Source organism: Synechococcus sp. MVIR-18-1, assembly GCF_014279835.1.
Lineage (GTDB): Bacteria > Cyanobacteriota > Cyanobacteriia > PCC-6307 > Cyanobiaceae > Synechococcus_C.
In genome coordinates, this window is record NZ_CP047942.1 from 606,424 (window position 1) to 660,121 (window position 53,698).

The window sequence follows — 53,698 nt, forward strand, 5'->3', positions numbered from 1 at the left end:
AGGTGAAGGGTGTACCCAGGCTTGGCCCTTTGCAGACCGCCAACCGGTCGTAGACGGCTTGGGCTTGATCGCTACCGCCCTTGAGCTCAAACGAAAGCAGGCAGCCATGTCCGCCGTTGGGGCGCAAGAGGTTGCGGAAATTGGCGCATTGATCTGGGTAATACACGCGAGCCACTGCCGGGTGGTTGCTGAGCTGTGCCGCCAGGGCTTGGGCATGGCGATTGAGTTGAGGAACCCGTGCTTGGACATCGCGGCTTCCTTGCTCCAAGGCCATCGCATCGGCATCGCCAAGGCCAATACATCCTGCTCTTGAACGCTGATCTCGGAAGGTTTGCTCCCATGGGGAGGATGGACTTACAACCAGTGCTCCAGACAACACATCACCACGACCGGCAAAACTTTTCGTGAGTGAACTGAAGATCAGGTCTGCATAAGGCAGGGGATCGATGTTCAAGCAAGAGCCGATCGTGTCGTCTGCAATCACTGGAATCCCTCGGGCATGAGCCAAGCGGGAGAGGGTGGACAGATCCATGCATTGAAGGAGTGGATTGCTGGGTAGTTCCACAATCACGGCTGCTGGATCAATGCGATCAAGAGCGGTTTCTATGGCTGCGCTGCTGCTGTCGAGCAGCAGTTCGCTGCCGGCGAACACCACCTGAGGCAGCTTCAACACATCTACATAAGGAAAGCCGATTTGCAGGGTGGGGCGTCCGGGGCGCAACGCCGTGACTGATTGAAGAGCTGTATGAAGAGCAGCCATCCCGGAGGGATGCAAGCTCAACTGCTGGGTGTCACATCCATAGATGGCGGCCAGTCGCTCGATCACAAGGGCCTTGGCCTGTTCAGCGCTCGCAGCCGCTGGTGCTGCTTCCTTGTTCAAGCTGATTGCAGCACGTCGAGACGAGGCCCCTAAACCAGCGTGTTGCCAGAACGCCTTGGCATGGGGGCTTGCGTCAGCGTTGGTAATCAAGACGGAGAGTCCGAGCTGATCCACGATTTGGGTGGAAGCACCAGGTGCTTGAGATTGGCAATGGTGTTGGGCGAGCTGGGCGGCAGCTGCGTTGGGGTAGGGCCAAGCACTCGATCCAGCCGAGCACATCCCAGTAGGGAGCATCGCTAAGGCTTGTTGCGCTACCTCCGCAACCAACGGATGGAGCGCAAAGCGTGGATAAAACGCTCGCAATTGCGACCGGCACTGCGGATCGTTGTCTTCGTAGGCGATCACATCGCGCCAGCGCGGTAGGGCCACAGACACGGCATGGGTGCTGTCAGGCAACGGATGGCCGAGGTCCTCGCCTTGCCAGCAGGGATTGCGCAGCAGATCGCGGGGGCTCACGGAAGCAGGGCGAGCGCGTGATCGAGATCGATCAAGAGGTCCGTGATGTCTTCACAGCCAAGGGAGAGACGGATCAATCCATCGCTGATTCCTAGGGCCTCTTTGATCTCCGCAGAAACGGCGGCGTGAGTCATGGTGGCTGGATGGCAGATCAAGCTCTCAACTCCGCCAAGGCTTTCGGCCATCGTGAACCAACGCAGGGCTTTGCATACGGCATAGGCCTGTTCACGGCTTGCATTTAATCCAATCGTCACGATCGCTCCGCCTCCGTTCATTTGGCGCAAGGCCACAGCCCTCTGCGGATGATCGTCCCGTCCGGGGTAGCGCACCCACGACACGGAGGGATGGGATGCCAAATGATCCGCCACTGCAGCGGCATTCGCCATCTGTTGTTTGAGGCGCAGGGGCAGCGTTTTGATGCCCCGGGTGATCAGCCAACAGTCGAAGGGGGAGGGCATCAGCCCCAATGCTTTTTGGGCAAACACCATCTTTTGATGCCAGCTGGGCTCATCAGTGCAAACCACACCACCGAGGGCGTCGGAATGTCCGTTGATGTATTTCGTGGTGCTAGTGAGTGAGAGGGTGGCGCCGAGCTCCAGAGGACGTTGCACCAAGGCGGTGGCGAAGGTGTTGTCGACCACTACGGGTACGCCGGCGGAGCGGGCAGCGCTGCAGACCGCACTGAGGTCAATCACCTTGAGCAGTGGATTGGTGGGACTCTCCAACCAGACCATCGCCGGCCGTTGTTTCTCGATGCGGGCCACAGCACTGGGATGGGTGAAATCAACCCATTCGGTGCGCACTCCGAACTTTGAAAACACCTGCTCGAATAAGCGCACGGTGCAGCCGTAGAGGTTCTCTTCGCAGAGCACCAGATCTCCCTGGCTCAGGGTGGAGGCAATTGCGGTGATCGCACTCACTCCCGAACCAAACACCGTGGCGTGGCTGCACGCCTCCACAGAGGCCAGAACGCCTTCAAGGATGCGGAAGTTGGGGTTGCCCGAGCGGGTGTAATCGAACCCGCCTGGGTTGCCATGCTCAAACGTGGATGTGGCATAGATGGGGGGCATCACCGTGCCGGTTTCGCTGGCGAAGCTTTCGCCGTGGTGAATGGCCCGGGTGGCTGTCGCCGGTTCTGGGACAGGACGCTGCAAGGCGTTGATGCGATCTACTTCAAGGCTATTCAATGACCCTTTGTCGAAGGGACTAACTGGCCTTCAGGATGGGGAACGGCAACGGAGTGTTGATGGGCGCAACGAATACGAAAGATCTAAGGCAGTTGTTATTGCCTTTTTTCGTGAATGGCACGGATCGGCGCTCACTGCAGCTGTTTTTCGCTCTGATGAGCTCAGTGATTGCTGTGTCTCTTGGCTTATCGGCCTGGACTATCTTCACTGTGAATGGTCTGATCACTCATTTTCTTCCAGCTGACTTGATCGGTGGTTTGAGTGTGATGGTTGAATTTGCTGGCTGGCTTGTGAATAGCCGCGCCTTAGCTGTGCTCACGGTGTTGTCCGTTTTGGCGGGTTGTTTCGCTGCATGGCCTCTTCGGGGGATGGACTCGCGTCGGCGTGTGGCTTGGTTGTATGTACTAGTTATTTTTTGGTTTTTATTAGTAGTAAGCGCACTCTCAGTTCTTATAACTTACTTTTTTAGGGATCTGACCAATTCATTCGTAGCGAGAGATGTTGACGGCTCTCGTAGGGGATTGATTCAGATTTTTGTTTTGTTGTGTGTTTTTATTCCAGCTATTTATGCTTATAGTTTTACTAAAGGTGCATTCGCTAATTTTTGGCGTGAAGCGATGACTCTACGTTTCTTTGGTGGTTATCTAGGTGGGAGGTTCTTTTATCAGATTAGCTCTACTGGTGTAGTTGATGGTGTTCCGATTGATAACCCTGATCAGAGAATTGCTCAGGATATTGATAAATTTACGGAGCAAAGCTCTGAGTTGTTTTTTGAGCTTGTTGACTCTTGCGTTTCGGCGGCAAGTTTCGCTGTTGTTTTGATTACTATTGATGCGCGGATTCTTCTTTATGTGGTTATATATGCGGTCTTCACGACTGGCCTTATCGCTTTTGTAGGCAAGAAATTAGTTCGACTGAATTATGTTCAACTGCGGCTAAATGCTGATTTCCGTTATTCCTTGACGCGTGTTCGAGATAATGCTGAGTCGATTGCTTTCTATAGTGGCGAAAGAAGCGAGTGGGCGCGTGGTATTGATACATTATTCGGTGCAATTAGAAATCAATACCGTGTAATTCGAGTCAGTTCTGTGGTGAAGTCTATTTCTATCGCTTTCAGGAATTTTACCTATCTGGCTCCTTATCTTTTGCTTTGGTCGATTTACTTCAAGGGCGAAATTGAGTTTGGTGTTTTCACTCAAGTATCAATGGCATTCGGGGCTGTAACGCGAGCTTTTAGCTTTGTTGTAGATAATTTCAATGATATCGCTAACTTGCTTTCCAATGGTCAACGCCTCACGGAAATTGGTCATGGTTTCGATCTGAGCGCAGGTGATCTCGAGACTGGCCCGTCATTGTCTGCATCGCATTCAGCTCCCGAAGCCAAATTGCTAGCTCCTGGGGTGATGATTCATGTGGAGTCTGCAACTCTGAAGATTCCATCCGGGGAGCGCACGTTGGTGCGCAACCTCAGCATCGATCTTGCTCAAGAGAGTCGTCTTCTTGTTGTGGGGCCATCGGGATGTGGAAAAACCTCGTTGCTTCGGATGTTCAGCGGCCTTTGGTCGTCCTCCTCTGGAGTGGTGGCATCACGGGGATTTCGGGAGGGGGTGATCTTTGTTCCGCAGAAGCCCTATGTGTTTTCAGGCTCCTTGCGCGAACAGCTGCTCTATCCAGATGTTGAGTTGGATCTCAACCAGGAGCGGATGTACTCACTGCTCGACTCGGTCTCCCTCACCTCCGTCCACCAGACCCTTGAGTCATCGGAAGCCTTCATTGATTGGCCAAGGGTGCTCTCTGTGGGAGAGCAGCAGAGAATTGCCTTTGCGAGGGTTTTGCTGGCTAAGGCGAAGTTTGTGCTTCTCGATGAATCCACGAGCGCGTTAGACATTCCAACGGAAAAAGCGGTGTATCAGCTCCTCCGTGATGCTGGCGCTGGATATGTGAGTGTGGGGCACCGATCATCTTTGCTGCCCTTCCACGACTCTGTGCTGGAGCTGGATCGTGAAGGTGGTTGGACGTTGTTTGACGCCCATGACTATGCCTTCCCGCAGGCTTGATGGTTCGCCTCATGTCGTCTTAGCGTTGTCGAGTTGATGTGATGCGTTATGAAGGAAAGCCAGGTGCAGCAAGGCGACAAAGACGAATGGCGCGATCATGTGCTTCAGGAGATTGTTGACTTTTTAAGTAAGAACAAAGAAGAGATCCATGGGCGTTACCTCGATCAACGAAGCGGTCAACTTCCACGCGATTTCATCGAGGAGAAGGGCCTGATGGATTTTGAATTGGCGATCACTTTTCTGGAAGATAAGCCTAAGGGTATGGGATTAGGTCTTGGTTTTTTCAAGGCAACGCTAATTCGCTGAACCTAAGGGAATCTCTTGATCTCACGGCTCAAGATGTTGAGCTATTCACGAGAAGCGGTGTAGTTAGGGCTTAAAATCCCAAACCGATGAAGAGTTCTTGATGCACCACATAGGTGTAATACAAGGTTGTGCCGGCATTGGGTGAAAGTTCGATCCCATCACTGTTGTAGGCGATATTGCAAATCAAGTTTCCTTTCCAGGCAATGTTGTCTTCGTTTTGTTCCGCTGACCATTGCATAACAGCACCGAAATGATCAGGGATGGTGGCACCAATCTTGTCGCAGATGTTTGAAAGTCTGCAGAGGGCAGGAGGCTTGGCCGGTAGGGATAACCCTTTTCTGAGGATCAATTCATCAATCACTCCTGTGTATCTCACGAACTCGATTAATTCTTCTTCATCATCTGTTAGTGATGCGCTGGATAGCGCCTGATCAAAGAGATCAGCTGTTAGGACTGGCCTGGATTTGGTCATGTTGTGAATTGAATGATTTGTTTTGCGGCTAATTGTACTCATTAAAGTATGTTTTGGATGTTGATTCAAGGTGCCGTTCTTTTCGTGCTTAAAGGATTTGTTGGGCTAAGTGCATGAGGACCTGAGCGGTGAACTCAGTCCACCGCTTTGTTGTTGGGCTAGCCAGCTGCACAAGCGAAAGGATTGTGTGTGATTGATTGCATGACCAGCAATTGGTTGCCAAAATACTTGTAAAGGGTCAATTCCATGGGTTTGAGGAAATCACTTAAAAAAGCCATGGTTTATCTGCTTGGTGTTGTCGATGAATACTGGGCTATGCGAGAGCCTGGTCAGTATGGCGAAAAGGATCCAGAGTGCTCAATTCCTGCTGAGCGTCAGGGCTGTGTGAGCAAGAGTGTGCCCCATTGAAAGTATTAACGGCTGATTGATTATGCTTGTTATGGCTAAATAAATCAGAAATTTTGTTGCCTCTTATGTAGAGAGCGTTATAATTATAATGTGTTGAGAAACTCTCTTGAATCAAGCTAGTATCCGCCGGTTTGTATTTACATTAATCACTGGCTATTTGGCGATTTTTGGTGTTCAACAGATTCCTTATGAGTTTCCGAATCAATGGGCTGTATTGATTCCGGTTTTAATTGTTGTTTATATCATCACTGTATGGCTTGATGGAGTCTTCTTTAAGGATGATGCATCCCCCGAAAAGCTTCCTGCTGGTGTGAAAAAGACAAAGAGCAAGAAATCATCGAAAAAATCAAATGGATTCGGTGATTCTTAGAAACTTTTGCTTTGGTCTTTGCCTTGTTCGGGAGAGCTAATCGCTTTTACAGGCGTGCAACCGTAACTGTTTACCCCTTTTCACGATCAGTCTGGGCATAAAAAATCCTGCTGGCTTGATGTCCAAGGCCAACAGGATTTGAAATGGATTGAAAACAGTCCCAGACCGAAATCCGGGATTGAAGATCAGACCTTTCTGGAGTAGTACTCCACCACCAGCAGTTCGTTGATCTCAAGGGCGACCCACTCGCGTTCAGCGCGGCCAATCACTTTGGCGCTGAGCTTGGGTTTGTCGAGCTCAAGGTGGGGAGGCACATTGGCCAGACCTGGGAATTGCAGATTCGCTTCGGCAAGCAATTTGCTGCATTTGCGTTCGCGAATGGCGATCACATCACCAGATTTGCACTGATAACTGGCGATGTCGGTGACCCGTCCGTTCACGGTGACGTGACCGTGATTCACCAACTGACGTGCACCTGGAACGGTTGGGCCAAATCCAATGCGGAAACAAACATTGTCGAGACGATTCTCGAGCAGTTTGAGCAGGTTGGTTCCAGTTGAACCTTCCTGAGCGCGCGCTTTCTTCACGTAGCGCACAAGTTGACGTTCAGAGACGCCGTAATTGAAGCGAAGCTTTTGCTTTTCTTCTAAGCGGATTGCGTATTCGGAGCGCTTGCGACGGGCTTGGCCGTGCTGACCGGGTGGATAGGACCGTTTTGCGGCCTTCCGGGTGAGACCGGGTAGGTCTCCCAAGCGCCGCGTGATCCTCAGGCGAGGGCCGCGGTATCTGGACATAAGAAAGAAGAGATGAAATGGGTTCGCGTTCAAGCGAGAATCCGTCATGCTGGGTTTGTGGCCCGCACCGCGGAATCGCATGCACGAATCAACCATCTTATCTGCCGGCAGCACAAATTCATTTAATCGGTTCATCAGCGCGTTGTTGCTTGCGCTGATCAACTTTTATCGCCGTTGGATTTCCCCCATGATCGGCCCTCGCTGTCGGTTCATTCCTACTTGCAGTGCCTACGGCCTCGAGGCAATTGAGCGCCATGGACCTTGGCGTGGCGGCTGGTTAACCCTGCGCCGCTTGCTGCGCTGCCATCCCTTCACCCCCTGCGGCTGTGACCCTGTTCCCGACTGATTCTCGGCGATTGTTGCTCTACAGCAGGGCAGGCTGTTGTCTTTGTGAGGGGTTGGAACAGCGCTTGCGAGATCTCAACTTGGAACAAGGCCTCCCCCCCTTGAAACTCGTTGTAGTTGATATCGATGCTCCCGAGTGTCCAGCGTCCTTGCGCGCGCGCTATGACCTCGAGGTACCTGTTTTGGTCTTGGAGGACACGGAGCTTCCTCGCGTGTCACCCAGGTTGAGTGGGGATGGATTGCGCCATTGGTTGCAGCGGGTTTGCGCCACTGTTTGAGCGACTGTTTGCGCCAAGGAGCCAGGTTCGGATTAGAAAACCCATCTGTGTTGACCCAGCGATGACCCAGACACTCCACGCCTTGCTGCATTCGGTGGGTTTGCCTGTGCCTCTTGGCTTGGCTGATGCCGTGATCGAATCGATCACCTGTGATTCACGGTGCGTGGCCCCTGGAAGTTTGTTCATCGGTCTTCCCGGGGGGCGTGTTGATGGAGGGAGCTTCTGGCCTAAGGCTGTTGCGGATGGGGCCGCAGCGGTCCTGATTGGCTCAGCAGCAGCAGCAGCAGCAGCTCAGCCTCCTGAACAGAGTGACGCTGTGCTGGTGGTGCCCGATCCCGTTGCGCGCTGGGCCGGAGAGTTGGCAGCAGCGTTTTGGAATCACCCCAGTGATCGCATCGGTTTGATTGGGGTGACTGGCACCAACGGCAAAACCACCACCACCCATCTGATTGAACATTTGAGTTCGGCCTGTGGACGTCCGTCCGCCCTGTTTGGAACGCTTCTGAATCGCTGGCCTGGCCACAGCGTGACCGCAACACACACCACAGCCGTGGCAGACCGGCTCCAGGCTCAGCTTGCTGAGGCGTGTGCCGCTGGCGCGGAGTTAACGGCCATGGAGGTGAGCTCCCACGCGCTTGATCAGCATCGGGTGGCTGGATGCCGTTTTTCCGGCGCTGTGTTTACCAATCTCACCCAAGACCATCTCGACTACCACGAGACGATGGCGTCTTATTTCGAAGCCAAAGCGCGATTGTTTTCACCACCTTTGGTGGCTGACGATGGCGCTCGATTTGTGGTCAATGTGGATGATCCTTGGGGCCAACAACTTGCGGAGCGCTTGGGCGATCGCTGCTGGCGGAGTTCGTTGTCTATGGGCTCAGCAGATGCAGAACTGACGATGTCAGATCTGGTGATGGGCTCTTCTGGGGTTGAAGGGCGCCTTTCCAGTCCTCTGGGTGAGGGGTCGTTCCACTCCCCATTGCTCGGTCGCTTCAATGTGATGAACCTGTTGCAGGCGGTTGGGGTCTTGCTTCAGCAAGGTCTCCCTCTGGAGTCGCTTCTCAAAGCCATCAGCACGTTCAGGGGCGTTCCTGGTCGGATGGAACGGGTTGTTGTGGACGCAAAGGGAAATGAGCTGCCCACGGTGTTGGTGGATTACGCCCACACTCCTGATGGCTTAAGCAGCGCCTTGAAGGCGTGTCGCCCCTTCGCGGGCGGCAAATTGATTTGTGTGTTTGGTTGTGGTGGTGATAGAGATCGAGGCAAGCGTCCGCAGATGGCTGCGATTGCAGCGGAGATTGCTGATGCTGTGGTGGTGACCTCTGATAATCCACGCACGGAAGACCCTCAGCAAATCCTGGATGATGTTGTGAAGGGGATTCCTAGCGGTACTGCCTTAAATGTGACCTTGGATCGCGCTGAAGCGATTGCTGCTGCGATTCAGGATGCTGGGGCTCAAGATCTTGTCCTCATTGCCGGGAAGGGGCATGAGGACTATCAGATCCTTGGAACCCAAAAAGTGCATTTTGATGACCGTGAACAGGCTTTAAACGCACTTCAAGGCAAGCTGAATGATTCAGTCTCTAACTAGGATAATAATAAAAAGCTGCTCCAAATATGGAGAACATTCCTAGAAGTAATACACCTTCGAGCCAGTTGGATTTTGCATCCATATTCACAAGGTTCACGATTAAGACACTGAATATGAGTGCGATGACTTCAAACGCTGTGAAGTCAAGATTCATGGGCTGACCGATCAGAGACCCAATAATGATCAGTGCTGGAGCGATCAAGAGGGCAACGAGCAAGCTAGATCCCATTGCTAACGAAATGGGCAGATCCATTTGATCTTTCCAAGCTCCTTTCACAGCGGGAACATATTCAGAAAAGCCACCAATGATTGGAATAATGATGATTCCTGTAAACAATGCGCTAAGCCCAAGCTGTTCTGTTGCGGGCTCTAAAAAATGAACAAAGCTCTCGGACTGATAAGACAAAAGTGCAGTGCAAGCAATTAATTGGATGATCCAGGGCAATAGATTGATGCTCTTTTCTTCCTCTTGGGATGACTCAGTCTCATCGTTTTTGATGTGTTGTGGATCAAAGAGATGGTTGTGTGTTGCCAGGGAAAAGATGAGGGTCAAGAAGTAAATGATGATCAGGATCACCGCAACGGTCATGGATAGGCCGTGGATCGCGACTTGATCATCAATCCCTGATGTGCTGATCAGGGATGCAGGCAGGGCCATCGCCATGACCGCCAGTGTCATAGCGGCACCATTGGTACGAACCATCGTTTCTTGAAAACTTTGTTCGCTATATTTCAAGCCTCCTACAAGCATTGCTATGCCTGTAACGAGCAGAAGGTCCGAGAGAATTGCTCCGGTAATACTCGCTTTCACAACATCAATAAGACCAAGTCTTAGTGCTGATAGGGCGATAATAAATTCCGCACAGTTGCCAAAAACTGCGGTGCAGATTGCCCCTATGGTTGGTCCACTATGGTCTGCAATTTCTTCAGTCGCATCGCTGAGGAGTAAGGCAATCGGAATGATCCCAGTTGCTGAAACAACGAAACAGATCAGGGTCGGCCAATCCTGCATCGAGGCCAACTGGGTTAGCCCCAGCATGATGAGCGCTGGAATAACCTTCCAGCGCCCAGATTTTATAAAGGAAGATGTAAATCTCTCAGGTATAGAATCACCGGCTTGATTAATGTTTGATTGCATGTATTGTTAGATAGTGGGATTGGTTTAAGATCCTTAGCAAGATTAAAGCAATGGCTACCGTTGTTCTGCTCCTAAAGAAGTGAGCTCAATGCAGTCGCTTGTTTGCTTTTTAATTCTAACAAGTTTTAGCTCAAATTCTCCAAGGTCTGCTTTTTACTGTCTGTGGAACTTTCGATGATCTCTGGCCTCTTTCAATGGTGCTGTTTTGCACTATTGCTGTTGTGACTGCCTGGGTCTTGATCCCTGCAGGTGCCTAATCATTGCGGCATGTCAGTTCTTCAAGAGCATCCACGAATCGGCTGAGTTCGTGGGCTTCAGTGGTGATATGGGTGCAGGCTCTTAGGCAGATGGGCTCTTCCAGGTTGCGGATCCAGATCCCTTTGCTGCCAAGGATTTGAACGATTTCAGCAGGACTGTGCTCGGATCGATCGTTGGGTTGGAAGCTCACCAACCCTGCGGGCGGCTCCCCTTCGAGTAGGGGTGTGGTTCCTGGAAGCTCTTTGATTTGCCTCCAGAGCTCGCCGCTAAGGGACTGGATGGTTTGCAGACGCTCTTGTTCATTTCCCTCTTTGGCTAGCAAGCCCAACGATTGACGCAGGCCTGCCATCAGTGGCACACAGCTCGTTGCAATTTCAAAGCGTCGGCTGTCGTGGTGAAAGGGGTCTGGATCATTCATGACAGCCCGTGTTTCATCGCGCAAGCTGCGCCATCCAATCAGCGTTGGATTGGCTTGATTGAGGATCCTTTCTGACAAGGCCACGCCTCCGAGCCCCTCGGGTCCGCAGGTCCATTTGTGTCCAGTAAATGCATAAATATCAGCTGCCTGCGCTGCAGCTTCTATAGGAATTTGTCCCATGCTTTGGGCTGCATCGACGAGCAGAAATGGTTGCTGAGCATGTTGATGAAGCTGGTCTGCTACCGCAGGGATTGGCATCAGCTGTCCGGTGTTCCAAAGCAGATGCGACAGCACCACCACTTTGGTGCGTGGTTGCAGAGAGTCCGCTAAGGCTTGAAGGACGCCGGCGTCGGTTTTGTGTTGCTCTTCACGTCCTTGTCTGAATTGTTGAACAGGGAGGTTGTCGACCTCAAGGTGCTCCCGTCTGGCAAGTTCATGGCAAGCGGCGACGACTCCTGGGTGCTCGCAATCACTGATTAGAAGGCGATCACCGGCTTTGAAGGGAAGTCCCCAAAGGGGCAAAACGCAACCGCTGGTGACGTTCTCGGTGAGCGCTAGGCGGTGTGGTGCCACACCACATAATCGACCGAGCAAGGCACGTGTTTTGTTTGTTTCCGCGCTGATATAGGGCCATACATCCGTGGTGAAGGGGCCCAGCTCTTGGATGCGCTTCCAGCTCGTGGTCATGGCCTCCAACGAAGGCGATGGCAACGGCCCTTGGCCGCCGTAGTTGAAATAAGTCTTGTTCCCCAGTGCTGGACAGTGATCGCGGAGGTTATTCCTGTGTGCGTGGGTCAAGGTCGTCGTCCGAAAGGTTCCTAGCGCCATCGTTAAAGCACGTGCTGATACCCCACTGCAGCGTGGGGTGCTTATCGATTGTCAATCTCACGTTGGCAAAGAAAAGCGGAAAGAGCCAGGCTGATGGCTTGCCCAAAATGATGAATCAGTTAATCCCGGACAGATCCTTGTCAAAAAGGAGATGCTGGAGCCGAATCCACAACAGCGGTACGCTTACATTAAGTGCATCACATAAGCCTTGATTGTCCCTGCTGGATCGGCTTGAAAGGATCTATAAATCATCTTTTCTCTCTTCAAAATGGATAGATTAATCGTTGCAAATTATACCTATTGCATTCATCTAAGAGAGGTCTCTAGTGCGGCTTAAATGAGGGATAAGTATTCGATCTGAATCGGCGATTTGTGCGCTGACTCGAGCAAGCTAGAAACAGTTACTGTTAATTATCACAATACGCTGAATCAGGACCAATGCAGGAGATACACTGTTCCCTCAGGCACCGCGTACTGCGCTGGTGGCTTTTACCTCGCTGAAGGTGCTCAAGCATGATGAACCCCTACGTCTTGTATCTGTTCACCCTGCCCGTAGATGAGCCCGAAACCTGTACAAAGGTGAGAGATTTTGTCTTAACGCTTACGACGGCGCAGCAGGCAACCATTGAATATGTGGCACTACGCACTGACGATGGAGAGCTCACAGAGCTTGCTAAAAAGTTGAATGTTGATAGTGCCCCGACCTTGGTCGTTACGCACGAAAGCGTTTCTTGTGAGCTTGATGCCGATGGTGATGAAGATTGTGACTATGTAGAAAAACCAGTTGAACGCTTCGTTGGAGCCCAAGCAATTACAGAGCATCTTGAAGTCACCATTGAAAGCTATACATACGCAAATCCACCTGAATAATCGACAACAGCATCGCTGATGTCATCAACTTATTCGTCTGCTTCGTGGTCCGATACGTAGAAGGGCTCACTGATGCCTGGTTCTTCGTTGTCTAATACAAAAGCACGTATCAAGTCGTCGCTTTTGAAGGCCAAAAGCCCCCGCTCAGGATCAACTGATTCCATCTCGGGATGGTTGTTGACGAGAAGCCTATGGTCTTTCCAGCTTTTTCTAAGGCGAATCGCTTTTTCCGATAGATGCACGAGCAAAGCAAGGTTGCCGAGCACAAGACCAAGACATACCAATGCCTGCATACACATCCAAGCCTCTTGGTAAAGCCTAGCCGAGAATGATTCTCGTTCTTGATCTCGTCTTGTTGGGCGACGGGGCCTTGTCTTGCTGTCGCATCAGTTCATGGCGAGTTTCTGTTTCTGCCTTGTTTGGGGTCTGTCCACGAGAACGTAGGCCAACGTCTTAGCGCTGTGTTGCTCGCCATTGTTGGATAGGTTTTGAAACTTGTTGCTTGAATCGCTCTCGCTAAGGATGCGATTGCTTGGCATTGATGTTGTGTCTTTGTTGATCCTTCCTCGGCTGGATTGTGCTCTCATTTTTTGGCTCCATGGCTACGTTTTGAGTAGACGCTTTCTTGGCCATGGCCGGCGTGGATTGGTTGTGGATCCTGCATCCTTTTCTTGCAGTGGTGTTGATTTATCCACTGATTGGGGTGGTGGTGCGTTTGGCAGTGCAGACGCGTGCACGCCGGCTCCAGAAACAAAAGCTCCCCGTCACGGTGGGGCGTGATCACAGCGATCTGGGTCGTTGGCTTGCAGCAGCGGTGGTGGTGGTGGTTTTGATTGCGCTCTCAGTGGTGATTGGCACGAAGGCTCCACTGGTGCAGTTCGAAGGGGGGCTTGCGCGTGCGATCCAGTTGTTGCTTGTGTTGTTTGGAACGATTGTTAGCCTGCTCGCCCTTTGGCGGTGCAAGAGACCCGTGTTGAGGTTGGCTTTTTCTCTCATCACTTGGGCTGGAGTTCTGGGGCTTGGCGCCCAACCGGAGGTATGGCGGCTTTCCGATAACCCTTTTACGCCTGCGTTTTGGCAGTCCCATTACTGGGCTGGCGTTGGGGTGACGGGCTTGATGTTGTTTTCCCTTGGTGCTCGCGCCGAGATCCTGCGTGACATCCGGGTTCGCCGTTTGCATGTCACGGCCAATGTGCTTGCGGCCTTGCTGTTTTTGACGCAAGGCCTCACGGGTACCCGCGACCTGCTGGAGATTCCCCTCAGTTGGCAGAAATCCACGATCTATGCCTGTGACTTCAATGCCAAAACTTGTCCTTCTCGCGATCCCAATGCGCAGTCCTGACTGACCCCTTTGGCTAAAGAGAGAGGGTTGTGGCTTCAACCTATGGATTCTTCAGCGTTGAAGACACTGTTTTTGCAACGTGTGAGCTTGGGGGGAAATGAGCTTGAGGCGATGTCGCAAGCTTTTTCTGCTCTCTATCGAAGCTTTCAGACCGATGTTGTAACGCGTGTTTGTTGTTCTCCTGTTGATGGCACGATTTATACATGGATTGATCCTCCCTCGGGCCGTAGCGAGCATGTGAGTTTGTTTTTCCATGGTGGCGGCTACACCATGGGATCGACAGATGATCACTTGCAACTGATTGCTTCACTTGTTGAAGGCTCTGGCATCAGTGTTTTGGGTGTTGATTATCGTTTGTGCCCGGATGATTGTTTTCCTGCACCACTTGATGATGCAGAAGAGGCTTATCGCTGGTTGTTAGCGCAGGGCTATCGATCTGAGGTTATTGCTGTGGCGGGAATTTCTGCTGGTGCAACATTAGTGACGCAATTGCTGCATCGCTGTCAGAGCAAGGGCTTGTCGATGCCTTCGCTGGCATTGGTGATGGCAGGGGTCATGGACTTCAGCTACGGGAGAGAGTCTGTTGCTTTTAATGCCAGTGATGATCTTGTGTCGTTGCAGCGACTCGAGGCTGTCTCTTCCCATTATCTTCCGGGTGATGGTTCCTATGATTCCCGAGATCTTTTTTGCATGCAGCAGGATTACGTGTCCTATCCCCGTACTTTGTTCCAGGTTGGTGATCGTGAAGTGCTGCTCAGTGATGCCATCGCTTGTTTCTCAACGTTGAAAACAGCAGGGCATGATGTGGCTTTGCATGTTGTGCCTGGAATGATTCATTGCGGGCAGCTCTTTGCACGTGACTTTTTACCTGGCCAACGCGCTACGGCTGATGCAGCCCTGTTCCTCCGCGAAGGATTCGCTGCCCTTAACGCACCTCAGTGAGTGGCATGGGTGAGAGCAAGAAGCAAAAGACTGGTCATTAATATGCTTCCAGCTACAAACCAACCAAGGCGCGTGCGATTCACGGCAGGAATTTCTTCTCGGAAGACGGCCATGAGCAGTCCCCCTCCTAGATATGCCGTGGCGATGGCGAGATGGAGATCGTCCAGTGGGTGGAAGAGTGCTGCGTGCAATAGGCCCAGGATTAGGGCTGCCGTTCCTACCCAGCGCAGGCGTGTGCGAAAGATTGCGGGATGCCGGGCGGCCATGGTCTGATCGGCCAGAAGGACATGGGCGCTGATGGCGATGGTGAACAAGATTCCATAGGCCAACCCGGTGCTGATCAGGGATGGAAGGGAATAGGCATAGAGGTAGCTGATCGCCGCAAAATGAAGAGTGTGCAGTGATCCCGCAATCCTTCCAGCCTGTCGCTCATGGCTGGCGAGCACGTCAATGCTGTACGTCACCATGATTCCAGCCAGGGCGATCAGAAATAGCAACGCCTCTGTGATGGGAGTAGGGGCGAAGGTTTCCATCCCAGGGGCTTTGGATAAGGCTTGTCCATGGCTGGCAAGTTCTGGCAGTAAATGCACAAATACGTAGGCGATTCCCGCCCCACCTCCAAAGGAGGCCCAGCGCACCTGTTCGCGATCAGGTTGCTTTGCCACCTTGCTTGCCAGCCAATGGGCAGAGGCGATCGCTGTCACGCACAGAATGGAAGCGATCCAGAGCATCGCGATTGGCTTCTATTTACTGATGCAGTGTGGCTGTTCCGATGAAGCCGCACAATTCTTCAGCTAAAACGTATCATTTTCTCGTAAACATAGGACTATTTTTTGGTCTTTCGATTATGATTGAGGCGGCTAAATACGGCGTGATCAATGATTAGAGTTGCTTCTCTAGGCTTGCCAAAGTATTTCAATGCCTTGAAAGACTGGATGGAGATTATGTTTCGACCAGAGAATTGCTTGAGGCTTTAAGTGCTATCACGTGAAGTATCCATTGATTCAATTGGGATCATAAAAGCACATGTTTGACTCATGCTCAGAAAGTTCAATAATTAATTGATCGCATTCAATAATGGACGCGATAATCAGTGATTTTGAGTAAATTTATTTTATATGTTCAAGATAATTTATTTGTTCGCTTTTGCTTAAGGCGATTGATTCACAACACTTGTACAACTTCGCTCACCTCAGGAATCGATTCGCGCATCTTGCGTTCGATCCCCATTTTTAAAGTCATCGTGCTGCTGGGGCAGCTTCCGCAGGCGCCTTGCAAGCGAACTTTCACGATCGGACCATCGATCTCAACCACTTCCACGTTGCCACCATCGGCCATCAAGAAGGGGCGCAGTTCATCGAGCACCTTTTCCACGTTCTCGTTTGTGAGGGCCATGGTCTCGGTGCTCATCGCTCGATCTTCGAATTGGGCTCAGTGTAGGCATTTTGTAGACGCTCGGCCTCATAGCCTGTGAACAGCAGATCTGTTCGCCCCTTGGACCGCTACGACGTTGTGCTCGTGGGTGCTGGGGTCATGAGTGCCACCCTGGCCACCCTTCTGCACGAACTCGACCCTGAGTTGCGGTTGTTGGTTGTTGAACGATTAGAGGCCCCAGCTTTAGAAAGCAGCGCTGCGGGAAATAACGCTGGCACCGGCCATGCCGCCAACTGTGAGCTCAATTACACCCCTCCACTGGCTGATGGCACGGTTTCAACGGTGAAACCGCTGGCGATCAATGCCAGTTTTGAGAGCAGCCTCGAGTTTTGGTCGACCTTGTGTGAGCGGGGTTGCTTGGATCCTTCTTGGTTCATTCATCGGGTGCCCCACATCAGTTTTGTGTGGGGTGAGGGAGATGTGGCCTACCTGCGCCAGCGTTACGAGCAGATGAAGGAGCTTCCTGCTTTTGCTGCCATGGAGTGGAGCCGCGACGAGAGCGAGCTGGCGTCTTGGATTCCGCTTGTGATGGCCGGGCGTGATCCTCAAATGGCGGTTGCGGCAACCAGGATTGAGCGCGGTACAGATGTGGATTTCGGTGCTCTGTCTCGCTCCTTGTTTGTTCCCCTACAAGCCTCGGGGGCCCTTGATCTGGTGTTTGGAACTTCGGTCTCCGATCTCAAACGCTGCGCAGAGGGGTGGGAGCTGCAACTGCGCGGCCCCTCTGGACGCCGCGTCGTGACGACGCCCTTTGTGTTCCTCGGAGCCGGTGGTGGTGCCCTTCCTCTTCTTCAGCGTTCGCGTATTCCTGAAGCGGCGGCTTACGCCGGCTTCCCCGTAAGCGGGCAATGGCTGGTCTGCAATGACCCGGATCTATCGGAGCATCACTTCGCCAAGGTGTACGGCAAAGCCAAGGTGGGGGCTCCGCCGATGTCTGTGCCCCACTTGGACTCCCGCTGGATTGATGGCCGGCGCTCCCTGTTGTTTGGGCCCTATGCCGGCTTCAGCAGCAAGTTTTTAAAGAAGGGGTCGTTGCTCGATCTTCCCCGCTCCGTGCGCTCCTCCAACCTGTTGCCGATGCTTCAGGTGGGGGTGAACAACATTCCGCTTGTTCGCTATCTCGTGAATCAACTGCGCCAAAGCGATGAGGATCGGATGGAGGCTTTGAAAGCGTTCCTTCCCACCGCTCGAGCGGACGATTGGACGTTGTCGGTGGCAGGTCAGCGCGTTCAGATCATCAAACGCACCCCTTCTGGAGGCCGATTGCAATTGGGTACGGAAGTGGTGGCCGCCGCTGATGGCTCGTTGGCTGCCCTGCTTGGTGCATCTCCGGGAGCCAGTACCTCCGTGACGATCATGTTGGAAATTCTTCAACGCTGTTTTCCGGATCGCTTGGCGTCCCAGGCATGGCAGCAGCGATTAAAAGCGTTGTTGCCCAGTTATGGCCAAGATCTCAATGCGAATCGAGAGATCCTTCAGCGCAGCCGAGATCGCAGTGACGCGCTGCTTGGTTTGCAGATTGCGCGCTAATGCATGAGGCGTCAGCGCGCCTTTGTTGATCGGCGGAAGACCCTTTGCTGAGTTCAGGGATGTTTTCCAGTGAGATTCACGATGATCACTCCAGCTGTGATTGTGGCGATTCCCACCAGCTGACCTGGAGTTGGCACTTGCTCATAGGCAAGCAATCCAACCAGCACGATCGCGACGATCCCGATTCCACTCCATAGGGCGTAGGTGATGCCGAGAGGAATGGTCTGCACCACTCGAGAGAGCAACAGCATCGAAGTGGAGTAAGCAGCGAGCACAACGACTGTGGGAATCGGCCTACTGAAGCCCTCAGAGAGCTTGAGGCAGGACGTCCCGATCACTTCGGAAGTGATCGCCAGAAATAAAAGAATCCAGGGTGCGGGCATGAAGCGTGTTTCTCCTCGAATTGGTGGCGGCTCCTTAGGATTAGGTCACAGCCTTCTTCAGAAGCCCGAGCCGGGATTTCGCCAACCGCATGACCGACGCTCCCGTCAAAAGGATTCGCAACTTCTGCATCATTGCCCATATCGACCACGGCAAGTCGACGTTGGCTGACCGGTTGCTGCAAGACACCGGCACGGTGGCCAATCGGGACATGCAAGAGCAGTTCCTCGACAACATGGAGCTGGAACGGGAGCGGGGGATCACGATCAAGCTCCAAGCCGCCCGCATGAATTACAAAGCGGCGGATGGTGAGGAGTATGTGCTCAACCTCATCGACACCCCAGGCCATGTGGACTTCTCCTACGAGGTGAGCCGCAGCCTTCAGGCTTGTGAAGGGGCCTTGCTTGTGGTGGATGCAAGCCAGGGCGTGGAAGCTCAGACCCTTGCCAACGTTTATATGGCGTTGGAGAACGATCTCGAGATCATTCCAGTGCTCAACAAGATCGATCTGCCGGGTGCGGACCCGGATCGGATCAAGGAGGAGATCGAGGCGATCATTGGCCTGGATTGCTCGAATGCGATTCCCTGCTCGGCCAAAACAGGCATGGGCGTTCCAGAAATCCTGCAAACGGTTGTGGATCGGGTGCCACCACCTGCCGACAAGGTGAAAGAGCCCACCCAAGCGCTGATCTTTGATTCCTATTACGACCCTTATCGCGGTGTGATTGTGTACTTCCGCGTGATGAGCGGGAGCATTAGTCGTAAGGACAAGGTGTTGCTCATGGCGAGCAACAAAACCTATGAACTCGATGAAGTCGGGATCATGGCTCCGGATGAGCAAAAGGTGGATGAGCTTCACGCCGGAGAGGTGGGCTATCTCGCGGCATCGATCAAGGCCGTGGCTGATGCACGGGTGGGTGACACGATCACCTTGGTGAATGAGCCGGCCGATGCACCGCTGCCTGGTTATGCGGAAGCCAAGCCGATGGTGTTTTGCGGCTTGTTCCCGACGGAAGCCGATCAATACCCGGATTTACGAGAAGCGCTGCACAAATTGCAGCTCTCTGATGCAGCGCTGAAATTTGAACCTGAAACCAGCAGTGCGATGGGCTTTGGATTCCGTTGCGGATTCCTTGGTTTGTTGCACATGGAGATTGTGCAGGAGCGCTTGGAGCGTGAATACAACCTGGATCTGATTGTTACCGCTCCATCGGTGATTTACACCGTAAATCTCACCAATGGTGAGCAAATCTTGGTGGATAATCCGGCCACACTTCCGGATCCACAGCAGCGTGAATCGATTGAAGAGCCCTATGTGCGCATGGAGATCTATGCGCCGAATGAATTCAATGGGGCGTTGATGGGTCTATGCCAGGAGCGCAGGGGTGAGTATCTCGATATGAAATACATCACCAAAGAACGGGTGACTTTGATCTACGAATTGCCCTTGGCGGAAGTAGTGACAGATTTCTTCGATCAAATGAAGACGCGTACTCAGGGCTATGCCTCAATGGAGTACCACTTGATTGGGTATCGCAGGAACGAGCTTGTGCGCCTGGATGTGTTGATCAATGCGGAACGAGCTGATCCCCTTACCACGATCGTGCACCGTGATAAGGCCTACAACGTGGGCAAGGGCTTAGTTGAAAAGCTCAAGGAATTGATTCCTCGCCAGCAATTTAAGATTCCATTGCAAGCTTCGATCGGTAGCCGGATTATTGCCAGTACGAGCATCAGTGCGATTCGCAAAGATGTGCTTGCGAAGTGTTATGGCGGTGATATCTCACGGAAGAAGAAACTACTGAAGAAACAGGCGAAAGGTAAGAAGCGGATGAAGGCGATGGGCAAGGTCGATGTGCCTCAGGAGGCCTTCATGGCCGTGTTGAAATTAAATCAGACCCCATAAGTAGCAAAGTAATAAAGTCTTATCCTTTTAGGGGGATTTATAGCTCTAGACATCATCAACCTTGATATATTCCCCTGAGGTTCTACTTGAGAGGATCTGCATCCACTCGGAATCTAGACCAACACTGGTTGAGTTGAGTTTGATTGATACGGCCCCATCGTCTACCCGCTCTGCATTGAGACCTGCGTAGTGGTCAGCAACGTTGTCGTAGTCATCGCTTCTCCAGGTAGAACCACTTCGGTCTTTGTTGGGTTTTCCATCAGATAAGAAATAGATCGTGTCTGTGAGATTGTCGCCAAAGGCATCATCCAGGGTGTTCCAGGGCATCGTCCCTCCCCAGTACGTGGGATCGCTACTGCTGAGGCTATTCACAAATCTGATCGCTGATTGACGTGCTTCTGAATTACTAGGACCTAGCTCTACAAGATTGTTACGACTCTCTTCCCAGGTTTTGTTGTTGCGTTTTCCATTTGTACTAAAAGATGCCAGACCAATTTTGGTGTAATCAGGGAGATTACTGATGATGTCGATCATTTCATGTTGCAGTGCTTCCATACGGGTGAAGCTGCAAATCTGGGAAGTACGGTAATAGCCACGATTTGGATCGTAGAAGCGCCGGCGTGTATTGCCGTATTCTCCACTCCAGGCAACGCAAGCACTCATGGAGCCTGATCCATCAAGGATAAAACGCAAATTGCTGCTGGTAATGTTTTGGAAGAACGCTCCACCGGCATATCCATTCCCTTCGCCACCATCGGTGGCGCCATAGCCAAACCGAACGCGTTTGTCGGCACGGGCAAACGCTGAAAAATAGAGATCTTGCTTGGCCTGACTTTTTACGCCGTTGCTGCTTTCCAGGTAACTTGCAGAGATTTGATAGGGATCATCTTTTGAATCGTCAAGTTCATAGGGATCGATGAACTTCACAAGTTTGGTATTGATATCTGTCTGAATTCTCAATGCAGGTTGTTGTGCTGTGCGTGCTGGAGATTTACTCCCCGTAAAGGCAAAGCTTGTGTTACTTAAAATAGTACTTAATGGTGCACTGTCTGGGCATTCCTCGTTTTCAGCAAGATCGCTCACCTTGCATGGGATCGTGCCAATATCATCAAGGACTCTGCTGATAAAGACGCCGGATTCATATTGTTCATTGTCTGTATCTGTATTTTCAGCTGATGTGTAGGTTCCATCCATGTTGAGGGGAGAGCCGCAGCGAAGCAGGGCATAGCCACGTCCGTCTCCACTTAGTCCAACCCCATAGATGACAGGATCATCGAGCTCCACCATGTTGATTCCAAAGACGGGATTGAAACCACCGGCTTGAGGCAAGCCTTGGCAATAGCTAATGATATCTGTGTATTGATTGAGGTCGGTATCTTCTTCTCCTTCTTGCACACCTTCTGTGCGGTTGATTAGCAAATTCATGCTTCGTTCAACTTCTGAGCGCATTAGGCGTAGGCCATTCGTTGTGTTTTGCCTTAATGTTGCTTTCCCATGGGATTCAGAGATAAGGGTTTGAGTGGTCCGTAATCCTGCGGATGCTGCGCCGATAATTAATGTTCCAGCTACGATCCCTATCAAAAGCTCAGGGGCGGTGAAGCCATTTTTAGGGGGGCTTTTTGTTGTTGATTTCTGCGGGGTAAGGTTCATCATCGTTTCTTCTCTGATGATCGTTGCATAGGACCAATGTGTCACATTGATGAGCTTAATTGGCGAAATGTGGGGTGAAGGATTTCTGAGAATGGTCTGAATCGTGCGATTACGTTGTTTGGCATGAGCCACTGCTGATCGCTGATGTTGGCTCCTCGAGCTTCCAGAGTCCATTGGAGACTTCTCCCGCTCCATCAATTTGTACACAACGAATGGCTAGTTTGTTGCTTCCTGGCAGGCAAGTTGTGGAATCATCCTCTGACAGGGATCGCTCATGGCAGATTAGAAATGATATTTGATCTGAATTCAGTGTTGTGCCTGGTGGTGTGAATCCAAACTTCGTTGTGCTAACTGCAACACGAACTGCCTTGGAGGTTGGGGTTGATTCGTATTGCACAATTCGGAGATTGTCTTGTTCTCTGCCCGTGAGTGTGCTGAGTGAATAGCCAGGCGCACCAGTGCTGCAGTCAGGATCATTGGCAAGCTGACTGATTTCAGAATTGCAGCATTGCATGGTTGTTGTATTCCCGCTACTGCCTTGACTAAACTCAACAAGATTGTCTGGTGTTTGGAAGGAATAGGCGGTCGGAAATTCTATGAGGCAGCTGGTTTTTTGCTTGCCAAGCTTTGCCTTTAGATCCAATAATCCTGATTCCAGCTTATAGGCGTATGTATTGACATCCCCTTGCCATCGATTTCTGGTAATCATTGGCACCGTTGCTGCTGTGGCGATCGAGAGTAGCGATACGGTCACCACCATCTCAATCAAGGTGAATCCATCTTTTTTGTTTTTCATGAGAGGGTGTAGCATTGAGAAGAAAAGTTTGGATTAACTTCGATCATCCGTTGTTCGTCTCCGATAGTTGATTCGGGATCTTCGATGTTTGATTCGGGTGCTTTGAATTTGTAGGTCAATACCAATAGGTATGGATCAGTGTTATCCCAATTCATTGATACGGCAGGGTTTGGTTTAGTTCCAGCGACATCCGCTCTTTGCAGATGATTCATTAGAAATGTGCTTGGCTCTGCGCATGCCGTGGCAAGATTTGTATTTAGACCTGTTTCTGCTTCGATTGCATCAGCTGTTAGGTAGGAATCTTGCATTTGAACCAACTGGATATGATCATTGATCGCGGCTTCGATACTTGCGCGCGAGGATTGGTTTCGGCTTGTGGCCATTGCGCTGATCCCCAGACGACCTACCGCTGTCATGACGGCAGCCACGATTAGGCCTGCAATCAAGGTTTCGATCATGGTGAAACCAGATGCACCTTTCGGCCTTTTCTGATTTGATCGATGTGGGATGAATGGATGTTTCATTGAGATGAGCTCATTGAGGTTGGCTCGATTCGCTGATGGAGGAAAATTGATGCTTGTAATCTCCTCCTTTGATCTTTAGATGAAGTCTAAATTTTGTTTGTCTTCTTGAACTGAGGCGTCTCAAAGTTCAGCCTTAAACTGTTGCTTGAGCTTGCTGAGTGTTGACTGAGCCCGCATTTGCAGGCTTCGGTTGTTACCAGCGCTCAAAGGTGTCGAGACTTGTGCCTCGAATCGCTCTTGTGACCATGCGGCCATAACCCGGATAGTTAAAGCGGCTGAGCCATCCCCAATTGTCATTCGCTCTTTGAACAACGGGAATCCCGCTTTGCGATGTGTTTAAGGTGAAGGATGAGGGATTGTTGTTTTCATCCTCAACGCAGATACTGCTGGCCCATGCCAGACCGCTGAGGGTTGCATTGTTGGGGCGAATGGTTCCCGTTGGCAGATAGAGCAGCGCATAGGGAAGGTTGTCATCTTTGAAACTCAATGACCGCACTTTTGTGTTGCAGGCATCTACAGGTGCTGATCCACCGCTGGCCATGATCACGAGCTGCTCAGGCTTGCCATTGCAAGTTGTACTTCCGGGGTTTACTCCACAAATTTTTGCTGAACCTGAGAGTGTGATTGCGCGTGAAAATTTTGGATCATTTGGATAGGCAACGGGTTGATCTAAATGCAGAACGATTGATCTCGTATCCGTTGTTTCAATTAGAAGCTTTTTGTTGCTCAAGTTGATATGGTCAAGATAGACATGACAATCAAATTGATTGGATTGGCTGCAGAGGATATCCGTCTTCAGGGTGATGGTTGAGTCTTCTTGATTGATGTTGATCCCTTCACGTGCTGCGGTTCGAAAGTCTCCGGTATCTGTTGTGATGCCATAGTCACCCGTTTCGGTTTCATCGGCATCGCGCACGCAGACTGCTTCACCGCAGGGAAGTGCTGGATACAAAATTGGGGTGCCATCTGCTTTGAGGTCAATCGCACCATCTCCATCCTGATCTCCTTGCGTTGGTGCGCTGTCATCAAAACTCCACATCCTGATCGTGTTGCCACCACTGCCTCTTGTGGTGTCGTTTACACGATTTTTTTCAAAGAGGTTGGATGGTGGCATCCCACTGACGCCTCTTCTTGTCGTATCGATATTGATCGGCCATATCTGGTTATCGAGGCTTTTGCCTGCCAATGCTGTGTTGCTGGAGCTCACATCAGCGAGTAGCGCTGAATCGCCGCATCCACTGGCATATTGGGTTGCGAGGTAATTGCTAGGTGTATTCGTTAAATAAAAGATGTTGCCAGGTCCATTAATCTCAGTGTCGTTTAATCGGAGATTGTGGCCGCTCATCACACTCCAGTCTCCAGCGCCGGCAACTTTTGAGCTCACATAGAGAGAACGGCGTAGCAAGGCTCTTGCCATGACTGTTTCTCCACGGCTGACGATTCCTTCAATGTAAAAAGTGCCTTCACCATTGCCTGCTGTTGCCGTGGTGTTGTAACTACGTAGCCTGTAGGCCACTTTGACTTCGTTATTCCCCCCGTCATTGCGCATGTTGCCATTGCTGATCAGCACGCTCGGCGCTTCCGAAATTGTTTGTGCTGGATAGGCTTGGGTGTAATTGGTGACTGGTGTGCACAGCTCCACCAATTCATAATCGTCTGTATTGGGTTTCGCCCAGCCCCACTGTCCTTCACTGTTATTCAGTGAAAGTAGAAATCCTGTGTAGTTGTTACGGTCATCGCGGTTGATGTCGCTGATGATTCGATTGAGGCCGTTGAGCGCAGCAGATTCAGCCATCTGTTGATAACTCTCTGATGCTCCAAGCTTGCGGGCCATGATCTGGCGAACCATCAATCCTGTGGTTCCAGCCAGCAGAACCGTTCCCATGAGCAAGGCAATGACCATCGTCATTCCTTCTTCGCTTTTCGCGGTAGTTAGCTTAGTGGATCTTTTGTTTTTACTGGGAAAGGTGTGTTTCTGCATGACTTAGCCGCAATTGATTGTGTTTTCAATTTCTGAGAGGTTTCCACTTCTTAGGTCGCTAGCGCCATTGCTAATGTTGAAGCAAGATTTAATCGCATATGTATATTTTGTTTCGTCTGCATTTTCTTCTTCTTTCTCTCTATCACTTACTCGTGTAGCTGTCATTGTGTAGACGGATTCAGTAGGCCCTGTGATTGACAGATCGTAGATTGAGTTTGGAAGAGTGATAGGTGTGTTGAGATCGCCTGTTGCTGGACCATTGCTTGTCATTACCGCTGCAATACTTGATAACTCGTCCCAAGTTGTAGGTGCTTCTCCCGTTTCATCAATGTGCTGGCCAATGATTGCTGGGATTACTAGCATTTTGGCTTTGGCATCTGCAAGCTTTGCGCTGTTGTTTGCATTTGTGTAACTGGGATAAGCAATTGAGCTTAGTGTGCCAATGATTGCTGTAGAGATTGCTATTTCAACAAGGCTGAACCCATTTTTAGGTCTGTATGTATTCGGAGAGGGGAATTTTCTGATCATGAGACTCCTTGGACTTCCCGATGTGATTTGACTTGGTTGTTTGGCTTGATTTGCTTAGATATTATTCAGACTTTCTGCATGATTCGTTCAGTTCAATCGCTCTGAATGGTTTTTTGGTCTAGTTGTGAATATTTTACTTGTTGGCTATTGGTTCATGGCCGCTCTTTTGTAAAGGCAGCATTTTAGCTGCCTAGTTTTTGTCTTTTTATTATTCATCTCCTGTTGGTTGGGTGAATTCAATTGCGCCATTCTCCGACTTAACCGTAATCAGGCAGGTCTCTCCCGCCCCAAATTCTATTTTTGGCCCGCATTTTGCCTTTGCGGTTGACCCCTCTTCAATGGTGCTTGTAAATATCACGTCCGAAGTTGGTGCTGTTGACGTGTCTCCAGCATTGTTGCAATCTCTTGAGATTCCTTCGATGCTCTCCGCTGGATAATCATTGGGATATGGACCCTCAATAATAATTGCAGTAGAGCATTCTTTTGCTAAACCTACAAATTCTCCGACTTGTGCGCCGGCTTGAGCTTTGTCTTTTACGCCTAGGAAGTTAGGAAGCGCTACTGCCGACAGTACACCGACAACAACGATTACAATCATCAGCTCCACAAGTGTGAAACCTTTTTCGAGAAGGTTTTGGCCTTTCTTGCGGTTAAGGACTGAAAATTGAAGACGGCTGTTAAGTGTGCTCATGATGTTCAGTGAATGAATTTTGAAATGGCACCTTTGTGCTCATGAATCCACTATCTCTTGATTGATTGGTGCGTAGATAAGAAAAGGGCTAGATCTTCCTGAGAGGTTTCTTAGGGCCGTTTCTTCCTCTAGTGGCGCTGATCTTCTCTTCGCCGGGGAACGCTTTGCCCAGTTGCGTTTATCCCTTTGAGTTGTTTGATGGTCTCCCGACTTCGATCCGAGGCTGGATTCGTGTTGCCCTTGGCGCTTACTGCTTCAGCGGTGTTGCTGTTGGGGAGTGCTTCGCTTCATACGCTCAGCCTGCAGAAGCGATTGCGGATCCATGCCACTCATCAGCGTGGGCAGGTCGCTGATCAGCTGCGCTCTGCGGCCCAGGCATTTTCATCCGCTGCTATTGGAGAAGAAGCCTGTTTGCTGCGGTGGTCTTCGCTGGAATGGTCTGGTCTTGCTCAAGCTTGCACAGGCTCTGATCCATCCCAGCTGAGCGGTGGTGTGGTGGGAGAGATGCCCTGGACGTTGCTCGATTGGCAGCCAATGAACCACAGCGGTCAGTTGACACTGCAATTGGCGGATGGGCGAACCGGCAGCTTCCGTCTTGCGCTTGATCCTTCTGCAGTTTCCGTTCTTGGCATCAGTGAGGTGCAGCTGCAGGCTCGCGTTCCTCAGCTGGAGGCTGAGTGATGAGCTTGCTTGAAGTGGTGGTGTCGTCTGTTGTGTTGGCCTCAAGCAGCAGTGCCGCCCTCGGAGTGTGGAATCAGGCTGCCACTGAAGTTCAAAGAAGTACCCAGTTGGATGAGCTCGCTCTTCAGCTGGAGACGGCACGGATCGCGACTGACCGATGGCTTCAGTCGGATGCGGCAGCGTCTGTCGTGATCGATTCCAGTTCGCCTGATTGCAGGTTTAACCCTGAAGCCTTAAATGCAGCTGTTGTTGAGCGATTGCCGCTTGGATCTGAAGTGAGCACTCATTGGAGTGCCGATCCCCAGGGCCTTGGCCATTGGCTTGAGCTCAGTGTTGATGTCCAGCAATCATCACCTCCCTTGAAGAGGCGTTTGCTGTTGTCGCCTGCGGCCTATGGCCTCTGCCAGCAGGAAGAGGTGCGCGCATGAGCTTGATCGAGCAGCTGATCGTGGTGAGCTTGGTGGGGATGTTGGCGTCGATTCCAATCGTGACGGGAGGTGGCGACCGGGATCAACTTCAGCTCGATGCCAGTGCGCGCCGCTTGCAGAGCGGTTTGGATCGGGCCCGCAGCATTGCTCGGCGGAAGCAGATCGCTTGCGGAGTTTCCCTGAATGACGAGGGATTCACGGATCCCGATGAGGGGAGTCTTCCTGGTTCTCTTCCTGCCTGTCCTGGGATCGGGATGGCGTTGCAGGAGGAATTTGAACAGGGGCCAATTGTGTTGAGCACGAACTTGCCTCCGCTGTTGCGCTTCACTGCCAACGGTTTGCTTCTGGATGGCGGGATTGCGGTGCTTAGCCATCGTCGTTTAGCCAAAGCGCGATGTGTAGTTGTGAGCTTGCCCTTAGGCGTGAGCCGGATTGGCTTCTATCAGGCTCCTCTTCCATCTGATGGTGGGCGTCTGCGCAGTAGCCATTGCCTGCCTGATGTCGCTTCGAGTTAAGTCGATGTTCAAGCGATTATCCGAAACACGAGCTGAGAACGGGTTCACGTTGATCGAGCTGCTGCTCTCTCTCAGCCTTGGCAGCTTGCTGTTTGTTGTGTTGCTGCAGCTGATCGGCGCTGATCTACGTCTCGGAAACACAATGGCGAGCCGTTTGCGTGAATCGGCGCAGCAACGCCAAACCTTGGAGTTGATTCGAGCTGAGTTGGCGATGGGATCTGGCTGGACGGTAGATCCCACTCCGTCCCATCAATGGTCCTGCGGCATGGCCGGGCGTCAGCCGGTGCTCGCCATTGGCTTGGATGGTAATGATTCACGAGCGTCTGCTCAAACCATTATTTACAGCGTGGGAGCTGCGCCCTCAGCGATTTGGCGCGGCCAGGTGTTGATGCGTTGCGGGCCTGCCTACGGACTTGATGGTGTGATCAGACCAGGGGGAAAAGCACAAAATCGCGTTCTGATTGATGGCTTACCCAAGGAGGGTTTGGGGTTTCAAGCCCGGCAAGATCCTCAATCCAAAGTGCTGCACCTTGCTTTGGAGCAGGCGGTTAATGGTGGCTCTGGGCGTCTTCGTTCTGCTGCAGTGTTCTGATTGAAGTTTGTTCTCGTTATTCGTTGAAATAGATCTTGATTCTGATCTTCACCCAGCGTTTATAAGGAAACACTCTCCAGAACCGCCATAACCCCCAGGCCAGCAACCAGCCAAACAGGCCGACAACCAATCCCACCAGGAATGAATGTCCAACCAGAAACGGTCCGCTGTATTCCAAGTGAAACAGCTCCACTAAAAAAGCAGAGGAAACGGCAACCAGATAGGTGGGAATTTGAGGATGCTGATTGGTTGGGCTTGGCAAGTTTTTTGGAGGCCTATTTAATCAATACTAGGTAAGACCCCAGTGCTGGCTTTGCATTGTCACACCCACTCATCTTGCAGCGATTCGTTCTGTTGATTCAAGCTTTTTCAGAGGCTGCCGTTGGCATGAACAGGAAGTAGGCCTCCACGCTTGCAGCGGCTAGGGCCAGGAAAATGTGATCAATCCAGCCATTGCGCACGCCCATGCCCATGAAGGCAATCCAGGTGTTAATCACCACCATCACGCACAGAAAAATACCCAGAACAAAGCCAGTGAACTGATTCAAATGCCTGCGCTGGATCCAGAGGCTTGCGAGTAAGGGCAATAGGACAAGGGTTGAAGTTGCATGCAGAATTTGCATGCTTAGATCACTATGTAAATGCGGAGTGATTGCAGCCCATAAATTCACCGGAATGAGCAAGGAGCAAAAAATTAAGTAAAAGATCATCATGATTTTGCGCTTGAAGTAGTCGGTGGTTTTGGCAGGATCACGGAGAAGCAACTTCCTTCTCCTTCTTTGCTTTGAACGCGAACTTCACCGCCCATGGCAGACATCAGTAGGGCCACAACAGACAGCCCGAGCCCAGTTCCGCTGCTGCCAGAGCTGTTTTGAGCCCGGTGAAAGCGCTTGAAAATATGCGGTAGATCGCTTTCTGGAATGCCGATTCCTTCATCTTTCACATCGATGGCAATCCCATCCGGGTGAGGCTGAAGCAGCAGCGTAATGAGGGAGTTTTGCGCGGAGTATTTGGCGGCGTTATCGATTAAATCCAAGAGCACTTGTTGCAGGCGGCCAGGATCAGCGAGTGCCTCACTGGTCTCCTGCTCGGGAATGGTGTTCACCACTTCAAGCCTGTGATCGCTGAGATTGCTGCGGCTGAGATCAGCAACTTTGACCACCAACTGCTCAAGATCCACGACTTCTTGGTTGAGTTGCAATTGGCCGGAGTCGCTGCGGGAGAGGTCGAGGAGATCGTCGAGCAGCATGCGCATGCGAATGCTTTCCTCTTCTGCTGTTTTCAGTCCACGGCGTTCGTCGTCGCTTAAGCCCTTGCTGCGCTTGATCGTGCGGTGTAGATACCCCTGAACGATGGTGAGTGGCGTTCGCAGCTCATGGCTCACGGCACTGACAAAGCGCCGCTGATCATTCCAGGACAGGGCGAGTCGTTCCATTAATTCGGCATAGGTGCTTGCTAACTGGCGCACCTCCTTCGGTGCTGCCGTCATCTCTGGAATCGGATCTTGATTCAGGGTGTCTGCGGTGAGGGCGGCGCTGCGCTCACTGAGTTGCAGCAGAGGCCTCACGATCCGTCTCACCATCGCGGTGATCGTGACCAGGGAGAGCGACATCGATCCCACCCCGATCAGGATCATCCACCCCAAAAATTCGTTTTGGGTGCGGCCTGTGTCTGTGGCTTTTGCGCTGCTCCAAAGTCGTTCCCCGGTTGGATACGACCGGCTCAGCAGCGTGAGGTAATCCTGGCCTTGAACCGTGATCAGCCGGGTGTTCTGGTCCTTCTTGTGAGCCTGCATCGTGGCTCGCATCATCTGCATCGGGATGGCGATATGGCCAAACGTTGGCAGCACAAGGCGCCCATCCGCCAGCTCGATCCAGAGGGTGGTGCGCACGCTGGAGTGATCGCGTAGCTCCTGACGCACCTCTGCCTGGATCGCTGGGTTCCAATCGTTGGCGGAATGGTTTTGGCCTAGATGGTCATGCGCCACCAGGTTGTTGCTTAAGTGCTCCGCATTGGCCTGTAATTCCGCCTCCCCGTTGCGGATCTGATTGCGATTGCTGAGCCAGAGCCCTGTGGTGGTGGCCCCGGTGAATCCGATCAGCACTGCGGTGTAAGTGGCCAGCTGGAGTTGGCCTTCAAGGGTTCCGAGGAGTTTCGATCGCCAGTTAGACCCAGATGCCACGAAATCGGTCCCCGGCGTTGATGCCTCACTAAATGCAATTTTGGCAGCTGGACCAGGGAGAATGAAACCCTTCCGCTCTTCCAGTTGCCTTGAGTTTTGCGGTTTCGCCCCTAGGCATCGCACGCCCCACCCTCTCGGCTCGCATGGCCCGATGGGGTCTTGTGATTGTGGGGATCTACATCGCCGTTGCCCTGCTCACGCCTGTGCTGATCAGCGTTGGCTTGCTTCCTGATCCCAATGCCGGTTTAGACAATGCGATCTATGCAGCGCCGTCTCCGCAGCATTGGTGTGGCACCGACCGGCTCGGCCGCGATGTGTGTGTACGCACATTGCAGGGGAGTGGTGTTGCCCTTCAAGTGGTGCTGCTGGCGGTGGTTCTTGCCTTGGTGGTGGGAGTGCCAATTGGAATGTTGAGTGGCTACCTCGGGGGCGGTGTCGACCGGGTGCTGGTGCTGCTCATGGACACGCTCTACACCTTGCCGGTGTTGTTGCTGTCTGTGGTGTTGGCGTTTCTGCTGGGTCGCGGGATTCCGAATGCCGCAGCAGCCCTGTGCGTGGTGTACATCCCCCAGTACTTCCGGGTGGTGCGCAACCAAACAGCCCAGGTGAAATCGGAGTTGTTCGTGGAGGCTGCAAAAACCCTCGGGGCTGGTCCCATCTGGATCCTGCGGCGCTATCTGTTCCGCAATGTGATCACCTCCGTGCCAGTGCTGCTCACCTTGAACGCAGCTGATGCGGTGTTGGTGCTGGGAGGCTTGGGCTTTTTGGGCCTGGGTTTGCCAGAAACCGTGCCGGAATGGGGAAGCGATCTCAATCTGGCGCTTGCCGCTGTGCCTACTGGTATCTGGTGGACGGCTCTCTATCCAGGCCTGGCGATGTTTGTGCTGGTGCTCGGTTTGTCCTTCTTAGGTGAAGGCCTCGAGGCTTGGGTGAGCAGTACGGGTCGCGACGCGGCAAACTGAAAGCAATCGGTGTCTCACGCATGACGCTCTGGGCCACTCTGATCTTGCTAGGCCTGATGACCTACTTGTGGCTGGCAGGGCGCAGCAACCCCGACGACGTGATTGGTTTGCTGGAGCAAATCCTGGCGATCACCCTCGGCTTGGTGGTGCTGTTTATTGGGCGCAGTTTGCTGTTGGAATTGTTGGTGTTGGTGTTCGCCCTGCGCTTGCCCGCGGCGCGCCGCAACCACCCCGTGGCAGCACGCTCTAAAGCCGGAAAAGACATGCTGATGCCGTTCTAACGGCACCTTGTTGCCATTACCGTTCGCTCAACAGCGCAGTTTGGCGGTGCGCGGTAAGTCGCCCTGAATTTCACCCTCTTCGTTGAGCGTGGGATAGGGGCGTTCATTTTCGCGGCACCAGAGTGCAACGTCTGGATAGGCCCACTCGAACAGCAGATTGTCGTAGTCCTCTGCTGGGATCCCTTCCCCATCGGATGGGGCAAGTCCAGCCGCTTCCCGCTGACGCAGGGCCTCAAACAACAGGGTGGCGGTGGCCACCGAGACGTTGAGCGACTGCACCATCCCGCGCATCGGGATGAACACGTCGGTGTCCATCAGCTTGGTGGCGTTTTCGCTGAGTCCCCATTTCTCTGCGCCTAAAACAAAGGCGCTAGGGCCGGTGAAGTCACAGTCGCGGTAATCCACCGCATCCACGCTCAGATTAGTCCCATACAGGTGAAAGCCCCTGTCTTTGAGCTGTTTAACAGCTGCCTCGATGTTGGGGTGGCCGTGCAAGGGCACCCAGCGTTGACTGCCTTGGGCCGTGCTGTTGTATGTGCGTGAGCGCCCACTCAGGCTCACGGCATGGGCTTCCAGCACGCCAACGGCATCGCAGCTGCGCAGGATCGCAGAGAGGTTGTGGGGTTTGTCCACGTGCTCAACCAACACGGTGAGGTTCGCCATGCGTTGGTTCAACACCGCACGCAACCGCTCGAAACGACGGGGAAGGATGGGCATGGCGCATCGTTCTCTGTACCTGAGGGTATGGGATGCCGCTCTCGGTCACATCCAGACGCATCGTGAGGCGGGTTCAGTCACCGATGTTGGGCTCTGTTTCAGAAAGATGGAGGTGTTGCTTCCTCTGCCATGAAACGCACCTGGTTTGCTGTTGCTTTGATGCTGGTTTCTGCCTCCGCGCCTGCTTTGGCTCGGCCTAAAAACGTGTATGACTCACGATCCGAGTATGTGAATCAGCGTTATGGCGGTTCAGCTCGCGATCCTTGGGTGGGCGCGAATCGCGATGTCTACGTGAACAATCAAGACACCAACAGTTGCCTGGAAGGCAGTGTGATCGGAGGTCTGTTGGGTGCTGGCCTTGGGGCTGTTTTATCGCGGGGCAACGGCCGCTGGGTGGGTGTTCCGGTTGGTGGTGCCGCTGGTGCTCTGTTGGGCTGCCAAGTCGATGGGGGCTGATTCCTTCAGCGTTCCCACGTGGAGCCAAAATTGGCTTCCAAGATGGCTGCTTGTAAGAGAGTTTGCATGGTGTGCAAATTTTCTTGCTCGTGGGGCTCACCGCCTGACCAACGCTCGAGTCGGTAGCTCACGGCATCAAGCAGCAGCCTGAGGTCTGCTGGACTTAAGGACAGATCAATTCGTAAATCACCGTTGTCTTGGGTTGTCATAAGGCCTGAAAGAAAACCTGATCGTTGAGGTGAGTTGCTCGAACTGTCGAAAGGATGGTTAGTTCACTCAGATTGGCTCGCAACGAGCGGCCTAGTCGTGAGTTTCTGAGGAACAAAACATTTGATGCGTCCCAGCAGCGATAAGGGCTTCGATGCGCGCGTCTGGCATGCCGTCAGCTTGATCCCGCATGGTCATTTGGCCACTTACGGCCAGGTGGCTGACTGGATCGGGGCCTGGGGCTGTGCGCGTCAGGTGGGATGGGCTCTGCGCAGGCTGAGCTTGCCTTCTGACGTGCCTTGGCAGCGCGTTGTGAACGCCAAAGGACGGATTTCGATGTGCCTCAGTCGGGAGGGGTCGGATTTGATGCAGCGCCAGCTTTTGATTGCAGAGGGCATCCCTGTGGATGCAGAAGGCCGGCTCCCGTTGCAGCGATTTCTCTGGAGGCCGGACCTCGAGGCGCTAGCTCTAGAGATCCATCAATTCGCCATTGCCCGTGAGTGAGCCCGAAGTCAACGGCGCCAAAATTGGTTTACCTGCGCGTCGTTTGGCCTGGGAGGTGCTGGAGGCCGTTGCTGCGGGTGCTTATGCCGACGTCGCCTTAGAGCGGGCCATTCGCCAAAGTTCCCTGTCTCCAGCGGATCGCGGTCTGGCCACCGAACTGGCCTATGGATGCATTCGCTGGCGGCAATGGCTCGATGGTTGGTTGGACCGTCTCGGCAAAGTTCCAGCCCATAAACAGCCGCCCCGGCTGCGTTGGCTGTTGCATCTCGGCCTCTATCAAGTGCTGCGTATGCAGCGCATCCCCGCAGCTGCCGCAGTGGACACCACGGTGGAGCTGGCCAAGCGCCACCGGCTCTCCAAGCTCTCTCCTGTGGTGAATGGGGTGCTCCGCTCGGCCCTACGCGCCAAGGAGGCCGGCGAGACGCTGTCTCTGCCCGAACAACCCGCCCAACGACTGGCGTTGTGCCATTCCCTTCCCGTTTGGTTTGTTGAGAGCCTCTTGAGCTGGTCTGGTCCTGACCAGGCCGAGCGTGTGGCGTTCGCCTGCAATCAAGTGCCGCCCTTGGATCTACGTGTGAATCGCTTGTGCTCTACCCCTGAGGTGGTGGCGTCTGAATTGGCTGAGGCGGGGGTGCCCACGCAGCCGATCGATGGTTGCCCAGATGGCTTGCAGGTGCTGGCGCCTGCAGGAGATTTGCGTCTTTGGCCTGGTTTTGAACAGGGGCATTGGAGCGTTCAGGATCGATCAGCTCAGGGTGTTGCTCCGCTGTTAGCGCCTCAGCCTGGAGATCGGATTCTTGATGCTTGCGCTGCTCCAGGTGGGAAGGCAACCCACCTGGCGGAGCTGATGGGGGATGGGGGGGAGATCTGGGCGGTGGATCGCTCTGCTGGTCGCTTAAAGAGAGTGGCTGCCAACGCAGCCCGCTTGGGATGCGCTTCGATCCATGCGCTCGCAGCCGATGCGGCCGACCTCCTTGGGCAAAAGCCTGAGTGGCATGGTTTCTTTCAACGCATCCTTCTTGATGTTCCTTGCTCCGGGCTGGGAACGTTGTCCCGGCATCCTGATGCCCGTTGGCGCGTGACGCCTGCCACGGTGGAGGAGCTATTGCCGCTGCAAGCGCAATTGCTGGCGGCGATGCTGCCCTTGCTCGCTCCTGGTGGACGTTTGGTGTACGCGACTTGCACAATCCATCCGGCGGAGAACGGCGCGCAGGTCAACAAGCTTCTCCAGGGGCATGCTGATTTTCAGTTGGAGTCCGAGCAGCAGCGCTGGCCTGACCCTGATGGGGGTGATGGGTTCTACACCGCAGTGATCAATGCACCGATCACTGCACCGGCAAAGGTCTAAAGAATTCATCCACCGGGGGGCCGCCCGATGGGCTCACGTAGCGCGGAGTGGGTGCGGGTTTCGCTGCGCCCGCGTTCTCATTGAATGGATCATCCGTTTCACCGAATAGGTCGCGATCCGGAAGGGGCCCGTCACCAGGATTCGGTTTGTTGGGGTCGCTCGCTTTCTTTTTGCCAGGTCGTTGCAGAACCGGTCGTACGGTTTTGGGCTTGGCTGGAAACTTTTGCGCCGGGAATTCAGACTTGATTTGAGTCATGAATTGCTTCCAGGCCCACGCGGATTCGCCACTGTTGCTCTTGGTCTCTGCGTTGTTGTCGTGACCAAACCAAACGGCGGTGGTGAGTTGGGGAATGGAGCCGATGAACCAGATATCGCGACCTCCCTCTGATGTTCCCGTTTTTCCTGCCACAGGGCGATCGTCCAGCTTGGCTGCAATCCCAGTGCCGCCGCTCACCACCCGCTGCAGCATCCAATTCATGGTGTCTGCCACATCACTATCCATGGCCCGCTTTCCGCGGTCGCCATCCACTCTGCGGCTCCAAAGCACATCGCCTCCAGGCCCGCGGATCTCTTCAAAGGCGGTTGGTTTCACGTACACGCCGCGGTTGGTGACAGCGGAGTAGGCGGCTGTCATGTCCAGAACGGTTTGCTCATAGGCACCGATCGCCATCGGGTAGTAACGGCCAAGAGGGCGTTTGTTACCAATCCCGAGATTGTTGGCCATCGCAATGATCGGGTCAAAGCCCACCTTGTCTTGCAATTGCACCGCAACGGTGTTGAGTGAATTCTTTAAGGCGTCGGCAAGAGAAATGTTGCCAAAATATTTTTTGCCGAAGTTTTTGGGGCAGTAACCGTTCCAGCAGCGGGGTTTATCTAAGAAAATATCTTCTGGTTTAACGCCCGCGTTAATTGCCGCGCTGTAGGGAAACAGTTTGAAGGTGGAGCCTGGCGATCTCAGCGCTTGTGTAGCGCGATTGAATTGGCTGGAGTAAAAGTTTTTGCCCCCCACCATCACCCGCACTAATCCGGTTCCAGGTGCGATCGAAACGATGACGCCCTCGGTTCCATTCGGTGCGATTTCACGCACCACCTTTTGGGCTTTGCGTTGCCAATCGAGATTGAGACTGGTGCGAATCTTGAGGCCTCCCACCTCCAGTTGTTCTGGGGTGAGCAAGGTGGGCAGCTGTTGGGCAACCCACGTTGTGAAATAGGGAGCCGTGCTGTTGTAGTACTTCGGGATGGCTGGCTTGAGGGCCAGTGGGCTGTTGCGAGCTGCTTCCGCTTCGCCCGAGGTGATGAATCCTTCCTGCTCCATGCGGCTGATCACGATGCTCCGCCTTTGCAGGGCGATCTCGGGGTTCACCAGCGGGGAATACAGCGAGGGTGCGGGTGGCATCCCAGCGATCAGAGCCGCTTCTGGGAGGGTCAATTCCTCCGGTTGCTTGGAGAAATACACCCAGGCCGCATCGGAGATGCCATAGGCGCTGGATCCGAGATACACAAAATTGAGGTATTGCTCGAGGATCTGCCCCTTGCTGAGTTGACGCTCGAGCTTGTAGGCCAGTGCTGCTTCTTTGAGTTTGCGCGTGACCGTCCGGTCCTGGCTCAAGAACACCGTGCGCGCCAGTTGTTGGGTGATCGTGCTCGCTCCTTCGCGAACAGAGCCCTGCTTCAAATTTGTGACGACGGCCCGTCCGATTCCCCAGAGATCAACGCCGTCATGGTCAAAGAAGCGGCGGTCTTCAGCTGCAATGAAGGATTGCATCACCAGCTGGGGCATTTGCCCTGGTTTGATCTTTTCCCGGGTCGCTGGTCCGAGCTTCTGGATCACCTTGCCGTTGCTCGACAGGAGCGTGATCGTGCCTGGCCTGTTGAAAAGATTGATTCCTCTTGCATCCGGCAAGGTCGCATCAATCGCTCGCGTGATGGCGGCCTGCCCGAGCGCAGCACCACTACCAATCGCAACGGCGACGCCTGCGATCAGGAACCAGTGACGACGGGTGCGAATCACATTCCCTGCGTCAGGGGACTATGGCCGATCGCCAGGGCTGTGACCAGCATTCCAAGCACCAGAAAGGGCTGGGCACTGGCTTGATATTTCACATCGAATTCCACTGGATCGCGAAGCAGCCAGATGTCTTGAAAAGTGATCTGAGGCACGATCAACAACACCAGCAGGACAGCTGCGAAATGCTGCCCGATTGCGATCAGAACCGCAACCATCAGGAGTTGGAAGAGGTCGATCATCCCAGCGCTGATCCAGCTTGCGGGCCCAATTCCAAATGCAACAGGGAGTGACTGAAGCCCGAGAGCGCGATCACCTTCCACACTTTTGAAGTCGTTGACCACAGCAATGCCCAAGCCAGCAAGGCTGTAAGCGAGCGTCAGCAGCGCCGTAGCCCAGGTGAGTTGACCGAAGAGGGCCTGACCTGCCCACCAGGGCAGAGCGATGTAACTGGCCCCGAGCGCGTAATTGCCCAACCAGCCGTTCTGTTTCAGCTTGAGGGGGGGAGCTGAATAGATGTAGCTCACAAAAGAGCCGCCAAGGGCGAGCAGGAACAACACCGGAGTGCTGTGTCCAGCCCAGACATCCAAACCCCAAGACACTGCTAAGCCGGCGATCAGCAGGCCCCAGATCTGAACCTTCACCTGGCCGAGACTGATGGCACCTGATGGGATCGGCCGGTACGGCTCATTGATCGCATCGATCTCGCGGTCGTAAAAGTCATTGATGGTTTGGGTGTAGCCGGCGAGCAGGGGGCCACTCATCACCATGCAGGCCAGCGCAGCGCCCACGTGGTCAAGACGCCATTCGTAATTCCCGCTGGCCGCGGCACCACACACCACTCCCCAAATCAGGGGAATCCAGGTGACTGGTTTCATCAGCTGCAAGCGCAGCTTCCAAATGTTGGAGGTGCCACTGGCACCTTTCATTCCGAGCAGCTGACGGGCGTCACTCACTAGGTCAATCCTCAGCCGGGAGCGATTTCGTCTTCGAAGAACCAGCTGGTAGAGCCATCACTGAGCTGAACGACCACGCCGATTCCTTTTCCGTCAACAGTGCGGAAATCAACCACGGTGCCGGAGGAGTCTTTCTTGAGGAGTTCCACCAGGGCACCGGGAATGCGATCGCGGACTCGGGTGACCCGAACCTTCGAGCCGATGTCGATCGTGACTGACGTCTGCTGTGACATGGCCTGCCAGGCTTGAGAAGTGGCCGCAACACTAACAGCCTCTTTTCAACTGACATGGTCGCTCTTCGTTTGATTCCCTGCCTCGACGTGGCCAAGGGCCGGGTGGTGAAAGGTGTCAATTTTGTGGGCCTGCGTGACGCAGGCGATCCGGTGGAATTGGCCTGTCGTTACAGCGAGGCCGGAGCTGATGAGCTGGTGTTTCTCGATATTGCCGCCAGCCATGAGGGGCGCGCCACGTTGGTGGACCTCGTGCGTCGCACGGCTGCGAGTGTGACGATCCCGTTCACCGTGGGTGGCGGAATCGCTTCCGTGGAGGGCATCACTGAGCTGTTGCGTGCCGGTGCCGACAAGGTGAGTCTGAATTCGTCGGCTGTTCGTCGCCCTGAACTGGTCTCAGAGGGAGCTGAGCGTTTTGGCTGTCAGTGCATCGTTGTGGCGATTGATGCGAGGCGTCGGTCGAGCGGTGGCTGGGATGTCTATGTGAAAGGCGGCCGCGAAAACACTGGATTGGATGCGGTGGACTGGGCGCGTCGGGTTGCGGACCTTGGTGCAGGGGAAATTTTGCTCACGTCGATGGATGGCGATGGAACCCAAGCTGGTTATGACTTGGCGCTGACGCGTGCAGTGGCGCAGGCCGTTGCCGTACCTGTGATTGCATCGGGTGGGGCCGGCTGCATGGATCACATCGCTGCAGCTCTGGATTCCGGGCCAGAGGGCGGCCAGGCATCTGCGGCCTTGCTGGCTTCACTTCTCCATGACGGAGTTCTCAGCGTTGAGCAAATCAAATTGGATTTGCAAGGACGCGGTTTGCTGATCAGGCCCTTAGAACCCAAGATTGCGTCTTAAATTGAAAAGACTTAATAGGGCAGGTTTTGACAGGAGGTCTGCCATTGATGACACGTCAGCAGGCTTTGCCTGTGGGAATTGTGTTGGTGTTGGTGGTGATTGCATTGCTGGCCTGGGCACTGCAATTGATGCAGTCGGCGATCGACCAACAGGAATTTTCGTTGATGCTTGCGGGCTGCTTGGTGTGTTCAGCCGCTGTTGGTTTGGCCACGGTGATGGTGATGACTTTGAACGGATTGCTTCTTTGATCTGCTTGTGAAACCTCGTGATCCTGCTGCAGTTGAGGCGTTGTTTAACGCTGTTGCTCCCCGTTATGACCGCCTGAATGACCTGCTGAGTTTGGGGCTGCACAGACAGTGGAAGCGTCAACTCCTGTCTTGGCTGAGTCCGCAACCGCGTGAGCGTTGGCTTGATCTGTGTTGTGGAACGGGTGATCTCGCTCTTGCGTTGGCAAGAAAGTTGAGACCGGAGGGTTCTGTTTTGGGGCTTGATGCTGCAGCGGCGCCCTTGACTTTGGCTGCGGAGCGAGCGGGCCGCGAGCCCTGGTTGCCGGTGCAATGGATGCAAGCGGATGCCCTTGAAACCGGGTTGCCAGATCAAGATTTCGATGGGGTGGTGATGGCCTATGGGTTACGCAACCTGGCGGACCCGTTCTTGGGTTTTCAGGAGATGGCAAGGGTGCTGAAGCCTGGCGGGCGCGCCGCTGTGTTGGATTTCAATCGGTTGCCAGAAGGCAGTGCAGCGGCAGCGTTTCAACGGACCTACCTGCGCCGGATCGTGGTTCCTGTCGCTGCTGGCATGGGGCTTGCCGACCAATACGCCTATCTCGAAACGAGCGTGGAGCAATTCCTGACGGGAGCGGAGCAGGAGCAGCAGGCTGTTGCTGCTGGTTTTACCGCGGCACAGCATCGACGATTGGTCGGCGGACAGATGGGTGTGCTGCTCTTAATTCGTTGATTGAAATCGTTAAGGATGGTTGAGGCCTGTTGAGACCCTTGCGCGGTGACCCCAAAAAGGGATTAGGAAGAAAACATTAAGAAACGGAGGTATCCGTTTGGCCTTCCCGCTCCCGTCATTGCTGGCTTCGATTGAAGATCTCTTGGTGGAGGTGGCATGGCTAGACGGGATGATCCTGGTCACGGAATCTCAAACAGCGAGCTTTCTGCCCATCGCTCAAGTCAACCCTGTGCTGGCCAGGCTGCGATCGAAACCGCGGGGTGCGGAGGTCGCAGACAAACTCAGCCTGTCGCTGCTGAAGTCCCAGGGGAAACGGGCGAGCAAACCTGTGCTGGTCGTTCAGGGAGGTGGACGCTTTTGGTTGGGGATTATTAGCCCCAGCATCTCCCGCTCTCGCTCGCGTCAACAGCACGCTGTCGCTCATTTGGATCGCTGTTTTGCAAAGGGGTAACCCCAGGCGATGCCGGCTTTCCTCTTGATCGAACAACTTGATTGGAGCAAGATTTGATCTGGGCCTCAATCTTTGGATTTGAACGAATCTGAATGGATTGAATTTAGATCTTTGTTATTTGCTTAGATCCTTGATTCTTATTGCCTGGCTGATGCCTGCTAGATTTTTATTGCTTGCTCGTTATTGATTGAAAGGGCCTTCTACTCCGGCTTTGTTTGTGGCTGTTGTCGGCACAGGTTTGATTGGCATGCTGGTTTATGCGGGTCTCTTCTACTCCAAGGCCAGGCGCACAATTCCTGCCCCTAGTGAGATGGATAGTTCCCTTTTTCAGTCGAAGGAGAAGGCTGAACAGGCGGCGAACGAATGGATCTCGCTCGGCGGTAGTTATGTGGTGGAAACGCTGACGACGGTTCGGCGCACGGTGCCGTTGACTGCGCTGGAAAAAAAGAAATTAAAGATCCAGAATGATCAGTCTATGAGGCGGAAGATAGAGGCCGAATATAGTGTTTGCCTTGACAAGGCTGAGACAGATCTTGCTAGGGAGTTGTGTTCGTTTGGCCCGCGCGAAGGAATGGCAGTTGATGAACTAAAGATCCCCCAGAAAAAGACCATTCAGGATCGCAAAGTAAACAAAGTTGAGTATCAGCGTCGAGAATGCACTGATGATCAAGAGTTGCGCTCTTTTGAATGCATTGAACTAGAGGTGGCGCGTGATGCCGTCGTGCGTCGCTCAGATGACGACGAAGCGATACCCATTAAGACCTTTCAGCAGTTTCGTTATTAAGGGCTTGCCACCCCCGCTCTGTTGCGGCTGCGTCTTTGGTCTGGGCGTTACGGGCTGCAGAGCGTGAGCAGTAGATTTGTACTAATTGCTGGCGTGGAATGGGAAGGGAGGGTTGGCTCAAGGATCCTGATGGCTACTGGGTGAAAAGGTTCCATCGCGATCAGGCGTCATGGACTGGGTGTCCTCGGGTCTTCGTGGATGAGGGCAGGGGCATGCCAAACGGTGAACCAGCGCTGTTGAAGCGTCGGCAATGCTTGCGCCATGAGCAGGCAGAGCAGCTATGGAAGGCTTTGCGACGTCAGGGGTGGAGGCCAACAGATCCTGTGTGGGGCTCTGGCTGTGGACCATAAAAAGAGAGGGCTCTCAACCCCTCTCAGCGCGTCTTGCTTTCGCACCATCACTGTGACTTTTCTGTCAGCGGAGATATGACGAAATCGTGAGCAAGTCGCTACTAAATCCGCCTGAGGCGCGCGCGTGCTTGTCGGTTTAGGCCAGAAGCCTGTGCTCGACTAGCCTTTTAGCTCCACAGGTTCTCTGCGTTGCTCGCCGGTTTCGCCATCGTCCGATGCGCGTTCCAAAGCCTGCAATAGCGCAGAACTCAGTGAGCAAGTCCAACTGTTCCCACTAGGCCCCTGCTCGGTATGCACTTCCAGGACATCATCAGCACGCTGAATCGCTTTTGGGGAGAGCAGGGCTGTGTGTTGTTGCAGCCCTATGACACGGAAAAGGGTGCTGGAACGATGAGCCCGCATACGGTGCTCCGGGCGATTGGACCTGAGCCGTGGGCAGTTGCCTATCCAGAACCTTGCCGGCGCCCCACCGATGGTCGTTATGGCGATAACCCCAATCGGGCACAGCATTACTTTCAATATCAGGTGCTGATCAAGCCTTCTCCCGATGGCATTCAGGAAACCTATCTCGCCTCTCTTGCTGCCCTAGGAATTTGCGCTGCGGATCACGACATTCGTTTTGTGGAGGACAACTGGGAGTCGCCAACGCTTGGTGCTTGGGGTGTGGGATGGGAGGTGTGGTTAGACGGGATGGAGGTCACCCAGTTCACCTACTTCCAGCAATGTGGTGGCATCGATTGCAAGCCCGTATCCATTGAGATCACCTACGGCTTAGAGCGCTTAGCGATGTACTTGCAGGATGTGGAAAGCATCTGGGATTTGAGCTGGAATACAGAACGCAGCTACGGAGATATTTGGCTTCCTTTTGAGAAGGGGCAGTGTCAATTTAATTTTGAAGCCTCTAATCCTGATCGTCTCAAACAGCTCTTTGCCATTTATGAGGCAGAAGCCAGTGACCTAATCGAACAAAACTTGCCAGCTCCTGCCCTCGACTTTGTTTTGAAGTGCAGCCACACCTTCAATCTCTTAGAAGCACGTGGTGTGATCTCGGTGACAGAACGCACCGCCACGATTGGACGGATTCGCAATCTGGCCCGAAAAGTAGCTGAGGCTTGGTTGGCCGAACGGGAGGCTCTCGGCTTTCCTTTGCTGAAGCAAAAAGCGGCGGCGGTTGCAGGTCGTTGAGACTCTGATTCATTGCTAAAGTTGTGGTTATTTGATATCGCAGTGAATGTTGGGTCTGTTCCTGTTTAAGCATTGAAAATCCAATTCTTCGCTCTTAAGTTCATTGGTGCTTAACGGCTTGAATGAATGAATGAATAGATAAAGGGTTCTATTGTTTTCTTATGGGTTTTATTTGCTGATCTTGATTTGAAATAGAAAAAACTGTTTGATGATGCATTTGTATGCATCGCTTTTATTCCAACTTAAGGGGAATCCTTCAACCAGCTCGATGACCTTGCGTTGATGAACGTTGCTCTTTGGCTGGTTCTATTGATGCTTGCCACGCAGCTTGGGGCGGCCTTGTCCCAGGCCACTCAACACTGGTGTGTGGTGTTGGTAGGGCTTGCTGCGGCTGTTCTGCTGATCTGCCGCCAGTTCTCATTGTTCCGATGGAAGCTGTTTGTTCTTGTTGTTGTGCTGGGTGGCTTGTTGCTGCGCTCGTTGACGGGGCAAGCGGCCACGCCCACACCACTCGATCCGCTTCAGTTTGTGCCAAGCGGTTCCGATCAGATACCGCTGGTGATTGAGGGCCGTGCTCTCGCGGATGCACCTGTTCGTAGGGAGCGCTGCCAAGCCTTGCTGCAGGTGAACCATCTTTCGGGCCAGGTTCTTGATGGCCGCACCGAGTTAGTGGTGGATCCTTGCCACCAGATGTTGCGCAAAGGCGCCTCCGTGAGGGCTCAAGGTCAGCTCGTGACTCCTGCAGTAGCAAGCCATCCTCTGCTTCCTAATCCGTCTAAGCGGCTCGCAGCTCGCGGGTGCTGGACCCAATTCCGTACCAAGCAAGTGGAGCTGATCCATCAAGATCACACGCCTCTGGCGGATGGGCGTCGTCGGATCGCTACTCGATTTCAAGATTTAGCAGGAGAGCACTCAGGTGGCCTGTTGGCGGCTTTGGTGCTTGGCGGTGCCCAAGTTGAGCTCAGCTCGGAGCTGAAAGAGGCTTTTCGTGTCGCCGGTTTATCCCATGCCTTAGCGGCGTCTGGATTTCACCTTTCCGTGTTGTTGGGAGCCACCCTTGCCCTAACGCGCAGGGTTGGTACGCCCTTGCGCTTGGCGGCTGGAGTGGGCGCGATGGCTGTTTTTCTTGCACTAGCGGGCGGTCAGCCATCAGTTGTTCGCGCGGTGTTGATGGGAGCTGCCGTTCTCTTGATCCGAGAGCGGGGCTCTCGCGCCCAACCCTTAGGCGTGCTGCTCAGCACATTGGTTTTGATGCTGTTGGTGAATCCTTCATGGGCACGATCGATTGGCTTCCAGCTCAGTGCCGCTGCGACGGCGGGTTTAGTGCTCAGTTCGCAGCCCTTAGAGCAGTGGTTCCTTCAGCGTTGTCCTCATCCTTGGCTGCGGCTTCTCGCTCCCGCCGTATCGGTGCCAGTGGCGGCGCTGCTCTGGACCCTTCCCCTGCAAATCCTGCATTTCGGTTCTGTGCCCCTGTACTCGCTAGTTAGCAACCTGATCGCTGCACCTTTGCTGGCACCGCTCACCCTTGCGGCGATGATCCTGGCGCTGCTCACATTGATGCTGCCAACGGCGATCGCTGCAGTGGTGATGCCGGTATTGATCTGGCCAGTGCAGCAGTTGGCGTTGTTCTTGATCGCGTTGGTGCGTTGGATGAGCACGTGGCCGCATGCCCAGTTGCTGACGGGACATCCGCAGCCTTGGGTGGTGCTGCTCGTCGTGCTGGCTCTGCTGCCTTGGGCCTTGCCGTCGCTGCAATTCTGGCGCTGGAGAGCTTTCCCGATGCTGCTCTTGGCCACGCTGATGCAAGCCGGTGTTCAGCTCAGCGATGAGGTGATGTTGGTGCAGCAGTGGGGGAGGCAGTGGTTGTTGGCCCGTCACCAAGGGCGTGCTGCGCTGATGAGCAGTCATGGAGATTTGCTCAGTTGCCAGTTGGCTCAGCAGCTTGGGCACGGATACGGACACCAGCGTTTGGATTGGCTGGTGGTGATGGATCCAGTAGCGAGTGAGCAGATTGATTGTTGGACGGAACTCGCTCACACCGTGCGGGCTGAGCATCAGGGGCAGCCCCCATTGCTGCCAGGTCAACGCCTCCAGAGCCCTGGCTTGATGCTTCGTCCCCTGCATGGTCAAGACCGACGTTGGAATTTGCGCGTGAATGGGCAATCCCATCGCCTCAAGCAATCAAGCGGTGGAGCTTTAAGATGGGATCACGCTGGATAAGCGTTTGGAGAGGTGGCAGAGCCCGGTTGAATGCGCACGACTCGAAATCGTGTAGGGGTAACACCCTCGTGGGTTCGAATCCCACCCTCTCCGTTTTAGACGAGTCTGAATAAGTACTCTTTTGTCCCAATTCCTTGTCATGGTCTGAACTGTGGGGCGGTTATCCCTGCTGCTATCTGCCTCTATGGAACATTTCCAGTCCATAGGGTTGATCCAGTGTTTCCCTTTCCATGTCCAACGAGACCTCCAGTGAACAAACCAGCAGCCAGAGCAAAGACTGCGGTGGCAAGAAGAAAGCGATGCTTGCCTATGGCGTGATTCAGATCTCTGCCACTGTCCTCTCTGCCATTTCCTTGGCAGCAATTGCTCTTGGTTTCTGTGCTGTGAAGCAAGAGAGCAAGGCATTTAACGGTTGCGTTGAAGAAGTTATTGCCGAGGGCAAGACCAATGCGCAAGCAGTTCGCTTCTGTAATGGTGGGAACTGAATAGGTCGTTCCGCAAATCATTGCTAAGCGACCTTTGAGGAGCATGTCTTAGGGGTCTTTTTTTTGTCTGCTCACCTCATAGAGATTTGGTGCCTGTTCCTACAAAAGAGTTCGAATAGATCTATGAAACTCATGATGACCCAAGGATGCAGTCCTTGGGAATGCGTCGTTATGAGGGAGGTCTGGGGAGGCCTCTCTTTTCTTTTCTTTTCTTTTCTTTTCTTTTCTTTCTAGGCTTCGTTTTGATTGTTATGCATTGATGCTAAGGATTGATTGCAGATTGATAATTGTTAATTCTTTTCCCCCATGCGTGACACTTCCTCTTGTGCCGGCAAGGATTCTTTTCGCAGCAAGTATCGCTGAAAAGGATAAAAGGTTTGGTGTAGGATGTAAAAGGCTTTTGATGTTTCTTGAGCCATTCGCTCCTATGGACTATTAAGCAAGAGAGTTGAGAATTTGTTTTTTAGAAGTTTGCAACTGTGATTAGAGGTGTGATGAAGATGTCTCGTCCATTTAAAGGCTTATATTTACAGAAAACAGGTGCTCCATTCGTTTATTCGTTTGTGACCTATACGCCACAGACCAAAGAGCAGATGATCGCTTGTGGTGACCTTGCTGAGGGGGAAGAGTTTTTGAGTCAGGTTGTTTGTGATTTTCTATTGTTCGTATCAGAAGGCATTCTTTGCCGAGCTTTAACGATTGATTTTCCGATTTCCTACGATGATGTCATTGTTATTTGCTCACGTCAGCGCGGGGATGGTGTTCAGCATGAATATCTGATTCAGGTTATCGATCGCGGTTGGATGCACGACGATCAGACGCTTCTACTTAATGACTTAACTGCGATTTTGTCACACCCTCTTTGGGATGGCGCCATTTTGAGGCCTGATTGATTAAACTTTTTATCGTATTGAAATAATTGCATAAAATAAAAGCATTAATGCCACGAATCCACCTAGCCAGTATTTTGCGACGATGAGCAGGTGTTTGTTCAAATTGATGGCTTATTTTGGATTGTTTAAGTTGTTTTCTGAGGGGACTGGTTTCATCAATTAAGAATGAAACAGGAGGACGAGCCCTTCGCTGACTTGGTGAAATTCACGTTCTTCTCGGCTTAGATCCAAGCCAATCTCTAGTCCTTCCTTCAACGCGTTTTCAAAGGGTGGAGTGGAAGGCGGAGACGCGTCGATCCATAACGCTGCGATTCCAATCGCAGTGGCGTGCCACCGAAAGCTCCCTGTGTCTCCAATCGTTGGTTCTTGGAGAGCTTCTTCGAGAAGGGCGCTGATGGACGTGTCGGTGGAAGTCATACCCCAGCTTCGGAATACTTGCTCTTTGCCGCAATTGGCTGAGAGACTTCTTGACCTGTTTCGATCAGCAAATGCTGTTATTTGCTGATCCGACGCCTGTGCGCCAGCGAGTCGAAATCAGCAGTTGTTCCTGTGCCGTTGCGGTGACTGACCCTTTTACTCTTTTGCTTTGCCCCTGTTGCGGTTCAGTGGTTTGAGACTCAAGGGACACTTGATGCAAGTCAGTCTGCGTCGTGCGTCGCTTCAGGCCGGTGGATCCAGTCTGAGTCGGCGTGCGACGAAGCGGCATCTCGAGTTGTTGTCAGCGCCTCCCTCGGTGCTCACATCGGTGGCACTGGTTCGTAAGCAGAGCAGGTTGGGGCGCACGCTCAAGCGAAGTGGTGATATTGCCTTCTCGTTGCTGGCCTTGGGGCTTGGATCGCCAGCCTTTTTGTTGATCGCTGCTTTGGTGAGCCTGAGTTCGCCAGGACCTGTGTTTTACGTGCAGAAACGGGTTGGACGGGGATATCGCCGTTTTGGCTGCATCAAATTTCGCACCATGCGCGCAGATGCCGACGCTGTTCTGCAACGGGTGTTGGCTGAGTCACCGGAAATGCGAGCTGAGTTTGAGCGTGATTTCAAGCTCCGCCAAGACCCTCGCATTACTCCGATCGGGCGTTTCCTAAGACGCTCGAGCCTGGATGAGCTCCCTCAATTCTTGAATGTCCTTCGCGGTGAGATGAGCGTGGTGGGCCCACGGCCAATCGTGGATAAGGAAATTGAGCGCTATGGCCCCTTCATGGATGAGGTGTTGGCTGTGCGGCCTGGTTTAACCGGGTTGTGGCAGGTGAGTGGTCGCAACAATCTCAGTTATGCCAAGCGGGTCAGGCTTGATTTGGCCTATTCGAGAGGTCGTTCTTTCCTTCTGGATTTGGCGATTATCATGCGTACCTTTGGAGTGCTTCTGCTTCCAATGGATCGGGGTGCCTACTGAAGGAAGAAGCACCCGGCTGCCACCACCAACCAAGCACCTTCCAGCCTGAGGCCAAGGTTCAATAGCTTGCGCACTCCATAAGCCGTTGCCTTCTCGGATTGAGAGGAAAACAGTGGTTTGTTGATCCAGGTGTTGCCGTAGCGATTGGGCCCGCCCATCTGCACATCGGCGCAGTGGGCAAAAATGGATTCGGAGAGTCCTGCGTTTGGCGATGGATCAGGCCTCCCGTCTGCAGCGGCGGCACGCACTGTTGTTGGCCATTGGGACCAGCGCATGCTCACCAGTGGAAGCGTGATCAGCACCAACCTGCAGGGCAACCAGGTGAGGAGATCGTCGAGCCGGGCTCCAGCAGTGCCGAGCCAGCGCAGCCGACCTTGTTTGTAACCAAGCATGGAATCGAGGGTGCTGCTTGCTTTGAACGCCCATGCCAAGGCCAGTGGTCCTGGACCTTGACTAAACCCTGCCTTCCATAGGCCTGCTCCGATCAGCATCCAAAACAAGGGGGCAAACAGTCCATCCACCGCATTTTCACTGGCTGTTTCTGCGCTGGCCCGGAGGATGTCGTCTTGATCCAATTGGCTTACATCCCGGCCCACAATCCAACTCAGGCGATCCCTTGCTGAGGGCAGGTCTGGTAGGGCCTGAAGCACGGCCAGCACGCTGTCGCGAAGGCTGCGTGCGGCCAGGGCGCTCGCCAGGGCAATCACAACGAGTAGTGCTGCCAGCGGTTGGGGTAACGGAGACTGCGGCAACAGCAGACGCTCGAGCAGCCAGCCCGTTGCACCGCTTCCCAACACCAAAACGAGCGTGATTAAGACACCACCGGCACGCAAGCGAAAGGGCCTGTCTCCTGCCCAGGCTTCGATCCATTGACGTAGTCCAGTGATGACACAACCCATGGCCACCACTGGATGGGGGGACCAACGAGGATCGCCGACCAGCAGGTCAAGGCCTGCGGCGGCGATCACCAGCAGAACGGGATCGCTCAGGCCGTCTTGAGCCAGCTGAACATTGAACGCAGGCCCTTGCCAACTTTCTCGATCGGATGCTCGGCATCACGAGCGCGAACTTTATTCATCTCAGGCTTGCCGGCTGCGCATTCTGCAACGAAGTTCTTGGCAAAGGTTCCGTCTTGGATGTCCGAGAGGATCCTCTTCATCTCCGCTTTGGTGTCGGCGGTGATCAGACGAGGGCCACTGACGTAGTCGCCGTATTCCGCCGTATTGGAGATGGAGTCGCGCATGGAGGACAGACCACCCTTCACCATTAAGTCAACGATCAACTTGACTTCGTGCAGGCACTCGAAATAGGCGAGCTCGGGCTGATAGCCGGCTTCCACAAGGGTTTCAAAGCCGGCTTTGACCAGCTCGGAGAGACCGCCGCAGAGAACGGCCTGTTCACCAAAGAGGTCGGTTTCGGTTTCTTCCTTGAAATTGGTTTCGAGGATGCCCGCGCGCGTGCCGCCGATGCCTTTGGCGTAGGCCATAGCCAGGCCGCGAGCGTTCCCTGAAGCGTCCTGTTCGATCGCAAAGAGGGCTGGAACACCCTGACCGTTCTGATACTCCCAGCGCACAGTGTGGCCGGGTCCTTTCGGAGCGATCATCAACACATCCACGTTTGCGGGTGGCTTGATCAACTCAAAGCGAATGTTGAAGCCGTGCGCGAAACTTAAAACCTTGCCTTCACTGAGATGTGGGGCGATTTCTTTCTCGTAGACCTCTTTCTGGAACTCATCGGGTAGCAGCACCATGATCCAGTCGGCCTTAGCGGAAGCATCCGCCACGCTCAAGACTTCGAGGCCGTCGGCTTTGGCTTTCTCGGCTGAGCGGCTGCCGTCATAAAGACCAACAACCACATTGACGCCACTGTCTTTGAGGTTCAGAGCATGGGCATGACCCTGAGATCCATAACCGATGATGGCTACCGTCTTGCCGCTCAGAAGCGAGAGATCGGCGTCTGAGTCATAGAAAAGCTGAGCCATCCGGTCGGAACCTGCTGAGGACAATAGTGAAGTTTACGGATGGGCCGGATTGGCCCTCAAGCTTCGTTGGGGTGGGAAATCACCCGATCGATCAAGCCGTAATCCTTGGCCTCTGCTGCGCTCAAAAAATAATCCCGGTCGGTGTCCTTCTCGATTTTTTCAAAACTCTGACCTGTCATATCGGCCATCGAGCGGTTGAGCATTTCCTTCATCCGCAGGATTTCCCTGGCTTCGATTTCGATGTCGCTCGCCTGCCGTTGTGCCGTGCCACCGAGAGGCTGGTGGATCATGATTCGGCTGTGGGGAAGAGCCAAGCGCTTGCCTTTCGTGCCTGCCGTCAACAGGAACGCACCCATCGATGCGGCCAGTCCTACGCAGATCGTGACGACGTCACTCTTCACGTATTGCATAGTGTCGTAAATCGCCAAACCAGCGGTTACGGATCCACCTGGGGAGTTGATGTACAAGTAGATGGGCTTGCTGCTGTCTTCGGAATCGAGATACAGCATCTGGGCGACGAGGCTGTTGGCAACTCCGTCATTCACGTCAGAGCCGAGGAACAAAATCCTCTCAACGCCAAGGCGGGTGTAGATGTCGACCCAGCGCTCCATTTGGCTGCCGGGGAGGCGGTAGGGAACGCTGGGGGTACCGATCGGCATGGGTCCTTAGATGGGTTGAAGGAGATGAAAGAAATGGTCTATTGAGACAACTACAAACGCAGTTGATGGTGGATGGGTAATTAACCCACTGCAGCCGGCAGGTCCTTGCGACTGTCCAGGACCCTGTCAATCAGGCCGTAGGACACGGCTTCTTGAGGGGTGAGATAACTCATTCTGTCTGAATCGGCAGAGAGTTCTTCCACGCTGCGACCGGTGTTGGTCGAAAGGATTTCGAGCATGGCTCGCTTGTTATGCAGCACTTCTTTGGCGCGGATCTGAATGTCCGTGGCCTGGCCGCGAGCGCCGCTGCGGGGCTGATGCAACACGATGGAGGCATGGGGTAGGGCCGCTCTTTGCCCTTTGGTGCCAGCGGAAAGAATGACCGCAGCCGTTCCCATCGCCTGACCGATGCAAATCGTGTGCACAGGGGGCTTCACGTAGCGAAGCGTGTCGCAGATGGCAAAGGCTTCTGTCTCGAAGCCAATCGACTCGCCCGAGTACCAACTCGTACCCGTTGAGTTGATATAGAAATAAATCGGTTTATCTGGGTTGTCGAACTCCAAAAAGAGGAGTTGGGCAATGATCAGCTCAGTGACGTCAAGGCCGAGCTGACGCTTGGTGTCTCCGTCTGAAAACAGCGGAAGGCCCAAGTACACGATCCGCTCTTTGAGCATCAAAGAGGGAAGGTCAGGCGGCGGTGTGCGCATCACGCCTGAGTCGCCGTAATAAGGCGCTGATGTGGTCATTCCGCTAAGCATCCCTGTCGTGGAGGGAGCCTAGCGGGGTCAAGCGGAAGGGTGCTCTTCAGCGTTGTCGGTTCTTACACCCTTGCTCTTGCTGTTTTTGCTGCTGCGGTTGGTCTTGTGCCCGTTTTTGTCTCGGCGTGCAAACACCATGCGCCCTGTTGGGGTCTGCAGAGCACCGGTTACCACGACGGGCTGACGGGATCCGATCAGGGTCCGGCCCTCCTCAACTACCACCATCGTGCCGTCTTCGAGATAGCCCACTCCCTGACTCTCCTCTTTGCCTTCGCGCACGATTTTGAGCAACAGCTCATCACCAGGCTGAACCTCAGGGCGAAGGGCGATCACCAATTCGCTCAGATTCATCACTTTGATCTCCTTCACCTCGGCGACCTGGGCCAGGTTGAAGTCGGCGGTCACAAGCGTGCCGCCCGTATCGCCAGCGAGCAGGAGCAAACGGTCGTCGGTACCCGTGCCTTCGTAACGGGTGCTGTTGATCACCAGTCGGCGTCCGTAGGTGTCGCGGAGATCGCGCAAAAGTTTGAGGCCACGACGCCCTTTGGCTCGTTTCTCCAGGTTGGTGGAGTCGGCCAGCTGCTGCATCTCGTCGATCACCGTTTGAGCAACGATCGCCTGACCTTCCAGTAGGCCGCAGGCCAACATGCCGCGGATTCGCCCATCGATGATCACGCTGGTATCGAGGATCTTTGGGGTCGCAGGGGTGAGAACGCCATCGGCGACCAGTAAGGCTTCCGTGCTTGTGGGGTTGAACAGGCGCAGGAGCGTGCGTCCGTGAACCTCAGCGAGGTTGTATCCCAGAACCCCAAAAAACACATTGCTGAGCACCGCAGCCAAGGGTTTGAGCAGGGTCACGCCACCGGCAAGGGGGAGTAGCAGGATGGGCGCCAGCAACAAGTTGGCGACCAATAAACCAAGGATCAGTCCCACCGACCGACTGATCAATAAATCGGTGGGCATCGTGCGCACCTGCTGCATCAGTTGCAGGCGCAACCGCTTAAAAACAAGGCCTGCAACGAGGCCTATGCCGGTGCCAACACCTGTGAGCCCGAGGCGCACCCGTTGGACATCGGTGACATCGTCCAGCATCTCTTGTGGAAGGAGATGAACTCCCATCCAGCCGGTGGCTCCACCGGAGATCAGAAATAGGACCAGGATGAGAACTTCAACCATGGCAATCGGTCGTGCCGTTCACTCCGTATGCAGGCAGCATGCACCATCTTCCGTCGCTCTGCCTGCGCAGATGATCGCATCTGCACCTCGCAGCGCCTATTTACACATTCCTTTTTGCCATCGGCGTTGTTTTTATTGCGATTTCGCGGTGGTGCCTCTCGGCGATCGAGCTGATGCGTTTGGTGGGTCTGGTAGTGGTTCGATCGAGGCCTATCTGGATCTACTCAGCGCAGAGATCAGCCTGTCTCCCCAAGGCCCTGCACTGGCCACTGTGTACGTGGGGGGTGGCACGCCATCGCTATTGAGGCCTGATCAAATTTCAGGGCTATTGCAGCAGCTCAGAGGCCGATTCGGGTTCCAGCAGGGTGCCGAAATCACCTTGGAAATGGACCCTGCCACGTTTGAACAGAGTGATCTTCAATCCCTGATCGCTGCGGGCGTGACCCGGGTGAGTTTGGGAGGGCAAAGTTTTGACGATGAGAGGCTTGCGGCCCTTGGGCGCCGACATCGCCGGCAGGATTTGCTGGAGGCCTGCCATTGGCTCCAAGAGTCGTTGCAGGTGGGTGGACTGCAGAGCTGGAGCTTGGATCTGATTCGAAACCTTCCAGATCAGGGGGACGAGGAGTGGGAGGCGCAGCTGGAGCAGGCCGTTGCTGTGCAAGCCCCCCACGTATCGATCTACGACCTCAGCGTGGAGCCAGGCACAGTGTTTGCTTGGCGCGAGAAGCGTGGTGAGTTGGCGCTTCCAGAGGAGGACGCTGCCGCCGACCGCATCGCCTTCACCAGCCGCAGGCTGAGGCGCGCTGGTTACAGCCGCTATGAAATCTCAAATTTCGCCAGACCAGGCCATGCCTCCAGGCATAACCGGGTGTACTGGAGTGGCGCGGGCTGGTGGGCGTTTGGGCTGGGTGCGACCAGTGCTCCCTGGGGGGAGCGGATGGCCCGTCCTCGAACCCGTGAGGCCTATGCCGCCTGGTTGCAGGGCCAAAGGCAAGAGCTCGATTCCAGCTTGGTTCGAGAGTCAGCGGGGAGCATGCCTCTGGATGATCGCTTGCTCGTAGGACTGCGCTGCCATGAAGGCGTGGACCTTTGGGATCTTGCGAGACGCTGCGGCTGGGACGAACGGCGTTGCAAC

The 53,698-nt window shown here is 53.7% G+C and carries 63 protein-coding genes and 1 tRNA gene (2 of these 64 running past the window's edge); 34 read left to right on the forward strand and 30 right to left on the reverse strand.

What is annotated here, in order from left to right; translation table 11 throughout:
• Both SynMVIR181_RS03250 and SynMVIR181_RS03255 read right to left on the reverse strand, forming a co-directional pair.
• A protein-coding gene (locus SynMVIR181_RS03250) for a PLP-dependent transferase (protein ID WP_186589966.1) crosses the window boundary here: on the reverse strand, positions 1-1,336 show its 5' portion. The gene continues 158 nt to the left of window position 1, outside the view; 1,336 of the gene's 1,494 nt are visible here — the first part of the coding sequence; it begins with the start codon at positions 1,334-1,336; the stop codon falls past the left edge of the window.
• A complete protein-coding gene (locus tag SynMVIR181_RS03255; protein WP_186589967.1) occupies positions 1,333-2,490 on the reverse strand; it encodes a PLP-dependent aspartate aminotransferase family protein in 1,158 nt (385 codons plus the stop codon). Before SynMVIR181_RS03255 ends, SynMVIR181_RS03250 begins: the two co-directional genes overlap by 4 nt.
• A 401-nt stretch (positions 2,491-2,891) precedes the next feature.
• Between SynMVIR181_RS03255 and SynMVIR181_RS03260 the strand changes: the two genes are divergently transcribed.
• A complete protein-coding gene (locus tag SynMVIR181_RS03260) occupies positions 2,892-4,580 on the forward strand; it encodes an ABC transporter ATP-binding protein/permease (protein WP_186589968.1) in 1,689 nt (562 codons plus the stop codon).
• A 48-nt stretch (positions 4,581-4,628) separates the two neighbouring features.
• The gene (locus tag SynMVIR181_RS03265; RefSeq protein WP_186589969.1) at positions 4,629-4,886 is read left to right on the forward strand and encodes a hypothetical protein; all 258 of its coding nucleotides are present in this window, start codon (positions 4,629-4,631) and stop codon (positions 4,884-4,886) included.
• A 70-nt stretch (positions 4,887-4,956) separates the two neighbouring features.
• Here SynMVIR181_RS03265 and SynMVIR181_RS03270 read toward each other — a convergent pair whose 3' ends face one another.
• Positions 4,957-5,358 carry a hypothetical protein gene (locus SynMVIR181_RS03270; RefSeq protein ID WP_186589970.1) on the reverse strand — a complete coding sequence of 134 codons (402 nt, stop codon included), beginning with the start codon at positions 5,356-5,358 and terminating at the stop codon, positions 4,957-4,959.
• 514 nt (positions 5,359-5,872) lie between these two features.
• Between SynMVIR181_RS03270 and SynMVIR181_RS03275 the strand changes: the two genes are divergently transcribed.
• Complete coding sequence (locus SynMVIR181_RS03275; protein WP_186589971.1) at positions 5,873-6,136, forward strand: hypothetical protein; 264 nt, start codon at positions 5,873-5,875, stop codon at positions 6,134-6,136.
• A gap of 185 nt (positions 6,137-6,321) precedes the next feature.
• Here the strand turns inward: SynMVIR181_RS03275 and rpsD are convergent, their stop codons facing one another.
• Entirely contained in the window at positions 6,322-6,930 is a 609-nt protein-coding gene (gene rpsD / locus SynMVIR181_RS03280) for a 30S ribosomal protein S4 (protein WP_186518330.1), read from the reverse strand.
• Positions 6,931-7,009: 79 nt separating this feature from the next.
• Between rpsD and yidD the strand changes: the two genes are divergently transcribed.
• The 3 genes from yidD (at position 7,010) to SynMVIR181_RS03295 (ending at position 9,144) form a co-directional block, all read left to right on the forward strand.
• Positions 7,010-7,276 (forward strand): membrane protein insertion efficiency factor YidD, encoded by a 267-nt coding sequence (gene yidD, locus SynMVIR181_RS03285; RefSeq protein WP_186589972.1) that lies wholly within the window; start codon positions 7,010-7,012, stop codon positions 7,274-7,276.
• Positions 7,257-7,553 carry a glutaredoxin family protein gene (locus SynMVIR181_RS03290; protein WP_186589973.1) on the forward strand — a complete coding sequence of 99 codons (297 nt, stop codon included), beginning with the start codon at positions 7,257-7,259 and terminating at the stop codon, positions 7,551-7,553. Before yidD ends, SynMVIR181_RS03290 begins: the two co-directional genes overlap by 20 nt.
• Positions 7,554-7,614: 61 nt before the next feature.
• Complete coding sequence (locus SynMVIR181_RS03295; RefSeq protein WP_186589974.1) at positions 7,615-9,144, forward strand: UDP-N-acetylmuramoyl-L-alanyl-D-glutamate--2,6-diaminopimelate ligase; 1,530 nt, start codon at positions 7,615-7,617, stop codon at positions 9,142-9,144.
• Here SynMVIR181_RS03295 and cax read toward each other — a convergent pair.
• On the reverse strand, positions 9,137-10,282 hold the full coding sequence (gene cax / locus SynMVIR181_RS03300) for a calcium/proton exchanger (RefSeq protein WP_186589975.1): 1,146 nt from the start codon (positions 10,280-10,282) through the stop codon (positions 9,137-9,139). The genes SynMVIR181_RS03295 and cax overlap by 8 nt on opposite strands.
• Before the next feature lie 253 nt (positions 10,283-10,535).
• A complete protein-coding gene (locus SynMVIR181_RS03305; RefSeq protein WP_255444396.1) occupies positions 10,536-11,756 on the reverse strand; it encodes an aminotransferase class V-fold PLP-dependent enzyme in 1,221 nt (406 codons plus the stop codon).
• A gap of 546 nt (positions 11,757-12,302) precedes the next feature.
• Here SynMVIR181_RS03305 and SynMVIR181_RS03310 point away from each other — a divergent pair.
• Positions 12,303-12,656 (forward strand): hypothetical protein, encoded by a 354-nt coding sequence (locus SynMVIR181_RS03310; RefSeq protein ID WP_186589977.1) that lies wholly within the window; start codon positions 12,303-12,305, stop codon positions 12,654-12,656.
• Positions 12,657-12,685: 29 nt separating this feature from the next.
• Here the strand turns inward: SynMVIR181_RS03310 and SynMVIR181_RS03315 are convergent, their stop codons facing one another.
• A complete protein-coding gene (locus SynMVIR181_RS03315) occupies positions 12,686-12,949 on the reverse strand; it encodes a hypothetical protein (RefSeq protein ID WP_186589978.1) in 264 nt (87 codons plus the stop codon).
• Between the two features lie 338 nt (positions 12,950-13,287).
• Here SynMVIR181_RS03315 and SynMVIR181_RS03320 point away from each other — a divergent pair, with 338 nt between their 5' ends.
• Positions 13,288-13,998 carry a DUF4079 domain-containing protein gene (locus tag SynMVIR181_RS03320; RefSeq protein ID WP_186590468.1) on the forward strand — a complete coding sequence of 237 codons (711 nt, stop codon included), beginning with the start codon at positions 13,288-13,290 and terminating at the stop codon, positions 13,996-13,998.
• A 111-nt stretch (positions 13,999-14,109) separates the two neighbouring features.
• Positions 14,110-14,940 carry an alpha/beta hydrolase gene (locus SynMVIR181_RS03325; RefSeq protein ID WP_255444397.1) on the forward strand — a complete coding sequence of 277 codons (831 nt, stop codon included), beginning with the start codon at positions 14,110-14,112 and terminating at the stop codon, positions 14,938-14,940.
• On the opposite strand, the gene SynMVIR181_RS03330 is transcribed toward SynMVIR181_RS03325, so the two are convergent.
• Both SynMVIR181_RS03330 and SynMVIR181_RS03335 read right to left on the reverse strand, forming a co-directional pair.
• Positions 14,934-15,671 (reverse strand): hypothetical protein, encoded by a 738-nt coding sequence (locus SynMVIR181_RS03330; protein ID WP_255444398.1) that lies wholly within the window; start codon positions 15,669-15,671, stop codon positions 14,934-14,936. The genes SynMVIR181_RS03325 and SynMVIR181_RS03330 overlap by 7 nt on opposite strands.
• 433 nt (positions 15,672-16,104) lie before the next feature.
• Entirely contained in the window at positions 16,105-16,350 is a 246-nt protein-coding gene (locus SynMVIR181_RS03335; RefSeq protein WP_006854698.1) for a NifU family protein, read from the reverse strand.
• Between the two features lie 84 nt (positions 16,351-16,434).
• Here SynMVIR181_RS03335 and SynMVIR181_RS03340 point away from each other — a divergent pair, with 84 nt between their 5' ends.
• Positions 16,435-17,904: a malate:quinone oxidoreductase gene (locus SynMVIR181_RS03340; protein WP_186589979.1), complete on the forward strand. Its 1,470-nt coding sequence runs from the start codon at positions 16,435-16,437 to the stop codon at positions 17,902-17,904.
• 53 nt (positions 17,905-17,957) lie between these two features.
• On the opposite strand, the gene SynMVIR181_RS03345 is transcribed toward SynMVIR181_RS03340, so the two are convergent.
• Positions 17,958-18,287 carry a multidrug efflux SMR transporter gene (locus SynMVIR181_RS03345; RefSeq protein WP_186589980.1) on the reverse strand — a complete coding sequence of 110 codons (330 nt, stop codon included), beginning with the start codon at positions 18,285-18,287 and terminating at the stop codon, positions 17,958-17,960.
• An 89-nt stretch (positions 18,288-18,376) separates the two neighbouring features.
• On the opposite strand from SynMVIR181_RS03345, the gene lepA reads away from it, so the two are divergent.
• On the forward strand, positions 18,377-20,191 hold the full coding sequence (gene lepA, locus SynMVIR181_RS03350) for a translation elongation factor 4 (protein ID WP_186589981.1): 1,815 nt from the start codon (positions 18,377-18,379) through the stop codon (positions 20,189-20,191).
• Between the two features lie 45 nt (positions 20,192-20,236).
• Here lepA and SynMVIR181_RS03355 read toward each other — a convergent pair whose 3' ends face one another.
• The 6 genes from SynMVIR181_RS03355 to SynMVIR181_RS13205 all read right to left on the reverse strand — a co-directional run bounded on the left by SynMVIR181_RS03355 (position 20,237) and on the right by SynMVIR181_RS13205 (position 26,361).
• A complete protein-coding gene (locus SynMVIR181_RS03355) occupies positions 20,237-21,973 on the reverse strand; it encodes a VWA domain-containing protein (protein WP_255444399.1) in 1,737 nt (578 codons plus the stop codon).
• On the reverse strand, positions 21,951-22,637 hold the full coding sequence (locus tag SynMVIR181_RS03360; RefSeq protein WP_186589982.1) for a Tfp pilus assembly protein FimT/FimU: 687 nt from the start codon (positions 22,635-22,637) through the stop codon (positions 21,951-21,953). Before SynMVIR181_RS03360 ends, SynMVIR181_RS03355 begins: the two co-directional genes overlap by 23 nt.
• The gene (locus SynMVIR181_RS03365; RefSeq protein ID WP_186589983.1) at positions 22,634-23,095 is read right to left on the reverse strand and encodes a hypothetical protein; all 462 of its coding nucleotides are present in this window, start codon (positions 23,093-23,095) and stop codon (positions 22,634-22,636) included. Before SynMVIR181_RS03365 ends, SynMVIR181_RS03360 begins: the two co-directional genes overlap by 4 nt.
• 259 nt (positions 23,096-23,354) lie before the next feature.
• Positions 23,355-25,070, reverse strand: coding sequence for a hypothetical protein (locus tag SynMVIR181_RS03370; protein ID WP_186589984.1), 1,716 nt, complete (start codon positions 25,068-25,070; stop codon positions 23,355-23,357).
• Positions 25,071-25,145: 75 nt separating this feature from the next.
• A complete protein-coding gene (locus SynMVIR181_RS03375) occupies positions 25,146-25,670 on the reverse strand; it encodes a type IV pilin protein (protein WP_186589985.1) in 525 nt (174 codons plus the stop codon).
• A 208-nt stretch (positions 25,671-25,878) separates the two neighbouring features.
• Positions 25,879-26,361, reverse strand: a complete 483-nt coding sequence (locus SynMVIR181_RS13205) for a Tfp pilus assembly protein FimT/FimU (RefSeq protein WP_255444400.1) — start codon at positions 26,359-26,361, stop codon at positions 25,879-25,881.
• Positions 26,362-26,559: 198 nt separating this feature from the next.
• Here SynMVIR181_RS13205 and SynMVIR181_RS03385 point away from each other — a divergent pair, with 198 nt between their 5' ends.
• Genes SynMVIR181_RS03385 through SynMVIR181_RS03400 form a run of 4 tightly spaced genes read left to right on the forward strand, consistent with a single transcriptional unit; the run spans position 26,560 to position 28,577 of the window.
• Positions 26,560-27,042: a hypothetical protein gene (locus tag SynMVIR181_RS03385; RefSeq protein WP_186589986.1), complete on the forward strand. Its 483-nt coding sequence runs from the start codon at positions 26,560-26,562 to the stop codon at positions 27,040-27,042.
• Complete coding sequence (locus SynMVIR181_RS03390; protein ID WP_186589987.1) at positions 27,042-27,470, forward strand: hypothetical protein; 429 nt, start codon at positions 27,042-27,044, stop codon at positions 27,468-27,470. The genes SynMVIR181_RS03385 and SynMVIR181_RS03390 overlap by 1 nt, the downstream gene beginning before the upstream one ends.
• Positions 27,467-27,985, forward strand: coding sequence for a GspH/FimT family protein (locus SynMVIR181_RS03395; RefSeq protein WP_186589988.1), 519 nt, complete (start codon positions 27,467-27,469; stop codon positions 27,983-27,985). The genes SynMVIR181_RS03390 and SynMVIR181_RS03395 overlap by 4 nt, the downstream gene beginning before the upstream one ends.
• Positions 27,969-28,577 (forward strand): prepilin-type N-terminal cleavage/methylation domain-containing protein, encoded by a 609-nt coding sequence (locus SynMVIR181_RS03400; RefSeq protein ID WP_255444402.1) that lies wholly within the window; start codon positions 27,969-27,971, stop codon positions 28,575-28,577. The genes SynMVIR181_RS03395 and SynMVIR181_RS03400 overlap by 17 nt, the downstream gene beginning before the upstream one ends.
• 16 nt (positions 28,578-28,593) lie before the next feature.
• Here SynMVIR181_RS03400 and SynMVIR181_RS03405 read toward each other — a convergent pair whose 3' ends face one another.
• The 3 genes from SynMVIR181_RS03405 to SynMVIR181_RS03415 all read right to left on the reverse strand — a co-directional run bounded on the left by SynMVIR181_RS03405 (position 28,594) and on the right by SynMVIR181_RS03415 (position 30,759).
• Positions 28,594-28,839: a hypothetical protein gene (locus SynMVIR181_RS03405; protein WP_186589989.1), complete on the reverse strand. Its 246-nt coding sequence runs from the start codon at positions 28,837-28,839 to the stop codon at positions 28,594-28,596.
• 97 nt (positions 28,840-28,936) lie between these two features.
• Positions 28,937-29,200: a hypothetical protein gene (locus SynMVIR181_RS03410; protein WP_255444403.1), complete on the reverse strand. Its 264-nt coding sequence runs from the start codon at positions 29,198-29,200 to the stop codon at positions 28,937-28,939.
• A gap of 86 nt (positions 29,201-29,286) precedes the next feature.
• Entirely contained in the window at positions 29,287-30,759 is a 1,473-nt protein-coding gene (locus SynMVIR181_RS03415) for a sensor histidine kinase KdpD (protein WP_186589990.1), read from the reverse strand.
• Positions 30,760-30,902: 143 nt separating this feature from the next.
• Between SynMVIR181_RS03415 and SynMVIR181_RS03420 the strand changes: the two genes are divergently transcribed.
• Positions 30,903-31,721, forward strand: coding sequence for an ABC transporter permease (locus SynMVIR181_RS03420; RefSeq protein ID WP_222929432.1), 819 nt, complete (start codon positions 30,903-30,905; stop codon positions 31,719-31,721).
• A gap of 20 nt (positions 31,722-31,741) precedes the next feature.
• Positions 31,742-32,002 carry a hypothetical protein gene (locus SynMVIR181_RS03425; protein WP_186589992.1) on the forward strand — a complete coding sequence of 87 codons (261 nt, stop codon included), beginning with the start codon at positions 31,742-31,744 and terminating at the stop codon, positions 32,000-32,002.
• A gap of 27 nt (positions 32,003-32,029) precedes the next feature.
• Here SynMVIR181_RS03425 and trmH read toward each other — a convergent pair whose 3' ends face one another.
• Positions 32,030-32,719: a tRNA (guanosine(18)-2'-O)-methyltransferase TrmH gene (gene trmH / locus SynMVIR181_RS03430; protein WP_186589993.1), complete on the reverse strand. Its 690-nt coding sequence runs from the start codon at positions 32,717-32,719 to the stop codon at positions 32,030-32,032.
• Here trmH and SynMVIR181_RS13210 point away from each other — a divergent pair.
• Together SynMVIR181_RS13210 and SynMVIR181_RS03435 are read left to right on the forward strand one after the other, a co-directional pair.
• Positions 32,718-32,852 (forward strand): hypothetical protein, encoded by a 135-nt coding sequence (locus tag SynMVIR181_RS13210; RefSeq protein WP_255444404.1) that lies wholly within the window; start codon positions 32,718-32,720, stop codon positions 32,850-32,852. The two genes, trmH and SynMVIR181_RS13210, sit on opposite strands and share 2 nt — an antisense overlap.
• Entirely contained in the window at positions 32,849-33,175 is a 327-nt protein-coding gene (locus tag SynMVIR181_RS03435; protein ID WP_186589994.1) for a glycine zipper 2TM domain-containing protein, read from the forward strand. Before SynMVIR181_RS13210 ends, SynMVIR181_RS03435 begins: the two co-directional genes overlap by 4 nt.
• A gap of 5 nt (positions 33,176-33,180) precedes the next feature.
• Here SynMVIR181_RS03435 and SynMVIR181_RS03440 read toward each other — a convergent pair whose 3' ends face one another.
• Positions 33,181-33,384 carry a hypothetical protein gene (locus tag SynMVIR181_RS03440; protein WP_186589995.1) on the reverse strand — a complete coding sequence of 68 codons (204 nt, stop codon included), beginning with the start codon at positions 33,382-33,384 and terminating at the stop codon, positions 33,181-33,183.
• A gap of 124 nt (positions 33,385-33,508) precedes the next feature.
• Here SynMVIR181_RS03440 and SynMVIR181_RS03445 point away from each other — a divergent pair, with 124 nt between their 5' ends.
• Together SynMVIR181_RS03445 and SynMVIR181_RS03450 are read left to right on the forward strand one after the other, a co-directional pair.
• On the forward strand, positions 33,509-33,886 hold the full coding sequence (locus SynMVIR181_RS03445; protein WP_186589996.1) for an MGMT family protein: 378 nt from the start codon (positions 33,509-33,511) through the stop codon (positions 33,884-33,886).
• Entirely contained in the window at positions 33,879-35,234 is a 1,356-nt protein-coding gene (locus SynMVIR181_RS03450) for a 16S rRNA (cytosine(967)-C(5))-methyltransferase (protein ID WP_255444405.1), read from the forward strand. Before SynMVIR181_RS03445 ends, SynMVIR181_RS03450 begins: the two co-directional genes overlap by 8 nt.
• On the opposite strand, the gene SynMVIR181_RS03455 is transcribed toward SynMVIR181_RS03450, so the two are convergent.
• The 3 genes from SynMVIR181_RS03455 to SynMVIR181_RS03465 are packed head-to-tail and all read right to left on the reverse strand — an operon-like array spanning position 35,212 to position 38,428.
• On the reverse strand, positions 35,212-37,245 hold the full coding sequence (locus SynMVIR181_RS03455) for a transglycosylase domain-containing protein (protein WP_186589998.1): 2,034 nt from the start codon (positions 37,243-37,245) through the stop codon (positions 35,212-35,214). The two genes, SynMVIR181_RS03450 and SynMVIR181_RS03455, sit on opposite strands and share 23 nt — an antisense overlap.
• On the reverse strand, positions 37,242-38,195 hold the full coding sequence (gene chlG, locus SynMVIR181_RS03460; protein WP_186589999.1) for a chlorophyll synthase ChlG: 954 nt from the start codon (positions 38,193-38,195) through the stop codon (positions 37,242-37,244). Before chlG ends, SynMVIR181_RS03455 begins: the two co-directional genes overlap by 4 nt.
• Positions 38,196-38,206: 11 nt before the next feature.
• Positions 38,207-38,428, reverse strand: a complete 222-nt coding sequence (locus tag SynMVIR181_RS03465) for a DUF2862 domain-containing protein (RefSeq protein WP_186590000.1) — start codon at positions 38,426-38,428, stop codon at positions 38,207-38,209.
• A 54-nt stretch (positions 38,429-38,482) separates the two neighbouring features.
• Here SynMVIR181_RS03465 and hisF point away from each other — a divergent pair, with 54 nt between their 5' ends.
• The 11 genes from hisF to SynMVIR181_RS03520 all read left to right on the forward strand — a co-directional run bounded on the left by hisF (position 38,483) and on the right by SynMVIR181_RS03520 (position 46,599).
• On the forward strand, positions 38,483-39,274 hold the full coding sequence (gene hisF, locus SynMVIR181_RS03470; RefSeq protein WP_186524760.1) for an imidazole glycerol phosphate synthase subunit HisF: 792 nt from the start codon (positions 38,483-38,485) through the stop codon (positions 39,272-39,274).
• 47 nt (positions 39,275-39,321) lie between these two features.
• Entirely contained in the window at positions 39,322-39,522 is a 201-nt protein-coding gene (locus SynMVIR181_RS03475; protein ID WP_186524761.1) for a hypothetical protein, read from the forward strand.
• 7 nt (positions 39,523-39,529) lie between these two features.
• Positions 39,530-40,231: a bifunctional demethylmenaquinone methyltransferase/2-methoxy-6-polyprenyl-1,4-benzoquinol methylase UbiE gene (gene ubiE, locus SynMVIR181_RS03480; RefSeq protein WP_186524762.1), complete on the forward strand. Its 702-nt coding sequence runs from the start codon at positions 39,530-39,532 to the stop codon at positions 40,229-40,231.
• Positions 40,232-40,328: 97 nt separating this feature from the next.
• Positions 40,329-40,682: a hypothetical protein gene (locus SynMVIR181_RS03485; protein WP_186524763.1), complete on the forward strand. Its 354-nt coding sequence runs from the start codon at positions 40,329-40,331 to the stop codon at positions 40,680-40,682.
• A gap of 187 nt (positions 40,683-40,869) precedes the next feature.
• Positions 40,870-41,466: a hypothetical protein gene (locus SynMVIR181_RS03490; RefSeq protein ID WP_255444406.1), complete on the forward strand. Its 597-nt coding sequence runs from the start codon at positions 40,870-40,872 to the stop codon at positions 41,464-41,466.
• Positions 41,467-41,564: 98 nt separating this feature from the next.
• The gene (locus SynMVIR181_RS03495; RefSeq protein ID WP_186590001.1) at positions 41,565-41,816 is read left to right on the forward strand and encodes a DUF1651 domain-containing protein; all 252 of its coding nucleotides are present in this window, start codon (positions 41,565-41,567) and stop codon (positions 41,814-41,816) included.
• Positions 41,817-42,107: 291 nt separating this feature from the next.
• Complete coding sequence (glyQ, locus tag SynMVIR181_RS03500; RefSeq protein WP_186524764.1) at positions 42,108-43,001, forward strand: glycine--tRNA ligase subunit alpha; 894 nt, start codon at positions 42,108-42,110, stop codon at positions 42,999-43,001.
• A 282-nt stretch (positions 43,002-43,283) separates the two neighbouring features.
• The gene (locus SynMVIR181_RS03505; protein ID WP_186590002.1) at positions 43,284-45,221 is read left to right on the forward strand and encodes a ComEC/Rec2 family competence protein; all 1,938 of its coding nucleotides are present in this window, start codon (positions 43,284-43,286) and stop codon (positions 45,219-45,221) included.
• A 6-nt stretch (positions 45,222-45,227) separates the two neighbouring features.
• A tRNA-Ser gene (locus tag SynMVIR181_RS03510) sits at positions 45,228-45,314 on the forward strand.
• A 137-nt stretch (positions 45,315-45,451) separates the two neighbouring features.
• On the forward strand, positions 45,452-45,706 hold the full coding sequence (locus tag SynMVIR181_RS03515) for a hypothetical protein (protein WP_186524798.1): 255 nt from the start codon (positions 45,452-45,454) through the stop codon (positions 45,704-45,706).
• A 500-nt stretch (positions 45,707-46,206) separates the two neighbouring features.
• Positions 46,207-46,599 carry a hypothetical protein gene (locus SynMVIR181_RS03520; RefSeq protein WP_186590003.1) on the forward strand — a complete coding sequence of 131 codons (393 nt, stop codon included), beginning with the start codon at positions 46,207-46,209 and terminating at the stop codon, positions 46,597-46,599.
• Between the two features lie 159 nt (positions 46,600-46,758).
• On the opposite strand, the gene SynMVIR181_RS03525 is transcribed toward SynMVIR181_RS03520, so the two are convergent.
• Entirely contained in the window at positions 46,759-47,016 is a 258-nt protein-coding gene (locus tag SynMVIR181_RS03525; RefSeq protein WP_186524800.1) for a hypothetical protein, read from the reverse strand.
• Positions 47,017-47,230: 214 nt separating this feature from the next.
• On the opposite strand from SynMVIR181_RS03525, the gene SynMVIR181_RS03530 reads away from it, so the two are divergent.
• Positions 47,231-47,989, forward strand: coding sequence for a sugar transferase (locus tag SynMVIR181_RS03530; RefSeq protein ID WP_186590004.1), 759 nt, complete (start codon positions 47,231-47,233; stop codon positions 47,987-47,989).
• Here the strand turns inward: SynMVIR181_RS03530 and cbiB are convergent.
• The 5 genes from cbiB to SynMVIR181_RS03555 form a co-directional block, all read right to left on the reverse strand.
• Positions 47,983-48,957: an adenosylcobinamide-phosphate synthase CbiB gene (cbiB, locus tag SynMVIR181_RS03535; protein WP_186590005.1), complete on the reverse strand. Its 975-nt coding sequence runs from the start codon at positions 48,955-48,957 to the stop codon at positions 47,983-47,985. The genes SynMVIR181_RS03530 and cbiB overlap by 7 nt on opposite strands.
• Before the next feature lie 17 nt (positions 48,958-48,974).
• On the reverse strand, positions 48,975-49,970 hold the full coding sequence (ilvC, locus tag SynMVIR181_RS03540; protein WP_186524803.1) for a ketol-acid reductoisomerase: 996 nt from the start codon (positions 49,968-49,970) through the stop codon (positions 48,975-48,977).
• A gap of 56 nt (positions 49,971-50,026) precedes the next feature.
• Entirely contained in the window at positions 50,027-50,629 is a 603-nt protein-coding gene (locus tag SynMVIR181_RS03545; protein ID WP_186518389.1) for an ATP-dependent Clp protease proteolytic subunit, read from the reverse strand.
• 80 nt (positions 50,630-50,709) lie between these two features.
• Entirely contained in the window at positions 50,710-51,375 is a 666-nt protein-coding gene (locus SynMVIR181_RS03550; protein WP_038014693.1) for an ATP-dependent Clp protease proteolytic subunit, read from the reverse strand.
• A gap of 39 nt (positions 51,376-51,414) precedes the next feature.
• Positions 51,415-52,563 carry a PIN/TRAM domain-containing protein gene (locus tag SynMVIR181_RS03555; protein WP_186590006.1) on the reverse strand — a complete coding sequence of 383 codons (1,149 nt, stop codon included), beginning with the start codon at positions 52,561-52,563 and terminating at the stop codon, positions 51,415-51,417.
• A gap of 70 nt (positions 52,564-52,633) precedes the next feature.
• On the opposite strand from SynMVIR181_RS03555, the gene hemW reads away from it, so the two are divergent.
• Positions 52,634-53,698, forward strand: the 5' portion of a protein-coding gene (gene hemW / locus SynMVIR181_RS03560; protein ID WP_186590007.1) for a radical SAM family heme chaperone HemW. The gene runs 195 nt beyond the window's last position; the window shows 1,065 of its 1,260 coding nt (coding positions 1-1,065); its start codon is at positions 52,634-52,636; the stop codon falls past the right edge of the window.

Excerpts from the sequence above, each read along its gene's own strand:
- SynMVIR181_RS03260 (WP_186589968.1), top strand. The coding sequence starts at position 2,892 with ATGGACTCGCGTCGGCGTGTGGCTTGGTTGTATGTACTAGTTATTTTT.
- SynMVIR181_RS03265 (WP_186589969.1), top strand. The coding sequence starts at position 4,629 with ATGAAGGAAAGCCAGGTGCAGCAAGGCGACAAAGACGAATGGCGCGAT.
- SynMVIR181_RS03270 (WP_186589970.1), bottom strand. The coding sequence starts at position 5,358 with ATGACCAAATCCAGGCCAGTCCTAACAGCTGATCTCTTTGATCAGGCG.
- rpsD (WP_186518330.1), bottom strand. The coding sequence starts at position 6,930 with ATGTCCAGATACCGCGGCCCTCGCCTGAGGATCACGCGGCGCTTGGGA.
- yidD (WP_186589972.1), top strand. The coding sequence starts at position 7,010 with ATGCACGAATCAACCATCTTATCTGCCGGCAGCACAAATTCATTTAAT.
- SynMVIR181_RS03295 (WP_186589974.1), top strand. The coding sequence starts at position 7,615 with ATGACCCAGACACTCCACGCCTTGCTGCATTCGGTGGGTTTGCCTGTG.
- cax (WP_186589975.1), bottom strand. The coding sequence starts at position 10,282 with ATGCAATCAAACATTAATCAAGCCGGTGATTCTATACCTGAGAGATTT.
- SynMVIR181_RS03310 (WP_186589977.1), top strand. The coding sequence starts at position 12,303 with ATGAACCCCTACGTCTTGTATCTGTTCACCCTGCCCGTAGATGAGCCC.
- SynMVIR181_RS03315 (WP_186589978.1), bottom strand. The coding sequence starts at position 12,949 with ATGCAGGCATTGGTATGTCTTGGTCTTGTGCTCGGCAACCTTGCTTTG.
- SynMVIR181_RS03320 (WP_186590468.1), top strand. The coding sequence starts at position 13,288 with ATGGCCGGCGTGGATTGGTTGTGGATCCTGCATCCTTTTCTTGCAGTG.
- SynMVIR181_RS03325 (WP_255444397.1), top strand. The coding sequence starts at position 14,110 with ATGTCGCAAGCTTTTTCTGCTCTCTATCGAAGCTTTCAGACCGATGTT.
- SynMVIR181_RS03330 (WP_255444398.1), bottom strand. The coding sequence starts at position 15,671 with ATGCTCTGGATCGCTTCCATTCTGTGCGTGACAGCGATCGCCTCTGCC.
- SynMVIR181_RS03335 (WP_006854698.1), bottom strand. The coding sequence starts at position 16,350 with ATGAGCACCGAGACCATGGCCCTCACAAACGAGAACGTGGAAAAGGTG.
- SynMVIR181_RS03345 (WP_186589980.1), bottom strand. The coding sequence starts at position 18,287 with ATGCCCGCACCCTGGATTCTTTTATTTCTGGCGATCACTTCCGAAGTG.
- lepA (WP_186589981.1), top strand. The coding sequence starts at position 18,377 with ATGACCGACGCTCCCGTCAAAAGGATTCGCAACTTCTGCATCATTGCC.
- SynMVIR181_RS03360 (WP_186589982.1), bottom strand. The coding sequence starts at position 22,637 with ATGAAAAACAAAAAAGATGGATTCACCTTGATTGAGATGGTGGTGACC.
- SynMVIR181_RS03365 (WP_186589983.1), bottom strand. The coding sequence starts at position 23,095 with ATGATCGAAACCTTGATTGCAGGCCTAATCGTGGCTGCCGTCATGACA.
- SynMVIR181_RS03370 (WP_186589984.1), bottom strand. The coding sequence starts at position 25,070 with ATGACGATGGTCATTGCCTTGCTCATGGGAACGGTTCTGCTGGCTGGA.
- SynMVIR181_RS03375 (WP_186589985.1), bottom strand. The coding sequence starts at position 25,670 with ATGATCAGAAAATTCCCCTCTCCGAATACATACAGACCTAAAAATGGG.
- SynMVIR181_RS13205 (WP_255444400.1), bottom strand. The coding sequence starts at position 26,361 with ATGAGCACACTTAACAGCCGTCTTCAATTTTCAGTCCTTAACCGCAAG.
- SynMVIR181_RS03385 (WP_186589986.1), top strand. The coding sequence starts at position 26,560 with ATGGTCTCCCGACTTCGATCCGAGGCTGGATTCGTGTTGCCCTTGGCG.
- SynMVIR181_RS03390 (WP_186589987.1), top strand. The coding sequence starts at position 27,042 with ATGAGCTTGCTTGAAGTGGTGGTGTCGTCTGTTGTGTTGGCCTCAAGC.
- SynMVIR181_RS03395 (WP_186589988.1), top strand. The coding sequence starts at position 27,467 with ATGAGCTTGATCGAGCAGCTGATCGTGGTGAGCTTGGTGGGGATGTTG.
- SynMVIR181_RS03400 (WP_255444402.1), top strand. The coding sequence starts at position 27,969 with ATGTCGCTTCGAGTTAAGTCGATGTTCAAGCGATTATCCGAAACACGA.
- SynMVIR181_RS03410 (WP_255444403.1), bottom strand. The coding sequence starts at position 29,200 with ATGCAAATTCTGCATGCAACTTCAACCCTTGTCCTATTGCCCTTACTC.
- SynMVIR181_RS03420 (WP_222929432.1), top strand. The coding sequence starts at position 30,903 with ATGGCCCGATGGGGTCTTGTGATTGTGGGGATCTACATCGCCGTTGCC.
- SynMVIR181_RS03425 (WP_186589992.1), top strand. The coding sequence starts at position 31,742 with ATGACGCTCTGGGCCACTCTGATCTTGCTAGGCCTGATGACCTACTTG.
- SynMVIR181_RS13210 (WP_255444404.1), top strand. The coding sequence starts at position 32,718 with ATGGCGCATCGTTCTCTGTACCTGAGGGTATGGGATGCCGCTCTCGGT.
- trmH (WP_186589993.1), bottom strand. The coding sequence starts at position 32,719 with ATGCCCATCCTTCCCCGTCGTTTCGAGCGGTTGCGTGCGGTGTTGAAC.
- SynMVIR181_RS03435 (WP_186589994.1), top strand. The coding sequence starts at position 32,849 with ATGAAACGCACCTGGTTTGCTGTTGCTTTGATGCTGGTTTCTGCCTCC.
- SynMVIR181_RS03440 (WP_186589995.1), bottom strand. The coding sequence starts at position 33,384 with ATGACAACCCAAGACAACGGTGATTTACGAATTGATCTGTCCTTAAGT.
- SynMVIR181_RS03445 (WP_186589996.1), top strand. The coding sequence starts at position 33,509 with ATGCGTCCCAGCAGCGATAAGGGCTTCGATGCGCGCGTCTGGCATGCC.
- SynMVIR181_RS03465 (WP_186590000.1), bottom strand. The coding sequence starts at position 38,428 with ATGTCACAGCAGACGTCAGTCACGATCGACATCGGCTCGAAGGTTCGG.
- hisF (WP_186524760.1), top strand. The coding sequence starts at position 38,483 with ATGGTCGCTCTTCGTTTGATTCCCTGCCTCGACGTGGCCAAGGGCCGG.
- SynMVIR181_RS03475 (WP_186524761.1), top strand. The coding sequence starts at position 39,322 with ATGACACGTCAGCAGGCTTTGCCTGTGGGAATTGTGTTGGTGTTGGTG.
- SynMVIR181_RS03495 (WP_186590001.1), top strand. The coding sequence starts at position 41,565 with ATGGGAAGGGAGGGTTGGCTCAAGGATCCTGATGGCTACTGGGTGAAA.
- glyQ (WP_186524764.1), top strand. The coding sequence starts at position 42,108 with ATGCACTTCCAGGACATCATCAGCACGCTGAATCGCTTTTGGGGAGAG.
- SynMVIR181_RS03505 (WP_186590002.1), top strand. The coding sequence starts at position 43,284 with ATGAACGTTGCTCTTTGGCTGGTTCTATTGATGCTTGCCACGCAGCTT.
- SynMVIR181_RS03515 (WP_186524798.1), top strand. The coding sequence starts at position 45,452 with ATGTCCAACGAGACCTCCAGTGAACAAACCAGCAGCCAGAGCAAAGAC.
- SynMVIR181_RS03520 (WP_186590003.1), top strand. The coding sequence starts at position 46,207 with ATGTCTCGTCCATTTAAAGGCTTATATTTACAGAAAACAGGTGCTCCA.
- SynMVIR181_RS03525 (WP_186524800.1), bottom strand. The coding sequence starts at position 47,016 with ATGACTTCCACCGACACGTCCATCAGCGCCCTTCTCGAAGAAGCTCTC.
- SynMVIR181_RS03530 (WP_186590004.1), top strand. The coding sequence starts at position 47,231 with ATGCAAGTCAGTCTGCGTCGTGCGTCGCTTCAGGCCGGTGGATCCAGT.
- ilvC (WP_186524803.1), bottom strand. The coding sequence starts at position 49,970 with ATGGCTCAGCTTTTCTATGACTCAGACGCCGATCTCTCGCTTCTGAGC.
- SynMVIR181_RS03545 (WP_186518389.1), bottom strand. The coding sequence starts at position 50,629 with ATGCCGATCGGTACCCCCAGCGTTCCCTACCGCCTCCCCGGCAGCCAA.
- SynMVIR181_RS03550 (WP_038014693.1), bottom strand. The coding sequence starts at position 51,375 with ATGACCACATCAGCGCCTTATTACGGCGACTCAGGCGTGATGCGCACA.
- SynMVIR181_RS03555 (WP_186590006.1), bottom strand. The coding sequence starts at position 52,563 with ATGGTTGAAGTTCTCATCCTGGTCCTATTTCTGATCTCCGGTGGAGCC.